Source organism: Mycobacterium sp. 852013-50091_SCH5140682 (assembly GCF_001665685.1).
In the GTDB taxonomy this organism is placed as follows: domain Bacteria; phylum Actinomycetota; class Actinomycetes; order Mycobacteriales; family Mycobacteriaceae; genus Mycobacterium.
Genome location: NZ_LZTB01000012.1, coordinates 1 through 57,671, shown reverse-complemented (window position 1 = coordinate 57,671; position 57,671 = coordinate 1). Strand labels below are relative to the sequence as shown.

At 66.3% G+C, this 57,671-nt stretch carries 50 protein-coding genes, 2 tRNA genes and 2 pseudogenes (1 of these 54 running past the window's edge); 26 read left to right on the top strand and 28 right to left on the bottom strand.

All coding sequences use genetic code 11. The features are described 5' to 3' along the window. Positions 1-216, top strand: the 3' portion of a protein-coding gene (locus A5784_RS05065) for an MFS transporter (RefSeq protein WP_064942937.1). The gene continues 1,044 nt to the left of window position 1, outside the view; only the last 216 of its 1,260 coding nucleotides appear in the window; the start codon falls outside the window, past its left edge; the stop codon is at positions 214-216. 7 nt (positions 217-223) lie between these two features. Here the strand turns inward: A5784_RS05065 and A5784_RS05060 are convergent, their stop codons facing one another. The 10 genes from A5784_RS05060 to rpmH form a co-directional block, all read right to left on the bottom strand. Then, entirely contained in the window at positions 224-517 is a 294-nt protein-coding gene (locus tag A5784_RS05060; protein ID WP_064942935.1) for a putative quinol monooxygenase, read from the bottom strand. Positions 518-655: 138 nt separating this feature from the next. Further along, positions 656-1,444 (bottom strand): hypothetical protein, encoded by a 789-nt coding sequence (locus tag A5784_RS05055; RefSeq protein WP_064942933.1) that lies wholly within the window; start codon positions 1,442-1,444, stop codon positions 656-658. 228 nt (positions 1,445-1,672) lie between these two features. Next, the gene (locus A5784_RS05050) at positions 1,673-2,674 is read right to left on the bottom strand and encodes a ParB/RepB/Spo0J family partition protein (RefSeq protein WP_064942976.1); all 1,002 of its coding nucleotides are present in this window, start codon (positions 2,672-2,674) and stop codon (positions 1,673-1,675) included. A 52-nt stretch (positions 2,675-2,726) separates the two neighbouring features. Further along, positions 2,727-3,701, bottom strand: coding sequence for a ParA family protein (locus A5784_RS05045; RefSeq protein WP_064942931.1), 975 nt, complete (start codon positions 3,699-3,701; stop codon positions 2,727-2,729). Then, entirely contained in the window at positions 3,698-4,372 is a 675-nt protein-coding gene (gene rsmG / locus A5784_RS05040; RefSeq protein WP_064942975.1) for a 16S rRNA (guanine(527)-N(7))-methyltransferase RsmG, read from the bottom strand. Before rsmG ends, A5784_RS05045 begins: the two co-directional genes overlap by 4 nt. A 60-nt stretch (positions 4,373-4,432) precedes the next feature. Beyond that, positions 4,433-4,969 (bottom strand): Jag family protein, encoded by a 537-nt coding sequence (locus tag A5784_RS05035; RefSeq protein ID WP_064942930.1) that lies wholly within the window; start codon positions 4,967-4,969, stop codon positions 4,433-4,435. A gap of 36 nt (positions 4,970-5,005) precedes the next feature. Beyond that, positions 5,006-6,091 carry a membrane protein insertase YidC gene (gene yidC, locus A5784_RS05030; RefSeq protein ID WP_502687493.1) on the bottom strand — a complete coding sequence of 362 codons (1,086 nt, stop codon included), beginning with the start codon at positions 6,089-6,091 and terminating at the stop codon, positions 5,006-5,008. Beyond that, positions 6,066-6,350, bottom strand: coding sequence for a membrane protein insertion efficiency factor YidD (gene yidD / locus A5784_RS37375; protein WP_082944660.1), 285 nt, complete (start codon positions 6,348-6,350; stop codon positions 6,066-6,068). Before yidD ends, yidC begins: the two co-directional genes overlap by 26 nt. Beyond that, the gene (gene rnpA, locus A5784_RS05025) at positions 6,347-6,700 is read right to left on the bottom strand and encodes a ribonuclease P protein component (RefSeq protein WP_064942926.1); all 354 of its coding nucleotides are present in this window, start codon (positions 6,698-6,700) and stop codon (positions 6,347-6,349) included. The genes yidD and rnpA overlap by 4 nt, the downstream gene beginning before the upstream one ends. A gap of 21 nt (positions 6,701-6,721) precedes the next feature. Then, positions 6,722-6,865, bottom strand: a complete 144-nt coding sequence (gene rpmH, locus A5784_RS37370) for a 50S ribosomal protein L34 (RefSeq protein ID WP_082944659.1) — start codon at positions 6,863-6,865, stop codon at positions 6,722-6,724. Positions 6,866-7,365: 500 nt separating this feature from the next. Here rpmH and dnaA point away from each other — a divergent pair, with 500 nt between their 5' ends. From dnaA to A5784_RS04990, 7 genes are all read left to right on the top strand, one after another. Beyond that, entirely contained in the window at positions 7,366-8,820 is a 1,455-nt protein-coding gene (gene dnaA / locus A5784_RS05020) for a chromosomal replication initiator protein DnaA (RefSeq protein ID WP_064942924.1), read from the top strand. 602 nt (positions 8,821-9,422) lie between these two features. Continuing rightward, positions 9,423-10,613, top strand: coding sequence for a DNA polymerase III subunit beta (dnaN, locus tag A5784_RS05015; protein WP_064942922.1), 1,191 nt, complete (start codon positions 9,423-9,425; stop codon positions 10,611-10,613). Between the two features lie 25 nt (positions 10,614-10,638). Beyond that, positions 10,639-11,532: a phosphogluconate dehydrogenase (NAD(+)-dependent, decarboxylating) gene (gene gnd / locus A5784_RS05010; protein ID WP_064942920.1), complete on the top strand. Its 894-nt coding sequence runs from the start codon at positions 10,639-10,641 to the stop codon at positions 11,530-11,532. Between the two features lie 64 nt (positions 11,533-11,596). Beyond that, entirely contained in the window at positions 11,597-12,751 is a 1,155-nt protein-coding gene (gene recF / locus A5784_RS05005; protein WP_064942973.1) for a DNA replication/repair protein RecF, read from the top strand. Continuing rightward, entirely contained in the window at positions 12,748-13,320 is a 573-nt protein-coding gene (locus tag A5784_RS05000; RefSeq protein WP_064942918.1) for a DUF721 family protein, read from the top strand. Before recF ends, A5784_RS05000 begins: the two co-directional genes overlap by 4 nt. 220 nt (positions 13,321-13,540) lie before the next feature. Continuing rightward, positions 13,541-15,553, top strand: coding sequence for a DNA topoisomerase (ATP-hydrolyzing) subunit B (gyrB, locus tag A5784_RS04995; protein ID WP_064942917.1), 2,013 nt, complete (start codon positions 13,541-13,543; stop codon positions 15,551-15,553). 114 nt (positions 15,554-15,667) lie between these two features. Further along, on the top strand, positions 15,668-16,525 hold the full coding sequence (locus A5784_RS04990; RefSeq protein WP_156750377.1) for a DUF5336 domain-containing protein: 858 nt from the start codon (positions 15,668-15,670) through the stop codon (positions 16,523-16,525). On the opposite strand, the gene eccE is transcribed toward A5784_RS04990, so the two are convergent. Continuing rightward, positions 16,511-18,112, bottom strand: coding sequence for a type VII secretion protein EccE (eccE, locus tag A5784_RS04985; RefSeq protein WP_232005939.1), 1,602 nt, complete (start codon positions 18,110-18,112; stop codon positions 16,511-16,513). The genes A5784_RS04990 and eccE overlap by 15 nt on opposite strands. A gap of 201 nt (positions 18,113-18,313) precedes the next feature. Here eccE and eccB point away from each other — a divergent pair, with 201 nt between their 5' ends. After that, positions 18,314-19,822, top strand: a complete 1,509-nt coding sequence (eccB, locus tag A5784_RS04980) for a type VII secretion protein EccB (RefSeq protein WP_064942913.1) — start codon at positions 18,314-18,316, stop codon at positions 19,820-19,822. 3 nt (positions 19,823-19,825) lie between these two features. Here the strand turns inward: eccB and eccD (A5784_RS04975) are convergent, their stop codons facing one another. Beyond that, complete coding sequence (eccD, locus tag A5784_RS04975; protein ID WP_064942911.1) at positions 19,826-21,316, bottom strand: type VII secretion integral membrane protein EccD; 1,491 nt, start codon at positions 21,314-21,316, stop codon at positions 19,826-19,828. Between the two features lie 87 nt (positions 21,317-21,403). Between eccD (A5784_RS04975) and eccCa the strand changes: the two genes are divergently transcribed. Genes eccCa through mycP form a run of 3 tightly spaced genes read left to right on the top strand, consistent with a single transcriptional unit; the run spans position 21,404 to position 28,310 of the window. Beyond that, complete coding sequence (eccCa, locus tag A5784_RS04970; RefSeq protein WP_064942909.1) at positions 21,404-25,420, top strand: type VII secretion protein EccCa; 4,017 nt, start codon at positions 21,404-21,406, stop codon at positions 25,418-25,420. Next, a complete protein-coding gene (gene eccD, locus A5784_RS04965; RefSeq protein WP_064942908.1) occupies positions 25,417-26,925 on the top strand; it encodes a type VII secretion integral membrane protein EccD in 1,509 nt (502 codons plus the stop codon). Before eccCa ends, eccD (A5784_RS04965) begins: the two co-directional genes overlap by 4 nt. Before the next feature lie 2 nt (positions 26,926-26,927). After that, positions 26,928-28,310 (top strand): type VII secretion-associated serine protease mycosin, encoded by a 1,383-nt coding sequence (gene mycP / locus A5784_RS04960; protein WP_232005938.1) that lies wholly within the window; start codon positions 26,928-26,930, stop codon positions 28,308-28,310. Positions 28,311-28,357: 47 nt separating this feature from the next. On the opposite strand, the gene A5784_RS04955 is transcribed toward mycP, so the two are convergent. From A5784_RS04955 to A5784_RS04915, 9 genes are all read right to left on the bottom strand, one after another. Then, on the bottom strand, positions 28,358-28,654 hold the full coding sequence (locus tag A5784_RS04955; protein WP_064942906.1) for a hypothetical protein: 297 nt from the start codon (positions 28,652-28,654) through the stop codon (positions 28,358-28,360). A gap of 20 nt (positions 28,655-28,674) precedes the next feature. Beyond that, positions 28,675-28,944 (bottom strand): WXG100 family type VII secretion target, encoded by a 270-nt coding sequence (locus tag A5784_RS04950; protein WP_036424881.1) that lies wholly within the window; start codon positions 28,942-28,944, stop codon positions 28,675-28,677. Positions 28,945-29,025: 81 nt separating this feature from the next. Then, a complete protein-coding gene (locus A5784_RS04945) occupies positions 29,026-29,844 on the bottom strand; it encodes an ESX secretion-associated protein EspG (protein ID WP_064942904.1) in 819 nt (272 codons plus the stop codon). Beyond that, positions 29,841-30,914 carry a PPE domain-containing protein gene (locus A5784_RS04940; protein ID WP_064942902.1) on the bottom strand — a complete coding sequence of 358 codons (1,074 nt, stop codon included), beginning with the start codon at positions 30,912-30,914 and terminating at the stop codon, positions 29,841-29,843. The genes A5784_RS04945 and A5784_RS04940 overlap by 4 nt, the downstream gene beginning before the upstream one ends. Positions 30,915-30,945: 31 nt before the next feature. Then, positions 30,946-31,239: a PE family protein gene (locus A5784_RS04935; protein WP_064942900.1), complete on the bottom strand. Its 294-nt coding sequence runs from the start codon at positions 31,237-31,239 to the stop codon at positions 30,946-30,948. A 36-nt stretch (positions 31,240-31,275) separates the two neighbouring features. Next, positions 31,276-32,598, bottom strand: a complete 1,323-nt coding sequence (locus A5784_RS04930) for a hypothetical protein (protein ID WP_156750375.1) — start codon at positions 32,596-32,598, stop codon at positions 31,276-31,278. An 8-nt stretch (positions 32,599-32,606) separates the two neighbouring features. Beyond that, positions 32,607-32,900, bottom strand: coding sequence for a hypothetical protein (locus A5784_RS04925; RefSeq protein ID WP_064942897.1), 294 nt, complete (start codon positions 32,898-32,900; stop codon positions 32,607-32,609). A gap of 217 nt (positions 32,901-33,117) precedes the next feature. Next, positions 33,118-33,459: a YbaB/EbfC family nucleoid-associated protein gene (locus A5784_RS04920; protein ID WP_064942895.1), complete on the bottom strand. Its 342-nt coding sequence runs from the start codon at positions 33,457-33,459 to the stop codon at positions 33,118-33,120. Beyond that, positions 33,456-33,776 (bottom strand): hypothetical protein, encoded by a 321-nt coding sequence (locus A5784_RS04915; RefSeq protein WP_232005937.1) that lies wholly within the window; start codon positions 33,774-33,776, stop codon positions 33,456-33,458. Before A5784_RS04915 ends, A5784_RS04920 begins: the two co-directional genes overlap by 4 nt. A 567-nt stretch (positions 33,777-34,343) precedes the next feature. Between A5784_RS04915 and A5784_RS04910 the strand changes: the two are divergent. The 11 genes and pseudogenes from A5784_RS04910 to A5784_RS04860 all read left to right on the top strand — a co-directional run. Further along, positions 34,344-35,279: pseudogene (locus A5784_RS04910) on the top strand (MinD/ParA family ATP-binding protein); the annotation flags it as partial. Positions 35,280-35,301: 22 nt separating this feature from the next. Beyond that, on the top strand, positions 35,302-37,125 hold the full coding sequence (gene eccA, locus A5784_RS04905; protein WP_064942891.1) for a type VII secretion AAA-ATPase EccA: 1,824 nt from the start codon (positions 35,302-35,304) through the stop codon (positions 37,123-37,125). Positions 37,126-37,136: 11 nt separating this feature from the next. Next, a pseudogene (locus tag A5784_RS04900) lies at positions 37,137-38,270 on the top strand (MinD/ParA family ATP-binding protein); the annotation flags it as partial. Between the two features lie 167 nt (positions 38,271-38,437). Continuing rightward, positions 38,438-38,728, top strand: coding sequence for a hypothetical protein (locus A5784_RS04895; RefSeq protein ID WP_064942887.1), 291 nt, complete (start codon positions 38,438-38,440; stop codon positions 38,726-38,728). Positions 38,729-38,730: 2 nt separating this feature from the next. Then, positions 38,731-41,022: a TPR repeat domain-containing protein gene (locus A5784_RS04890; protein WP_064942885.1), complete on the top strand. Its 2,292-nt coding sequence runs from the start codon at positions 38,731-38,733 to the stop codon at positions 41,020-41,022. Between the two features lie 44 nt (positions 41,023-41,066). Next, positions 41,067-41,903, top strand: coding sequence for an SDR family oxidoreductase (locus A5784_RS04885; RefSeq protein ID WP_064942883.1), 837 nt, complete (start codon positions 41,067-41,069; stop codon positions 41,901-41,903). A 263-nt stretch (positions 41,904-42,166) separates the two neighbouring features. After that, positions 42,167-45,943, top strand: a complete 3,777-nt coding sequence (gene gyrA, locus A5784_RS04880; RefSeq protein WP_064942881.1) for an intein-containing DNA gyrase subunit A — start codon at positions 42,167-42,169, stop codon at positions 45,941-45,943. Positions 45,944-45,995: 52 nt separating this feature from the next. Beyond that, positions 45,996-46,913 carry a DUF3566 domain-containing protein gene (locus A5784_RS04875; RefSeq protein WP_064942879.1) on the top strand — a complete coding sequence of 306 codons (918 nt, stop codon included), beginning with the start codon at positions 45,996-45,998 and terminating at the stop codon, positions 46,911-46,913. A 59-nt stretch (positions 46,914-46,972) separates the two neighbouring features. Next, positions 46,973-47,046 (top strand) — tRNA-Ile (locus tag A5784_RS04870). Positions 47,047-47,208: 162 nt separating this feature from the next. Beyond that, positions 47,209-47,281 (top strand) — tRNA-Ala (locus A5784_RS04865). 100 nt (positions 47,282-47,381) lie between these two features. Beyond that, the gene (locus tag A5784_RS04860; RefSeq protein WP_064942877.1) at positions 47,382-47,861 is read left to right on the top strand and encodes an SRPBCC family protein; all 480 of its coding nucleotides are present in this window, start codon (positions 47,382-47,384) and stop codon (positions 47,859-47,861) included. 80 nt (positions 47,862-47,941) lie between these two features. Here the strand turns inward: A5784_RS04860 and cwsA are convergent, their stop codons facing one another. After that, on the bottom strand, positions 47,942-48,352 hold the full coding sequence (gene cwsA / locus A5784_RS04855; RefSeq protein WP_064942875.1) for a cell wall synthesis protein CwsA: 411 nt from the start codon (positions 48,350-48,352) through the stop codon (positions 47,942-47,944). Between the two features lie 101 nt (positions 48,353-48,453). Between cwsA and A5784_RS04850 the strand changes: the two genes are divergently transcribed. Next, positions 48,454-48,999 carry a peptidylprolyl isomerase gene (locus A5784_RS04850; protein ID WP_197514638.1) on the top strand — a complete coding sequence of 182 codons (546 nt, stop codon included), beginning with the start codon at positions 48,454-48,456 and terminating at the stop codon, positions 48,997-48,999. 69 nt (positions 49,000-49,068) lie between these two features. On the opposite strand, the gene A5784_RS04845 is transcribed toward A5784_RS04850, so the two are convergent. Both A5784_RS04845 and crgA read right to left on the bottom strand, forming a co-directional pair. Continuing rightward, entirely contained in the window at positions 49,069-49,476 is a 408-nt protein-coding gene (locus A5784_RS04845) for a PH domain-containing protein (protein ID WP_064942870.1), read from the bottom strand. A gap of 155 nt (positions 49,477-49,631) precedes the next feature. Further along, positions 49,632-49,916, bottom strand: a complete 285-nt coding sequence (gene crgA / locus A5784_RS04840) for a cell division protein CrgA (protein WP_064942868.1) — start codon at positions 49,914-49,916, stop codon at positions 49,632-49,634. Positions 49,917-50,010: 94 nt separating this feature from the next. Between crgA and A5784_RS04835 the strand changes: the two genes are divergently transcribed. Continuing rightward, complete coding sequence (locus A5784_RS04835) at positions 50,011-50,760, top strand: DUF881 domain-containing protein (RefSeq protein WP_064942866.1); 750 nt, start codon at positions 50,011-50,013, stop codon at positions 50,758-50,760. A gap of 17 nt (positions 50,761-50,777) precedes the next feature. Continuing rightward, on the top strand, positions 50,778-51,452 hold the full coding sequence (locus A5784_RS04830; RefSeq protein ID WP_064942865.1) for an aminodeoxychorismate/anthranilate synthase component II: 675 nt from the start codon (positions 50,778-50,780) through the stop codon (positions 51,450-51,452). On the opposite strand, the gene pknB is transcribed toward A5784_RS04830, so the two are convergent. The 4 genes from pknB to A5784_RS04810 form a co-directional block, all read right to left on the bottom strand. Further along, on the bottom strand, positions 51,430-53,310 hold the full coding sequence (pknB, locus tag A5784_RS04825; protein WP_064942863.1) for a Stk1 family PASTA domain-containing Ser/Thr kinase: 1,881 nt from the start codon (positions 53,308-53,310) through the stop codon (positions 51,430-51,432). The genes A5784_RS04830 and pknB overlap by 23 nt on opposite strands. Beyond that, on the bottom strand, positions 53,307-54,554 hold the full coding sequence (locus A5784_RS04820; RefSeq protein WP_064942861.1) for a protein kinase domain-containing protein: 1,248 nt from the start codon (positions 54,552-54,554) through the stop codon (positions 53,307-53,309). Before A5784_RS04820 ends, pknB begins: the two co-directional genes overlap by 4 nt. Positions 54,555-54,636: 82 nt before the next feature. Beyond that, entirely contained in the window at positions 54,637-56,115 is a 1,479-nt protein-coding gene (pbpA, locus tag A5784_RS04815) for a D,D-transpeptidase PbpA (protein WP_064942859.1), read from the bottom strand. Next, positions 56,112-57,527: an FtsW/RodA/SpoVE family cell cycle protein gene (locus A5784_RS04810; RefSeq protein ID WP_064942857.1), complete on the bottom strand. Its 1,416-nt coding sequence runs from the start codon at positions 57,525-57,527 to the stop codon at positions 56,112-56,114. Before A5784_RS04810 ends, pbpA begins: the two co-directional genes overlap by 4 nt. Positions 57,528-57,671: the final 144 nt, after the last annotated feature.

Sequence of the window (57,671 nt, the reverse complement as noted above, 5' to 3'; positions counted from 1 at the left end):
GCGCCCGAGGATCTTCGCGGGCGGTACAACGCGGTATCCGCACTCGGCTGGACCACGGGATTCTTCGTCGGCCCGGCTTTGACCGGGGTGGCTCTCGGCACCAACCATGGCACCGCTCTGATGGCGCTGCTGATCGTCACAAGCCTGCTGGGCGCATTCTGGGCCACCCGTCTGGGCCGGGGCCTGCCCACGTCCGCGAACCGGATCGGGATGTAGGCCGGCGCTAACCGTCCGACAGCGACCGCGCTGCGGCGACGTCATACTCAGCCACCGACGCCGAAACTATTGCCGCCCTTTGATCGTCGCTCGGGCCGTCACCCCGGAACGTATCGACCGCCGATTGCGACGTCCACCTCTCGTAGATGTTGATTCGGCATGCGTCGAGCAGGTCGGCTGAGATGGCATAGTCCAGACCCCCGTCAGCGCGACGGGCTTGCTCGACGACACCGACACATCCGGCCAGGTACGACTCTCGCTGTCCGGGTCCGACGACTATGTGTCCTGAAACGATGATCACGCGTGTACTCCCCTGCTGAAGTCGCGCATATCGGCATATAGATAGACCGCGTAGAACAGCCGAACTCATCGACGACGAGACTGTCGATCACATCACCGACCAGTCATCCACGTGAAACCAACGCCACCGACCGTCCGGTCAGACCCACCTTTTGAGCGACGCCGACCAGGCGGCGTTCATGGAGGCGCCGGTCATCCCGGCTCCGATAGGCAGTTCGATGCGGGCGTTCTCGAGCAGCCGCTCCAGCGCGGCCTCCACCTCGGCCTTCCAGCCCAGGCCCTTGTCCAGCTCGAGCCGCAGCCGCGGGAAGTACGGATGGGGAGCCACGACAGAGAATCCGACATCCTGTAGGAAGTCCGATTCGATCATGCACTGGTCCACCGCGCAGTCCCCCAGCACTTCGACGACCGGTGCCAACTCGTCGGGTAGCGAGCCGCAGTCGCCCAATTCGGTAACGGCTTGGGTGTACCCGAACGCTTCCAGTGCGCGAACACCGCGTCGCACAAGGTCGTTCACCACCGCGGCGAGCAGACTTCCCGGCAGGCCTTCGGTACCCGTGCCGGATTCAACCGCGACGGCGGTCAACAACACCGCATCCGCGCTGACCGGTGCGGTGGGAAACAGGCGTGCCCGCGGCACCGCTCCGGGTGGTGCGTAGAACGCGTAACCCAGACACGGTTCGTCGCCGGTGATCGGAGGGCCGAACTCGCTGCCGTCATCAGGCGGCGACTCGACAGCGAGTTGGCCGCACGACCCCCACTCGAGCATGACCATGGACAGCCACGCTTCTTTCTCGAACTCGGGATCACTGAGATGATCGTCGCCGCGAAGCGTCGACGGATCCACCTCCCAGAAGACACACCGCCGTGCATGCTTCGGCAACTGCTCGAATCCCTCGAGCCGGAGCGGCGTGATACGTGCTGACACTAGACTCCCCGGGTTCCACACGATGCCGGTGTGCGCGGCGCACCCTCAAGGATAGGAGAGCTTGACGGCAACGGCGTAGTCCGCGACGAATCTTTCATTTTTCGTCGCCTTTCGAACGAATTCTGATGCAGCTCAATTGCTTTCCCGATTGCGCCCATTCGCACCGCCACGGCGCTTTCGTCATGTGTCACAGTGACGGAACGGCCGCGTGTGGTTGATCGTCGAGTTTCAGTGCTGTTCGGTGCTCATAATTTCGACAATCCGCTGCAAATCGTCGACCGACCCGAATTCGACGACGATCTTGCCCTTGCGTTTGCCGAGGCTCACCGTGACGCGGGTGTCGAATGTCGTCGACAGCCGGTCGGCAACATCCTGGAGGCCCGGCATCTGGATCGGCTTGCGGCGGGGCGCGGGTGGCGCGGTGCCGCCATCTCGGTTGGCGAGTGTGACGGCCTCTTCGGTGGCACGCACCGACAGGCCCTCGGCCACAATGCGCGCGGCGAGCTCCTCCTGCTTTTCCGGACCGCCCTCAAGCGCGAGAAGGGCGCGAGCATGACCGGCCGAGAGCACGCCGGCCGCCACCCGACGTTGCACGGCGATCGGCAGCCGCAGCAGACGGATCATGTTGGAGATCAGCGGACGGGACCGCCCGATCCTCGCGGCCAGTTCATCGTGGGTGACGCCGAATTCATCGAGCAGCTGTTGGTAGGCAGCGGCCTCTTCCAACGGGTTGAGTTGTACGCGGTGGATGTTCTCCAGGAGCGCGTCGCGCAGCATGCTGTCGTCGGCGGTCTCGCGGACGATCGCCGGAATCGCCGTGAGCTCAGCGATCTGTGCCGCCCGCCAGCGCCGCTCCCCCATCACCAGCTGGTAGCGCGTCGCGCCGTCGGTTTGCACGGCGCGCACGACGATCGGCTGCATCAGGCCGAATTCACGGATCGAGTGCACCAGCTCGTTGAGCGCTTCTTCGTCGAAGACCTGGCGGGGCTGGCGGGGATTGGGATCAATGAGGGCGGGATCGATCTCGCGGTACGTGGCGCCGACGCCGTCGATCTCAGCCTGTGGCGCTTCGGCCGACGGCGACGAAGCCGGCGGGCCGAGCAGAACGTCAGCGGCCGTCGCACCCATACGCGGACTCAGATGGTCGGTGCCGTCGTCGGCCGGTCCGGTCGGAATCAGCGACGCCAGACCCCGTCCGAGTCCACTGCGCTTCTTCGCCTGCTGATTCATCATTGTCTCCTGCTCATCGCTGCCAACTTGCCGACCTTCTCGCGTTGCCGCCCTACTGTGCGTCGGCCGGCGCTCCGCGTTCCGCGATTTCACGGCTCGCGTCCAGGTAGCTCAACGCCCCACGGGAACCCGGGTCGTAGTCGAGGATCGTCATCCCGTAGCCGGGCGCTTCCGACACCTTGACGCTGCGCGGGATCACCGTCTTGAGCACCTTGTTGCCGAAGTGCTCCCGAACGTCTTCGGCAACCTGGTCCGCCAACTTCGTCCGGCCGTCGTACATCGTCAGTATCACCGTGGACACCGACAGTTCCGGGTTGAGGTGAGCCTTGACCATCTCGATGTTGCGGAGCAACTGGCCCACGCCTTCCAGCGCGTAGTACTCGCACTGGATGGGGATAAGTACTTCCGGGGCCGCGACCAACGCATTGATGGTCAGCAGGCCCAGCGACGGCGGGCAGTCGATGAACACGTAGTCGAAGTTGTGCTGCTTGAGCTCAGTGAGAGCGGACCGGAGCCGTCCCTCGCGGGCGACCATGCTGACGAGTTCGATCTCGGCGCCGGCGAGATCGATGGTGGCGGGAATGCAGAAGAGACGCTCGTTGTGCGGGCTCTGCTGCAGCGCCTCGTTGACGGGGATGTCGCCGATCAACACCTCATACGAGGACGGTGTGCCGGGACGGTGTTCGATGCTCAGCGCCGTGCTGGCGTTGCCCTGCGGATCCAGATCGATCACCAGGGTGCGCAGTCCCTGTCGCGCGAGAGCCGCGGCGACGTTGACGGCGGTCGTGGTTTTTCCGACGCCGCCCTTCTGATTGGCGATGGTGAAGACTCGCTGACGCGCGGGTCGCGGGAGCTGTCCGTGCGGAATGTGCAGCAGGCGCGTCGCCCGCTCGGCCTCGACCGCGATGGGCGTGTCCATGCTGGTGTCCGCTGCCCAGTCGGAGCGATCGGCGCCGCCGAGTGTTTCACGTGAAACAACGTCGTCCTTGGCGGCCGCGGCCTTGTTCTGACCAGAACCCAACTTCATTTCCTGCCCGCTTTCCCCCGCGCCCCGCGCCGTGCGACGACGACGGTTACGGGTGGGTTCAAATAGCTCGCGCCACATCTCACTACCCTGGCATCCACTGCACCGACCGACCTCATCACACGCCGATGCTCCTCGATCTCGAGTTCGGCGCGCTCCCCCTTGATGGCGAGCATGCGGCCATCCTGTCGGAGCAGTGGCATGCCCCACCGACTCAGCTTGTCGAGCGAGGCGACTGCGCGGGACGTCACCACATCCATCTCCCCCACCTCGTCACGAACGACTCGATCCTCGGCACGACCACGGACCACCGCAACGTTCAAATCGAGATCGGCGATGACTTCATTGAGAAACTCGCTCCGACGCAACAGCGGTTCGATGAGCGTGACCGTCACGTCCTGCCGAGCCAGAGCCAACGGTATCCCCGGCAATCCGGCTCCGCTACCGATATCGGCGACCCGCTCACCGGCTGTCACAAGCTCGCCTACCGCGGAGCTGTTCAAGACGTGGCGTTCCCAGAGACGATCGATTTCGCGGGGTCCGATCAAACCCCATTCAACACCTGCCCCGGCGAGGATGGCGGTGTATTGCTCCGCCAACTCCAGCCGGTCGCCAAACACCTTGGCGGCAACTTCCGGCGCCGCGGGAACCGGGCCATGTTTCACGTGAAACATCCTCCGCACTCCCGCGGCGACGGGCTACTACACACGAACTACACCGATGTAACTAACGAGTCAGCCAAGCAACACAACGACGCGACGCGACGGCTCCACGCCCTCGCTCTCGCTGCGGACGCCCTCGACGGCCGCCACTGCGTCGTGCACGATCTTGCGTTCAAAGGGGGTCATGGGAGCCAGCTCTTCGCGCTCACCGGACTCCAGCACGCGACGGGCCACCTTGTCGCCGAGCGCCGCGAGCTCGTCGCGACGACGACGACGCCACCGCGCGATATCGAGCATCAGCCGACTGCGCTCACCGGTCTTCTGGTGGACGGCCAGGCGGGTCAGCTCCTGGAGCGCGTCGAGCACCTCGCCTTTGCGGCCGACCAACTTGCTCAGGTCCCCGCCGCCGTCGATGCTGACGACCGCGCGATCGCCTTCGACATCCAGATCAATGTCGCCGTCGAAGTCGAGCAGATCGAGCAGCTCCTCGAGATAGTCGCCGGCGATCTCGCCTTCGGCGACCAAGCGCTCTTCCAGATCGTCCGCCGACAGTGTCGCCTTCGAGGCCTCCGGCTCGACGCCGGCATCGGTGGTCTGTGAGTCGGTCATGTCAGTCTCTCCCTACTACTCGCCAGCCGGAGCTGGTCAACGCTTCCGCTTCTTGGGGCGCGCGCCGGGCTTCGGGGTACGACCGGCGGTATCCCCCGACCCCTCCACGGCGCTGCTGTCTCCCGTGCCCTCGGTCGATGCGGCAGGCGTGCTCTCCGCCTCGTCCTCATCGCCAGGATTCGACTGGGCCTTGCGCGGTCGGTTCGGCTTGGCTCCCGGCGCCGGCGCGTTGGCCGCCCGCCTCTCCATCGCCTCGACCTTCTTGGCTTCCTCTTCCTTCTCGATCATGCCGAACACGTAGTGCTGCTGGCCGAACGTCCAGATGTTGTTCGCGAACCAGTACAGGATGATCGCGAGCGGCAGGAACGGTCCGCCGGCGACGACGCCGAACGGGAACACGTAGAGGGCCAGCTTGTTCATCATCGCCGTCTGCGGGTTGGCAGCGGCCTCAGGGCTCTGCCGCGCAACCGAGGCCCGGCTGTTGAAGTAGGTCGCGATGCCCGCGAAGATCATGATGGGCACGCCCACCGCGATCACCGAGATCCGGTTGAACTCCGTGAAGGCGTCCAGACCCGTCTTCTGAATCATGGTCGCGCCCAACGGGGCACCGAACAAGTTGGCGTCGAGGAAGTTCGCCACGTCGGTCGGGCTGAACACGTAGTTGCCGGTGGCCCGATTCTCGGCGACGGTCATGTGCACCTGACCGAAGCCACCCTGGGTCCGGTTGAAGGACCGGAGCACGTGGAACAGTCCGAGGAACACCGGCACCTGAGCCAGCATCGGCAGACAGCCGAGGATCGGGTTGAACCCGTGCTCGCGCTGCAGCTTCTGCATCTCCAGCGCCATGCGCTGGCGGTCCTTGCCGTACTTCTTCTGCAGCGCTTTGATCTGCGGTTGCAGTTCCTGCATCTGCCGCGTCGTACGGATCTGCTTGACGAACGGCTTGTAGAGGATGGCGCGCAGGGTGAACACCAGGAACATCACCGACAGCGCCCAGGCGAAGAAGTTCTGCGGGCCGAGGACGAAGGCGAAGGCCTTGTACCAGACCCACATGATCGCCGACACCGGGTAATAGATGATGTCGAGGCTGAAGAAGTTAAACATAGGACTCGTTTCTGCCATCTCCGACGGCATCAGCGTTGCGGCGCTCAGGTATCGGATCCCATCCTCCCCGATGCCACGGGCCGCACTTCAGCAGCCGAACCGTGGCCAGCCAGCCACCGTAGAAGAGGCCGTACTCGGTGAGCGCGTCAACGGCGTACTGACTGCACGTCGGAGTGAATCGACACGTGGGCAGACGCAATGGGGAGATCATGTGCCGATACAGCTGGATCAAGAAGATCACTGCGCGGGCCGCACCCGCCCCTGCCCGCCGCATCATGAAGCAGTTCCGTGCCGCGCCACCCGCTCCAGCGCAGCAGTGAGTTGCCGTTCCAATCGTGACGAGAGCGCATCCCGGCAACTCGGCCGAGCTCGGATCACCACACGGTCCGTGGGCTCGAGGCGGGGCAGCACGGTACGGGCGGCGTGCCGCAGACGGCGCGCCACCCGATGACGTTCTACGGCGTTACCGACGGACTTGGAGACCACCAAACCGACACGTGGCCCACTGGGGTCCAGCTCGTCGCGCAACGCGTGCACGACCACATCGGGTTGTACTGCGCGCACGCCACGGCTGACGGTGACACTGAATTCCGCGGACCGCCTCATCCGGTTCTGAGCCGGAAGCACCGCGCTAGATCCTGCGTCGAATCACGCAGTGAGCGAGCGACGGCCCTTGCCACGGCGGCTGGAGACGATGGCGCGACCGGCACGGGTCCGCATACGCAGCCGGAACCCATGAACCCGCGCGCGGCGACGGTTGTTCGGCTGGAAGGTCCGCTTGCCCTTGGCCACGGCAATATCTCCTTGTTTCTATGTGGCATCCGCGACTCGCCGACCCGAAGTGTGTCGGAGAGGACGCGACTGCCCCTAATAAGCTTGTGGTGCGTCGTGTTCTACTTACCGGCGCAGACTCCGGGCGGACCAGGATCGCAGCCGTATCGCCACGTGCGGGCGACTGCTCGAGGGTACTGACGAGTTTTCGCTGGGTCAAACCTGCGATCAGCGGCCGGCCCCAATGTTGCAGAACGGTTGGCACGTCGAGCGAAAACTGTTAGCTTCTGCCAATACCGTTCGTAGCCGCCCCGCACCGGGACAGGCGCCAGACAGGAACCGAGGACGTCAACCAGCTGCCACTAGGTGAGCCACGGCTGCGACATCCTCCGCACAAGTCAACAGAAACGACGACGACTGTCCTTTTTCCACAACCTGTGGATAAATATGTGGACAGTTCGTCTTCGTTCTTTTGGTCGTCCGTGGCTGGACCTCCAGGACAGTAAAGGGGGTAACCGTCGATGACCGCTGACCCCGACCCACCCTTCGTCTCCATCTGGAACGACGTCGTCGCCGAACTCAATGGCGACACCACCCCTCAGCAAAGAGCCTGGCTGAAGCTCGTACAGCCGTTGGTCATCACTGAGGGGTTTGCTCTGCTGTCGGTGCCCACGCCGTTCGTCCAGAACGAAATCGAGCGTCACCTGCGGGAACCCATCGTTTCGGCGCTCAGCCGGCGACTCGGCCAACGCGTCGAGCTCGGCGTCCGCATCGCAACACCGAGCCCCTCGGACGAGACCGACATTTCCGACAGCCACCTCGAGCCCGCGCCGCCGGACATCGACGAGGTGGACGACGACCGCGCGGCCCGCGTCAACGTCGAGGAAAGCTGGCCCACCTACTTCAGCAATCCGCAGCCGAGCGCGGCCACGCCCGACGCCAATGCGGTCAACCTGAACCGGCGCTACACGTTCGACACGTTCGTCATCGGGGCGTCCAACCGGTTCGCCCATGCCGCGACCCTCGCCATCGCCGAGGCTCCCGCGCGGGCGTACAACCCGTTGTTCATCTGGGGTGAGTCCGGGCTTGGCAAGACCCATCTGCTGCACGCGGCGGGCAACTATGCCCAGCGTCTCTTCCCCGGCATGCGGGTGAAGTACGTCTCCACCGAGGAATTCACCAACGACTTCATCAACTCGCTGCGCGACGACCGCAAGGCGTCGTTCAAGCGCAGCTACCGCGACATCGACATCCTGCTCGTCGACGACATTCAGTTCATCGAGGGCAAGGAAGGTATCCAGGAAGAGTTCTTCCATACCTTCAACACGCTGCACAACGCGAACAAGCAGATCGTCATCTCCTCGGACCGGCCACCCAAACAGCTGGCCACGCTCGAGGACCGGCTGCGCACCCGCTTCGAGTGGGGCCTGATCACCGACGTGCAGCCCCCCGAGCTGGAAACCCGAATCGCGATTCTGCGCAAGAAAGCTCAGATGGACCGGCTCGACGTGCCCGGCGATGTTCTCGAACTCATCGCCAGCAGCATCGAACGCAACATCCGCGAGCTCGAGGGTGCCCTGATCCGCGTGACGGCGTTCGCCTCGCTGAACAAGACGCGTATCGACAAGTCACTGGCCGAGGTGGTGCTTCGCGACCTCATCGCCGATGCCACCACCATGCAGATCAGCACAGCGGCCATCATGGCGGCCACGGCGGAGTACTTCGAGACCACCGTGGAGGAGCTGCGCGGGCCCGGCAAGACCCGGGCGCTGGCGCAGTCCCGACAGATCGCCATGTACCTGTGCCGTGAACTCACGGACCTCTCCCTGCCCAAGATCGGGCAGGCCTTCGGGCGCGATCACACGACGGTGATGTACGCCGAGAAGAAGATCCGCGGCGAGATGGCCGAGCGACGCGAGGTTTTCGACCACGTGAAGGAACTCACCACGCGGATCCGCCAGCGCGCCAAGCGCTGACGCCCCGCTGCCCAACCCACCCCCGACACCCGCGGTGTCTTTGTGGGCTCAAGTTCTGTCTCACATCGTGGTCACGCATGCTCAGGATGCGACCGATCCGAACAACAACTTTTGTCACAGCTTGCGTCAGCGGTCACACTCGCACGCCCAAAATCCCTGTGGACAGCGCTGTGCACAACCTGCGGGCAAATCACAGGATTATCAGTGGAACAATCCACACGGCTCGAGTTCTCCACAGCGGCCCGGAACACCGAACCCGGGTGTCCACAGCCGACTCACACCGCGACACACCGGCGGTACTGGGCTTACACCGCTTCATCCCCAGATTCCACAGTCCCTATTACTGTTACTCAAATATCTACTCATAATTCTTCTTAGAAGAAGCCTGTTGGGGACATCTCGGCTCGAGCCTCGCCTCGCATGCCCGGCGTCCTTCGAGGTCACCCCGATCGATTAGCTTTCAAGTTCATGCGGAAAGCTCTACGGTGGTTCTTCGACGACGGTTTCTCCAGCGTGTTCGCGTGGCATGATGCTGCGCAGCATCGATGAGAAACCGCTGGTTAGAGCTCATTGTGGGGATTATTCGAAGGGGCGCATAAGACGTGTCGACGACGACGGCTGGGCTGACCGACCTGAAGTTTCGCGTGGTACGCGAGGACTTCGCGGATGCGGTGGCCTGGGTGGCCCGTAACCTGCCGAGCCGGCCCACCATCCCGGTGCTCGCCGGTGTGCTTCTCACGGGCACCGATGACGGGCTGACCATCTCCGGCTTCGACTACGAAGTCTCCGCAGAGGTGCGGGTTGCAGCTGAAATCGCTTCTCCTGGAAGCGTTTTGGTGTCCGGTCGGCTGCTCTCGGACATCACCAAGGCACTGCCGGGCAAGCCGGTGGACATCAGCGTGGAAGGCACCCGCGTCGCGCTGACCTGCGGAAGTGCCCGGTTCTCGCTGCCCACGCTCGCAGTGGAGGATTACCCGGCTCTGCCCGCCCTGCCGGACGAGACCGGCGTGGTGGCCGCCGATCTGTTCGCCGAGGCCATCGGCCAGGTCGCGGTGGCGGCAGGCCGGGATGACACACTGCCGATGCTGACCGGTATCCGCGTCGAAATCTCCGGCGAATCAGTCGTTTTGGCCGCCACCGATCGGTTCCGGTTGGCAGTTCGTGAGCTCACCTGGGTGGCTACCGCGGCCGACATCGAGGCTGCGGTGCTGGTGCCGGCGAAGACGCTGGCCGAGGCCGCCAAAGCCGGCACCGACGGCACCGAGGTACACCTGTCACTCGGGTCGGGGCCGTCGGTCGGCAAGGACGGTCTGCTGGGTATCCGCAGCAACGGCAAGCGCAGCACCACCCGCCTGCTGGACGCGGAATTCCCCAAGTTCCGCCAGCTGTTGCCCACCGAACACACCGCGGTGGCCACCATCGGCGTCGCCGAGCTGACTGAAGCCATCAAGCGTGTCGCGCTGGTCGCCGACCGCGGCGCTCAGATCCGCATGGAATTCTCCGAAGACGCGCTGCGGCTGTCGGCCGGTGCCGACGATGTCGGTCGGGCCGAGGAAGATCTGCCGGTCTCGTTCGCGGGTGAGCCGCTCACCATCGCGTTCAACCCGACGTATCTGACCGACGGGCTGGGCTCGTTGCGCTCCGAACGTGTGACATTCGGCTTCACGACACCCAGCCGTCCCGCAGTGTTGCGGCCGGCGGGCGACGATGATGGGACCGGTGGAGGTGGGCCGTTCCCGGCCGCACACACCGATTACGTGTACTTGTTGATGCCGGTGCGCCTTCCTGGCTGACCGGCCCGGCGAAAGAGGAACCCACATGCAACTGGGGCTGATCGGCCTGGGCAAGATGGGCTACAACATGCGTGAGCGCCTCCGCAAGGGCGGTCACGAGGTCATCGGCTACGATCCTCGCCCCGAGGTCAGCGATGTGGCCACTTTGGAGGACCTGGCGGCCGAGCTGACCGCGCCTCGAGTGGTCTGGGTGATGGTCCCGTCGGGAACCATCACCGATCAGACCATCGTGTCGCTGGCCGACGTGCTCAGCCCGGGTGACCTGGTGATCGACGGCGGCAACTCCCGCTACACCGAGGATGGCCCGCACGCAAAACTGTTGGGCGAGAAGGGTATTGCTTATATCGACGCCGGGGTGTCCGGTGGCGTGTGGGGTCTGACCGAGGGCTACGGCCTGATGGTCGGTGGCAGCGATGAGGACGTCGCCAGGGCCATGCCGATCTTCGACACCCTGCGCCCGGCCGGTGAACTCGCCGACGGATTCGTTCACGCCGGGCCGGTGGGAGCCGGGCACTACGCCAAGATGGTGCACAACGGTATCGAGTACGGGTTGATGCACGCCTACGCCGAGGGTTACGAGCTGCTGGCGGCCGAGGACCTCATCACGAGCCCGCAGGCGGTGATCCAGGCCTGGACCAACGGCACGGTGGTGCGGTCGTGGCTGCAGGAGCTGTTGGCCAAGGCGCTCAAGGAAGATCCCGGTTTCGACGAGATCACCGGCTACACAGAGGATTCGGGCGAAGGCCGGTGGACTGTCGAGGAGGCGATCCATCACCGCGTACCGATGCCGGTGATCGCCGCGTCGCTGTTCGCGCGGTTCGCCTCGAGGCAAGAGGACTCCCCCACCATGAAAGCGGTGGCGGCGCTGCGTAACCAGTTCGGTGGACACGCCGTGCAGAGGATCAGCGAGTCCGGGTGATCCTGCCCGACGGGGCGCACGTAGCGCGCAGGAGTGCGGGCGAAGCGACACGGGAGGTATGGCCGTGTACGCCCGCCACCTGACCTTGACCGATTTCCGGTCGTGGGCGCACGCCGACGTGGACCTCGAGCCCGGCCGGACCGTATTCGTCGGTCCCAACGGCTTCGGAAAGACGAATCTGGTTGAAGCCCTGTGGTATTCGGCGACGCTCGGATCCCACAGGGTCGCCACCGACGCGCCGCTGATCCGGGCAGGCGCGGAGCGTGCCGTGGTGTCGACCATCGTCGTCAACGAGGGGCGTGAACTCGCCGTCGACCTCGAGATCACCACGGGCCGGGCCAACAAGGCCCGGCTCAACCGGTCCCCGGTCCGCAGCCCGCGCGAGGTGCTCGGAGTGTTACGCGCGGTGCTGTTCAGCCCGGAGGATCTCGCGCTGGTCCGGGGCGATCCCGGGGAACGGCGCCGCTACCTCGACGAACTCGCGACGACCTGTCGTCCGGCGATCGCCGGGGTGCGTGCGGACTACGACAAGGTGGTGCGCCAACGCACCGCGTTGCTGAAAACCGCTGCGGGAGCACGCTATCGGGGCGATACGAGCGTGCTGAGCACCCTCGAGGTGTGGGACGGTCACCTGGCTGCGCACGGTGCGGCGTTGACCGCGGCGCGCGTCAAACTCGTCGAGCAACTGCATCCGGAAGTACAGAAGGCCTACCAACTGCTGGCTCCCGCGTCGCGGCCCGCGGCCATCCGCTACCGCAGTTCGGTCGAGGCGATCGAGACCGCGCCCGGCCCGGAATCGGTGGAGTTCTACGAGGCCGCGCTACTCGACGCGCTGGCCCGCCGCCGCGACGCCGAACTCGAGCGCGGGGTGTGCCTGGTCGGTCCGCATCGCGACGATCTCGAGTTGCGGCTCGGCGATCAGCCTGCGAAAGGCTTTGCCAGCCATGGTGAATCGTGGTCGATGGCGTTGGCATTGCGGCTCGGAGCCTACGAACTGCTGCGCGCCGACGGTGCGGAGCCGGTGTTGTTGCTCGACGACGTGTTCGCCGAGCTCGATGTGTCGCGGCGGCGTGCGCTCGCCGGAGTGGCCGCCACTGCCGAGCAGGTGCTCGTCACGGCCGCGGTGGGCGAGGACATCCCCGAAGATTGGGATGCCCGGCGCGTCGAAATCCGGATGATTGATGGTGAAAACGGACGAATATCGGTGGTGCAGCAGTGACTGACGACGACACGCCGCAAGACGCCGCCCCGTTCCCGCCGGACCACCTGGCCGGCCTGCGGGGCATGGATCTGGTGCGGCGCACGCTCGAGGAGGCCCGCGGAGCCGCCCGCAGCCAGGGCAAGGATGTCGGCCGTGGCCGCGCGGCGCCCGTGCGGCGCGTGGCTGGTGGTGCCAGATCGCGACGGAGCTGGTCGGGGCCGGGCCCGGACCGCCGTGACCCCCAGCCGCTCGGGGTGGCGTCGCAGGATCTCGCCAAGTCGCGTGGCTGGTCGACGCGAGTGTCCGAGGGTGCCGTGTTCGGCCGCTGGCGTGCGGTGGTCGGCGACCAGATCGCCGATCATGCCAATCCCACCGGGCTCAACGACGGCGTCCTGACGGTGTCGGCGGAGTCGACGGCATGGGCCACGCAGCTGCGGTTGGTGCAGGCCCAGCTGCTGGCCAAGATCGCCGCTGCCGTCGGCGACGGTGTGGTGAAGTCGCTCAAGATCGTCGGGCCCGTGGGTCCGTCGTGGCGCAAAGGCCCGCGCAGTGTTCCGGGCCGCGGGCCGCGCGATACCTATGGCTGAGGCCTCCCCGGGCGTTCCGCTGAGAGCGCCGAGGCGGTGCGAGACCACCACCGGGGGCGTCCCCACGCACCTGATGCCGTGAAATTCCGCGCACGGCGCATATAGGTAGGTGAAAACATCGCCGTAGGATCGGTGCTGGCGTCGGTTGACGGTAGACTGTTCGAGGATCTGAGGCGGTGCATCCACCGCCTCCCGTGAACCCCAAGGAGACGCGTCCGACGTGGCTGCCCAAGATCAGTATGGTGCCGATTCGATCAAGGTGCTCGAGGGCCTCGAAGCGGTCCGCAAACGCCCTGGTATGTATATCGGCTCCACCGGTGAACGCGGTCTGCACCACCTGGTGTGGGAAGTCGTCGACAACGCCGTGGACGAGGCGATGGCCGGCTTCGCGACCAAGGTTGACGTGCGCATTCTCGAGGACGGCGGCGTGCAGGTCACCGACGACGGCCGCGGTATCCCCGTCGCGATGCACGCCACGGGCGTTCCGACGGTCGACGTCGTGATGACCGTCCTGCACGCAGGCGGAAAGTTCGAAGAAGGCGCCTATCAGGTGTCCGGTGGTCTGCACGGCGTCGGCGTCTCTGTCGTCAACGCCCTGTCGACCCGGCTGGAAGCCGACATCCGGCGCGACGGCTTCGAGTGGTTCCAGACCTACGAGAACTCGGTGCCCGGAACGCTCAAGCAGGGCGAAAAAACCAAGCAGACCGGAACCACCATCCGCTTCTGGGCGGATCCCAATGTGTTCGAAACCACCGACTACGATTTCGAGACCATTGCCCGGCGCCTGCAGGAGATGGCATTCCTCAACAAGGGCCTGACCATCGAACTCACCGACGAGCGGGTCACCCCGGAGCAGGTCGTGGACGAGGTGGTCTCCGACACGGCCGCTGCTCCGAAGACCGCCGACGAGAAGGCGGCCGAGGCTGCCGCCCCGCACAAGGTCAAACACCGCACCTTCCACTACCCCGGTGGTCTGGTCGATTTCGTCAAGCACATCAACCGGACGAAGACCGCCATCCAGCCCAGCGTCATCGACTTCGACGGCAAGGGTGAGGGCCACGAGGTCGAGATCGCGATGCAGTGGAACGCCGGCTATTCGGAGTCGGTGCACACCTTCGCCAACACCATCAACACCCACGAGGGCGGTACCCACGAAGAGGGATTCCGCTCGGCGTTGACGAGCGTGGTCAACAAGTACGCCAAGGACAAGAAGCTCCTCAAGGACAAGGATCCGAACCTCACCGGTGACGATATCCGTGAGGGATTGGCCGCGGTGATCTCGGTGAAGGTCGCCCAGCCGCAGTTCGAGGGCCAGACCAAGACCAAGCTCGGTAACACCGAGGTCAAGTCGTTCGTGCAGAAGATCTGCAACGAGCAGCTGACGCACTGGTTCGAGGCCAATCCTGCCGAGGCCAAAACTGTTGTGAACAAAGCGGTTTCGTCGGCACAGGCCCGGATCGCGGCGCGTAAGGCGCGCGAGCTGGTCCGCCGCAAGAGCGCCACCGACATCGGCGGGCTGCCCGGCAAGCTGGCCGACTGCCGGTCCACCGATCCGAGCAAGTCGGAACTGTATGTGGTGGAGGGCGATTCAGCGGGTGGTTCGGCCAAGAGTGGCCGCGACTCGATGTTCCAGGCGATCCTGCCGCTGCGCGGAAAGATCATCAACGTCGAAAAGGCCCGTATCGACCGGGTTTTGAAGAACACGGAAGTCCAGGCCATCATCACCGCGCTGGGCACCGGTATCCACGACGAGTTCGACATCTCCAAGTTGCGGTACCACAAGATCGTGTTGATGGCCGACGCCGACGTGGACGGCCAGCACATCTCGACGCTGCTGCTGACGCTGCTGTTCCGGTTCATGAAGCCGCTGGTGGAGAACGGGCACATCTTCCTGGCCCAGCCCCCGCTGTACAAACTGAAGTGGCAGCGCCAGGAGCCGGAGTTCGCGTATTCGGACCGCGAGCGCGACGGTCTGCTCGAGGCCGGCCTGGCTGCGGGCAAGAAGATCAACAAGGACGACGGTATCCAGCGCTACAAGGGTCTTGGCGAGATGGACGCCAAGGAACTGTGGGAGACCACCATGGATCCGAGCGTGCGGGTGCTGCGTCAGGTGACGCTCGACGACGCGGCCGCGGCCGACGAACTCTTCTCGATCCTCATGGGCGAGGACGTCGAGGCTCGGCGTAGCTTCATCACCCGTAACGCCAAGGACGTCCGCTTCCTCGATGTCTAGCCCGGTGTCGGGCCGCCGTGGCCGACACCAGGACGTCCCGCGAAGTTTCCCGGGAGTCACAGCCTGGTGCGCTAGGTTCGAGTCCAGTGGACAGCTGCCGCGAGGAGGACCACCATGGCGTACCCGGGCCAACCAATGGGTGTCGGCGATCCGATAACCGTCCAGCCGGTAGCGCGTGACCTGACGGCGCCGGGTGTTCTCGGCGTCACCGCGTTGGCCGTCATCGGTTTCGGTATGCAGGCCGGTCCGGTGTACACCGGCAGAAGTGCCGATGCGCTGGCCGCGCAGCCGGTGTCCACGTGGGCCGGAGCCGGCGGCCTGGCCTTGCTGCTTGCCGGTTTATTGGCGATCCCCGGCACCAAGGTCCCCGCACAGCACTACCGCATCGTCGCGGCAGTGCTGTCGGCCTTCGGCTTTCTGACAGTCGCGATGGGCCTGGTGGTCGGACTGCTCAATCCGCCGGCGCAGACCGGGGTCGGCTGGGCGCTCTACGTCATCGTCGTGCTGGCCCTGGCGCAGACCGTGGTTGCGGTTCTCGCGATGCGGGCCACCAAGACGCTGCCCGAACAACCGGCTCATCCGGATCCGGGCCTGCACGAACAACACCCGCCTGCGCACCGCGACTTCGGTGAAGTCACAACGCGATTCGGCGTCGGTGGCCCGTCGCCTCGGAGCATGTCCTACGGCCAGGGGTATCAGACGGGTCAGAACGCTCCGCAGCAGCCCCAGCAGCATGCGCCGCAGCAAGGACCGCCGCCCGGCTATCGCGACCACCCGGACTTCGTCCAGCCCGCCTCCCCCGCCGGAAGCGGAGCCCAACCTGCGCGGCAGGCCCCGTCGCACGAGTCTCCCGGCGGCTGGGGACAGACCATGCCCGTGCAGCCGGATAGAGGACAGAGCAGCGGCGGTGCCGGGCCGGACCCGAGCCGCAACTACCCGCGCGGTGGCGAAGGACGGCTACCGGGTCTGTAGGGAGCGCCCGATATACCGGAGCTCGTCGGCCGTCGCGACCATCGACACCACCGTCGAGGCCGAGCGTGTTCGCACGACGACCCGGTCGTCGATGTCCTGCAGTTCCTCGAGCAGGACATCTGTGCCAGCAGGCAGCGTCGTCGCAGGTTCCGTCGGCGGCACGACCACCATCGCGGTCACGCCGCTGCGGACACCCGATTCGATGACACCGTCGAACACCGCGAGCGTGTAGTTCCGGTCTGCCCCGGCCTGCAGCGATCCCCGGTTGAAATCGGTGACCCAGAGCAACCGGTTGTCATCGACATTGCCCACCATGTCGCGCCACTTACCGGAGCGATTGGTACGCACCAGGATTCGCGCGCCCAACGCCAGCGCCCGCAGCACCACCTGCTGCGCCAGGTGCAATGAACCGCGGATCTCTACGCGGCTGATCCGCGGCCCGAACACGGGGAGGGCGACCGCGCGGCCCGTGTGGTCCGCGCCGATCACCTGACCGCAGCCCGCGGCCGGGATGTGGAGGCCGGTGAAGTCGGCGCTCGACCCGCCGAAACTCCACGCCGTGATTTCCCGTTCCGGCCGGGGCATCGGCAGGGTCGACATCAGCGCAAGAAACTGCCGCCCGGGCAGTGGGGTCAGAGCTGAAATACCGGTGCGGGCGATCGGCCCGAACGAATCGAAGCGCACTGTGCCGGTGACGCCAACCTGCTCGGCCGAGACGTTGCGCAGTGAGATGGCCACCGTGGTGGTGTAGCTGGGCACGGTCCAGAGTTCGCCGAGAGCCTGTGTCGTCAACATGTCCCGGGACAGCCCGAAGCTGGTCATCCGGAAATTGCCGTCCGAGCAGTACTGCCAATCCTCGTGCAGATTCGCCAGGTTCGCGCCGCCGCACAGTTGGTTCACCACCTGGCCGATATCGGCCGCCGTGAGCACCCGGGAGCGGAGACCACATTCGGTCAGCCGGTTCGCGACGCGGCGGGTGGCGACCGCCGCGGTGCGCAGAATCCCGGATTGACCGCCACCGCGCAGTCCGACCGCCTGCGGGCACCGGGTCGGGTCGAACCGAACGACCACCCACACCGAGCGGTGTGCGATCGCGGGCAACGGTCCGAGCACGGCGTCATAGACATGTGCGACCCGGGTGTGACCCTGTGAACGCGAACCGTGGCTGATCACGTCGACCGAATCGAGTTCTACGTCGAATTGCCGCAGGCAGTCCACCAGGACGTCCAACCGGACCATTTCTCCGGCGACGGTCGCCCCCGGCTCGAGCACGGTCAGGTCCTGCGGGTCGTCCTCGATCCCGATGACGGTGATGACGGACCGTCCATCCCACCGGAATCCGTACTCGACGTCGTCGGTGCCGGCGTGATCGAAGGCGTCCGGCACATCGACATAGGTCGATCGCCGGTTGCGGCCGCGGCGATACTCCCACCGCGCGATCACCGTTTGCACCAATCCCGTACCGTGCCGGCGCACCATCAACAACGTTCCCAGTGCACACACAGCGGCGCACACCCACCACGGGGCCCAGAGATACGCCGCGACGGCCAGGACCAGCACGACCTCCAGCAGGATCAGCTCTGCCACCGGCAGGATGCGATGCGGAAGGATCCGCCACGACGTGACAAAAGGGTTCGGCGACAGACGGTTTGGCGTCTGCTGATCGGACGACGCGATGGTTGCGGCCACAGTGACGAGTCCTGTCTTCAGGGTCGAGCAGCACCGTGAGAAGTAGTTGAGCCCAGTGTAAAGTCGGCACCGGTCGCCGATCCGACAGGGGGAACGCGAGTGCCGGCGCAAATCACCACGAGAGCGCAGGTAAACGGGTACCGCTTCTTATTGCGCCGGCTCGAGCATGCCCTGATCCGTGGTGACTCCCGGATGATCCACGATCCGATGCGGGGCCAAACCCGTTCTCTTCTGGTCGGTTTGGTTATCGCGACGATCATCGTCGGCGGATGTGGTGTGCTGGCGTTTTTCAAACCCGCGCCAGCCGTCGGCAACGCGCACATCCTGCTCAGTAAGACCAACGGCGCCATGTTCGTTCGCATCGAAGACCGCGCATATCCGGTTCTCAATCTGGCATCGGCGCGCCTCATCACCGGGAGCAGTGAGGCACCCGTGGTAGTCGATGACAAGAAACTCGCTGCGCTCGACCGCGGTCCCGTGGTGGGCATCGTCGGCGCGCCACTCGCGATCGCACCAGGTGTCGATCCGGTGAACTCCACTTGGACAGTGTGTGACACAACGGAGTTCCCATCGGCGGTGCAGGGCACCGGGAGCCGTACGGTGCGCACGACGGTCCTCGCGGGACCCACGGAATTGAGCGGCGACACGCATGTTGCGGCCGCGTCGGAGGCCGCGCTCGTGCGTGCTGACAACCAGCACTACCTCCTGTTCGACGGTGTGCGGGCGCCTATCGACATCACCGATCCGGTGCTGATGAACGCGCTGCACCTCACCACGGTCGAAGTGCGCGACGTATCCGTGGGATTACTCAACGCATTTCCGTTGGTAGCCCCCATCACCGCGATCACTGTGCCCGATGCGGGTGCGCCGGCACCGGCACCCCTGCCCACGACCGTGCATGTCGGCTCGATCGTGAAGACGTCGGATACCTCAGGTGAACAGTTGTACGTCGTGCTGTCCGACGGCGTACAGCCCGTCACCGCAGCGACGGCCGACATCATCCGATACGGCGACCCGTCGGCGCAGCGGGAACCTGAAAGCGTGTCCCCCGCAGTGCTTACCGCTGTGCCCAAGGTGAAACGGCTCGCGGTCGACCACTACCCGACCGTTGTCCCGGCCGTCGCCGGCGTGCGCGCCGACCCCGTGGTGTGCTTCACGTGGCGCCGCAGCACCACCGATACGACCGCCGCGACTCAGCTGATCGTGGGCCGCAGTCTGCCCATCCCCCAGGGCGCCGCGACCGTGCCGCTGGCCGGTGCGGATGGCAGCGGACCTGCGCTGGATGCGGTCTACTTCAAGCCGGGCACCGGAGAGTACGTCCGAGCGGTGGGCATACAACCCACCGCCGAAGCCATGGGACAGCTGTTCTACATCGCCGATACCGGCCAGCGCTTCCACCTCAAGGATGCGGCTGCGGCTGCGGCGCTCGGCGTGCATGGTTCGGGTGGCCCCGACGGAGAACCGGGCGCCACACCGCAATTGGCGCCGTGGTCGGTGATCTCGTTGTTGCCGGCAGGCCCGGAACTGTCCCGCGACGCGGCGCTCATCGCTCACGACGGTATGCCCGCCGACACCGCGGGCAGCGCGGTCGCAGTGCCGGCGTCCTGAGGCCTACAGCCGCAACTCCCGGACATACGAGTACAAGCCCACGATCCAGAAGCACAACGGGACCACCAGCGCGATCGCCAGGTACTCCGCCAGTTCCACCCACCGCCGCATGACCGGCGAGAACTCCAGACGCGGCGCGACGATTCCGCACAGCACGGACAGGGCTGCCAATGCCACAGCCGCGAACCCGCTCTGGATCTGCCAGTCGTGCGCTTGGGCCGCGGTCTGGACGATCAACAGCACGGCGATGCCCAGCCCGGAAGAGATCAGTGTGGCGGATTGGACGAGGTCATGGTGGGTGCGACCACGCAGGCACAACGCCGTCGCCACCGCCACCGCGAATACCGGGCCCTGCCAGGAGAACCCGCCGGAGTTGTCCAGTGCCAGGTAACAACCGAACACGGCAGTCAGCCCGGCGCTGATCAGAATTCCGGTGAGATAGTCATTGGCGAGCCTGACCCGCTCGAGCAGGTGCTCTTCGGTGGGAATCGTCTGTAAACCCACCGCCCCGACGCCTTCGACGGCGATGCCGCCGTGGGTTTCGATGTCGTCGAGCGGTTCTCCGGCCGTCGGGACGCGTGGCAGTGGCAACCGGGCCAGCAGAATGGTGACCCGCGGCGCGAGGTACAAGGCCACCACCGCGACCGTGGTCACCGCGGCACCGAGCACCCGGGCCTGCGGGTGCCACACGTTGACGACCACCGAGATGAACCCACCGAGCACCGCCAGGGCGATCACGAAGGTGTGAAACACATGACCGGTCCGGCAGATCTGCAGGGCCAGCTGTGCGGCCAGGGCGATCACCGCAAACGCCATCGGAAGTGCCGGAACGGCAAAACCATTCGGAACAATGCACAACGATCCGATGAACAACAATGGAATTGCGATGAGCGGCAAAGCGATCGACGGCAACAGCGCTTCAGTGCTTCGAGACGATACGCAACCGGCTGCGACGAACATCAACCCGATGCCCAGAGTGGCCGCGGCAGCGCCGAGGCCCAGGGCCAGCCCAGGCAACAGGCAAGCCCACACCACCGCTGCGACAAACGCAATACCAAACGCAGCCAACGACGTTCGGTGCGTCCGCAACCACCGCAGCGCGGGCGGCGATGACCCGTCGCGCCGGACGTCGTCGAACAACATCGGCACCGACGCCGTCGACGTGCCGCGTAGGATCAGCACGTCGCCGTCGTAGACATCGGCCGACGTCAAAGAATGCTCCGGGTCGATCACCGCACCGCCGAGGGGCGCGAGACTCCACCGGTCGGCGGCCACGTCGAACCGCGTGTCACCGGGCCCGCGGGCGGACAGTTCGCCGGCTGCAATATCGAGCAGATCGTCTATGTAGCTGGCGATTTCGATGTCGCCGGGCAATCCCATGTCGAGCCTCAAACCGCCGATCAGAACCGTCACCCTGAGCAGACCGGAGTGCTGTACGCCCGGCGGAAACTCCAGATCCGCCTGCGGTAGCGGAAGTGGGGACGGTGAGGTCATCAGAGGCGACCCATTCTTCGCGCGGTCAGTATGGTGATGTCTGGAAACTAGCAGCTGCAGAATTTCGCTTGGCAGCAGGGGACGTTGGTGGGGACACAGGGTTTCGTTCGTCGCGCGCGCGTTGCGGCGCCGCGGATGCCGGGCGGCGAGGTCAATCTTCAGGCGCCGCCCGAGGTACCGCGCGTGATTCCGGGCAATGTGCTGATGCGGCTGCTGCCCGTGGTCATGGTGATCGCGGTGGTCGGCATGATTGCGCTGATGTTCACCGTCGGCGGTCGCAGCATGGCCACCAACCCGATGATGATGATGTTCCCGATGATGATGGTGCTCTCCATGGTCGGGATGTTCATGGGCGGCGGCGGGCGCTCCGGCAAGGCCGCAGCAGAACTCAATGAGGAGCGCAAGGACTACTTCCGATACCTGTCGAATCTGCGCGACGACGCCGAGAAGACTGCCGACGAACAGCGTCGGGCGCTGGAATGGAGCCATCCAGATCCGCGCTCGCTACCGGATGTCGTCGGCACCAGGCGCATGTGGGAGCGGCGCCCGGCCGACAGCGACTTCTGCCATGTCCGGCTCGGCATCGGCACCCACCGATTGGCCACTCGGTTGCTGGCACCCGAGACGGGCCCCGCCGAGGACCTCGAGCCGGTGTCCACGGTGGCGCTGCGCCGCTTCGTCCGCACCCACTCGGTAGCCCACGCCATGCCGACGGCGGTATCGCTGCGGGCCTTCCCTGTCGTGGACTTCGACGGCGAGCTGGCACTCACCCGCCAGCTGGTGCGTTCGATGCTGTTGGAACTGGCCGCATTCCACGGACCGGAACATGTGATGATCGCCGTGGTGACCGCCAATCCGGACGGCGAAAACTGGCAGTGGATGAAGTGGTTGCCACACACCCAGCACGCCACGGCCACCGACGGGCTCGGCACCTGCCGGATGCTGTTCTCCTCGCTGCGTGAACTCGAGAACGCGTTGGCCGCGGAACTGGGTCAACGCGGCCGGTTCAGCCGTACCATGCCGTTGAACCAGGGCACCAAACATCTCGTGGTGGTACTCGATGACGGGTACGTCGCAGGCGACGAGCGGTTGGCTACCGAGGCGGGCATGGAGAACACCACCCTGCTGGACCTCAACGCCCCCGCTCAGCAGATCTCGGCCAAGGGCGGCTTACACCTGGTGGTCGAGCCGGAGTGGATCGCTGCCCGCACCGCAGCCGATGTCGAACGGTTCGCCACCCCTGACCGATTGAGCATCGCCGAAGCGGAGGCGAGCGCGCGGGGTATCGGTCGGTACCGGCCTGCCAACGCCGCCCACATCGTCAGCCTCGAGTCGGAGAACCGGGCCACCGACCCGGGCCTGATGACGCTGCTCAATATTCCCGACGCGGCTGACATCGTTCCGGAAGAGGTGTGGCGCAAACGTTCCCCGCGCGAGCGTTTGCGGGTGCCGATCGGATACACACCCAACGGGCAGCCGCTGGAACTCGACATCAAGGAGTCCGCCGAGGGCGGCATGGGGCCGCACGGCCTGTGTATCGGTGCCACCGGCTCGGGTAAGTCAGAGTTCTTGCGCACCCTGGTGCTGGCGATGATCACGTCGCATTCCCCGGAGGTGCTCAACCTGGTCCTCGTCGACTTCAAGGGTGGTGCAACGTTTCTCGGCCTGGACGCGGCACCGCACGTCGCGGCGGTGATCACCAACCTCGAGGACGAGCTGACCATGGTCGACCGTATGCAGGATGCGCTGGCAGGCGAGATGAACCGCCGCCAGGAGCTGCTGCGGGCGGCGGGCAACTTCCCCAACGTCACCGAATACGAGCGGGCCCGTGCCAACGGCGCTGACCTGGATCCGCTGCCTGCGCTGTTCATCGTCGTCGACGAGTTCTCCGAGCTGTTGTCCCAAAAGCCGGATTTCGCAGAGCTGTTCGTGATGATCGGCCGGCTGGGCCGGTCGTTGCACATCCATCTGCTGCTGGCCTCGCAACGTCTCGAGGAAGGCAAGCTGCGCGGGCTGGATTCGCATCTGTCCTATCGCATCGGCCTCAAGACGTTCTCGGCAGGCGAATCCCGCAGTGTCCTGGGTGTACCGGACGCCTACCATCTGCCCAGCGTGCCCGGTTCGGCATTCCTCAAGTGTGACGCCGACGAGCCGACGCGATTCAACACCTGTTACGTGTCAGGCGAATACGTGAAGCCGCGGGCGGTAACACACCGGCCACGCGTCGGGCGTGGCCAACGCCCCCGACTGTTCACCGCGGCACCGGTCGTCGCTGACCCTGAACCGCTGATCACCGAACTCGAGGCCGTCGACGAGGGCGAATATCAGGCGCCCGTCAAGGCGACCCTGCTCGACGTGGTGGTCGGCCGGCTCACCGGGCACGGCAGGCCGGCGCACGAAGTGTGGTTGCCGCCGCTGGACGAGAGCCCGGCGATCAACGAGCTGCTGCCCAGCGCCGACTGGAACTCGCCACTGAATGTCAACGGGCGGTTGAGCATGCCACTGGGCATCATCGACCGGCCGTACGATCAGCGCCGCGACGTACTCACGGTCGACCTGTCCGGGGCCGAGGGCAACTTCGTGGTGGCGGGCGGCCCGCAGTCCGGGAAGTCGACGACGCTGCGCACCCTGATGATGGCCGCCGCTGCGACTCACATCCCCGAGCAACTGCAGTTCTACTGCTTGGATTTCGGCGGCGGCACCCTGGCCGGCCTGTCCCGGCTGCCGCACGTGGGGTCGGTCGCCGGCCGGCTGGACGCCGACCGGATCCGCCGCACGGTGGCCGAGATGACCAGTCTGCTTCGCCGACGGGAGGCCCTGTTCCGCGCGGCAAACATCGAATCGATGCGCGAATACCGCAGGCGCAAAGCCGCTTTGGCGGACCTGCCGGCGGCCGAGGCGGCCCGTGACCCGTTGGCGGCCGACCCGTTCGGCGACGTGGTCCTGGTGGTCGACGGCTGGAGTTCGATTCGCAGCGACTTCGAGTTCCTGGAACCGCAGTTGCAGTCGCTGGCGGTGCAGGGTCTCTCGTACGGCATCCACCTCGCGGTGTCGGCGACCCGGTGGATGGAGATTCGGCCCGCGGTCAAGGACATGCTCGGCACCCGCGTGGAGCTACGGCTCGGCGACCCCATCGACAGTGAAATGGGGCGCAAGGTGGCCGAACTGGTGCCGATCGGGGTGCCGGGCCGCGGGGTCTCGCGAGACAAGCTGCATCTGCTCATCGGTCTGCCCCGACTGGACTCGAGCTCGACGGTGGACGATCTGCCCGACGGCGTGGCCCGCGCGGCCGATGCGATCGCGGCGCACTACGGCGACCGGTCGGCACCGCCAGTGCGGATGTTGCCGCATGACCTCGAGCGCGCGCCGGTGGTCCAGGCGGCCGCGCAGCGTGGTCTGCTCGGGCACGGCCGCATCGCGATCGGTATCGACGAAGCCGAACTGGCGCCCGTTGTCGTCGATTTCGAGGCCCAGCCGCACTTCGTCGCGCTCGCCGACGTACAGTCCGGCAAGACCAACTTCCTGCGCACGGTCGCGCAGGGTGTGCTGGAGAACAGTTCGCCCGAACAGGCCAAGATCTATCTGGTCGACTACCGCCGGTCTTTGCTCGGTGCCGTGGAGACCGATCACCTCGCAGGCTACGCGACGTCCGCACAGTCCTGCGGTGAACTCATGATGAGCGTCGCCGAGACCCTGCAGCAACGGCTGCCACCGGCGGACATCACCCAGCAGCAGCTGCGGGACCGGTCGTGGTGGTCCGGACCGGATCTCTACGTTCTGATCGACGACTACGACCTCGTCGCGGTCAGCACGATGAACCATCTCCTGGCCCCGATCGCCGAATTCCTCACGCAAGCACGCGATATCGGGTTGCGGGTGGTGGTGACCAGGCGCAGTGGTGGGGCCGGGCGGGCCATCTTCGATCCGTTCCTGGGCAGGCTCAAAGACCTGTCCTGCAACGCACTCATCATGAGTGGTTCGCGTGAGGAGGGCACGTTGTTCGGCGGGGTCAAGCCCACCGACATGCCGCCCGGACGCGGCTACCTGGTCTCGCGGACCATGCCCGGCGGCGTCATCCAGTTGTCCCGGATGGCCGACCTGTGAACACCCCGCGGAACCGGCCCACCGGCGTCGATGAACTCACCCCGATCCGAACGGTGTCACCCGTACCCGAGCACCTGCGCGTCGCGGTGTTCGGCGGGAGCACTCAGCTCGACATCACCTTGCCTGCCGACGTCAGGATAGCCGACGTCGCACCGTATCTCGCGCGGCTCATCGCCCAGCGCGAGCGCACGGATGACGAACCCGCCGCGGCGGGCCCTGAGCTGACGTCACGCACCGTGCTACACACCGCCGCCGGGGCGGCGCTGCCCGCCGATGTCACCTTGCGCGACGCGGGGGTCCGGCACGGAGACATGCTCTACCTGAGTGCGCAGCGGACGCTGCACCCGCCGGCCCTGTACGACGATGTGGTCGATGCCGCCGCGCAACTCAATCGGGCCGCATCGGCGGCATGGGGACCGGCTTCGGCGGCCGTGATGGCGATCGTCGCCCTGTATGCCTGCGTCGGGGTACTGGTGTGGATGTCGGTCGACCCGCGGTTCGCCGAGCGGCACGCCGTCATCGTCGGGTTGGATGTGGCTGGCGGGCTGGCCCTGGTGGCGGGCGCTACGGTGGCCCGACGGATCTACCACTGGGACCCGATCGCAGCCTGTTTCGGCTGGGCGGCAATGCTTCTCGGTTTCGGGGCGCTGTGGGCCGTGTTCGCCGGTGTCGACGGCTGGGGTCCCGTGGCGTGCTGTGCGGGCATTCTGGCATTGAACTACGGCTGTTACCGGTTGATCGGCACCGGGCGATGGGGATCCCTGGCCGGCGGAGGTTTCGCGGCGCTGGTGGGCGCCGCGTGGGCGCTCCGTACGGGATTGGCGATCCCGGACCGCCAACTGTGGGTGGCGGTGTGCCTGGCGGCGCTGGCGTTGGCCTTCTGGGTGCCCTGGCTCACGCGCGGTTGGGACCGATTCGTGGTGCGCGTCAAGGCCGATGGCCCGGCGCCGAACGACCAGTTCGCCGATCCTTTCAACATCGCACGAGGCCGTAGCGGGCCGGATCTCGAGCTCGCCGACACCGTCCCCGGCGCCGATGAGGTGCTGCGGCGCGGCCGGGAAGCGGCCGCAGTGCGGTGCGGGCTGTATACCGCAGCGGGGGCCGCATTGGCGGTGGGCGCGCAGATGCTGGCGCACACGTCGATCGATGTGGTGGCACTGGCCTTTACGATGCTGTGCGGCATCGTCTTTGCCCTACAGCTGCGTACGGCGCGCAGCACCGCCGAGCAAGCCGCGCTGCTCATCTTCGGTGTGGTGGTGGTCGTGTCGGGGGCAATCACGGCGGCGACCTTCGGATCGCTGCCCGCCACAATCGTCGGGCTGGTCGCACTGGGGACTCTTCTCGTCGGCGGCGCGGTGACCGGCGTGCTGGCGACCACCCGCGTACCTGCGCCGCGGCACCGGCTGGAACTGCTGTTGGACTACGTCGGCTACATCGCGGTGGGTGCGCTCATCCCGGTGGCGCTGGCCGTGGTCGGCTTGTACGACGCCATGCTGGGCCGGTAGTCGTGCGCCGGAGACTGGGCCGACGGATCTTCGGTGTGCTGGCCGTGCTGGCCATCGTCGGATCTCTCGACGCCCCAGCGGCATTCGCCGTCGATCCCCCTGTGGTTCCTCCCGGACCGCCACCGGCCGGGCCGGTTGCCCCCGCCGACCCCACCGAGCAGAAGACGGTGTGTGCGGTCACCGGCACGCGGCCGGGCACCGACTACACAATGGCCCCGATCGCGGAGGCGATGCTCCGGTACCGGGACGCCTGGGCGTACTCGACAGGTGCCGGTCAGAAGGTCGCGGTCATCGACACGGGTGTCAATCCCAATCCGCGACTGCCTGCGCTGGAGCCCGGCGGCGATTACGTGTCGGGCGGGGACGGGCTGTCCGATTGCGACGCACACGGCACACTCATCGCGGGAATCATCGCGGCCAAGCCCAGTGTGACCGACGCGTTCGCGGGGGTGGCGCCCGACGCCGCGATTCTGTCGATCCGGCAGAACAGTGCCTCGTTCGCGGTCAGAGGATTCGGGCAGCAGGAGGATCGCAACGCGGTCTCCCCGGGCACCGGGCCTGCCGGCTACGGTAACACCCACACGCTGGCACTCGCGGTGACCCGGGCGGTCGACCTTGGCGCCACCGTCATCAACATGTCCGAATTGGCCTGTGCGCCTGCATCGGTCGGCGTCGACGACGCCGACCTGGGCCGAGCGCTGCGATACGCCTTCGAACGCAACGTGGTGGTGGTCGCGGCGGCGGGCAATCTCGACAAGCAGGGTCCGTGCGCAACCCAGAACACGATGACGGACCCGAACCTGCCGGTGCAGACCGCGTGGCGCACGGTGCGTACGGTGGCCAGCCCGGCGTGGTTCACCAATTATGTGCTGACCGTGGCAGCCCTCTCCCCCTACGGTGAGCCGTCGGATTTCAGCCTGCACGGCCCGTGGATACAGGTGGCGGCTCCAGGTGAGCAGGTCGTGTCGCTCAACCCTGTCGGCCCGGGTCTGACGAATGCCATCGTGGGTCAGCAAGGTTTGGCGCCGCTCAACGGAACCAGTTATGCGGCACCGTATGTCGCGGGCCTCGCCGCGTTGATCCGGGCCAGGTTCCCGCAACTGACCGCGGCACAGGTGATGGACCGGATCAAACGGACCGCCCATACTCCTGGCCCGGGGCCGAATATCGCGACGGGCTACGGATTGATCGACCCGGTCGCGGCGTTGAGTGCCAGCCTGCCCGCGGAGCCGGCGGTGCCACGGTCCGAAGCGCCGATCGCCGGACCATCGACGCCTGATCCCGTCAGTACGCGCGCTCGGACGATCTCGTTCATCGTCGCAGGCGGATGTGTGACCGCAATGGTTTTCGCGTGGGCGGTGTCCGTCGCTTACCGCAGGAGATAGCACGAACGGGGCGTTCGGCCATCGCCGAACGCCCCGCTCGGGGTGACTCAGAAATCCGCGGCGTTGGCGCGGTCCAGCGCTGCCATGAGGTCCTGCTGGTCGCGGCCGCGGTGGTTGCCCGCGGTCATCTCCTGCACTGCGGACTCCATGACGCTGGCGAGCTGCTGGTGTGCACTCTGCAGGGCCTGGGCACCCTGACCCTCGTACACGCTGTAGAGCACCTTGAACACGGTGTCGACCTCCTGCTGCAGGGCCCGGGCGTCGGACAGGCCCGAGTCTAGGCTGTCGAGGTGCATGTGGTTCTGGCCGAAGTCGTACTTGATGGTGCTGCCGTCGAATGACATGGGAGTTCCTGCTTTCCGGTCTAGGCCTGATCGGCGTTGGCGATGCTGTGGATGTGGGTCTTGCCCTTTTCGGCGATGTTGGTCAGCGTCTGGATCAGCGCGTTGTACTCGTCATGCTGCTGGGTCTTCATGCTGCTGAACTTGCCTGCCGCAACGCCGTTCCACGGGCCGCTGACCATGGTCTCGGTCTCGCCGGTCATCTTGGCGACAATGCTGCGGGCCCGGCCCATGGCCTCATCGATCTGGGTGATCTTGGCTGCTGCTTCCTGAGGGGTGAGTGCTACGACCATCTGATGGTTCTCCTGTCTCGTCCTGAGTTGTGCTACCCGATGCGATTTCGTAGGTCTGTGTGGTGTCAACGCACTCGTCGGCTACTGGGCGGCCTCCCCCCACCCGGTCGGCGCCAGCTCGGCGAGTTGGGAAACCGACTGTGCCACACGGTGGTCCGATCCGGGCTTGATAGTGGTCCACAACTGACCGGTCGGCGACAGACTAGGTGCGCAGACCAGCCTGCCGCGCTTGGTGTAAAAGACGGCGACGGCTCCGGGCGTCCGGACCACCCGATCAGTCGACGGATCCAGTGCGTGGCAGACGATCTCGCCGAACGCCAGCCGTGACGCGAACGCGGCACCGAGCGTCAGGGCCACCTGCTGGCCCGCGCCGAGCGCACGCAGCCGGTCGGTCAGAAAAGTTTCGTCGTGCCCCCCGTTGAGGCACTCGGCGAGTTCATCGGTGGGCGCGCCGAATCCGTCGACCGCGGCAGGCTCGGCAGCGGGCAGCTCGGCGGTCACCGCGCGGATGAGCTCGGCCAGGCCGATCCGGGAGCCGAGCGGACGCAACGTCACCGCGTTTCCGATGCGGCGGGCAGAAACGCACATGCTGCCGGCTCGGGCGACACAGACCCTGGCCACACCGTCGGGCGTCACCAGACGCAGCGCCAGTTCGTGCGCCGGCCTGCGCAGGATCTGCACGAGCTCGGCCAGTTCGGGCAGCACGCCGCCGGCATGGAGGAAACCGCGCGACGTGAGGCTACGGCCGGCAGCGTCATAGGCCCGCTCGAGTGCGCCGATGGTGCCGTGCCGCGGTCGCATCGCCAACACCACCGGAAACTCGGCGATACCCAACCGGGTGCCGACAGCGTGAAGCTCGTCGTCGCTCAGCTCGAAAAGCGGTGCGGCCGGGGCGCTCATGAGTCGGGACTTTCGCCGCCGATGACCGCCGGTGCCACCCAACGGTGGGCGATCTGCTCCAGGGCGGGTGGGGTCTCGTCAGGCGTGTCGAGCTGAGGCACCGGATCGACGAGGCCGTCGAAAAGCGCGGTGTCGGTGGTCTGCAGCAGAATCGGCTCGTCGTTGACCTGAGCGGTGGGCAACCAAGATGGCGGGGTGGCCGAAAGGCCCGCACTCGCTTCGCCGCCGCCCTCGAGAGCTTCCGGTGGACGTTGCGACTCATAGTCGCGACCGCTGTCGTACCCGCGGCCCATGCCCGCCATCGGGGCGTAGGGTGCGCCGGCATACCCGGATGCCGACGCCGCGCTCACCGCGGACACCCGAGGTGAGGGCTGAACTTCTTTGGAGCCCACAATGTCCCGTGGGGTGCGCGGGCTCAGCGGCATCACGGGGGTGACGGGAGCAGAGCCGGCCGCCCCGCCGTGCGTCGATGCGCCCGGGCCGGAGGAACCGTCGTCGGCCTTCGGATCGGCACCGGGATGGCCGCCGTGGACGACCGACGGCGGTGATGGTTCGTCCCATGCGGTGGCCAGCGCAGCCGTGGTGTCCTCATACTGGTGCATGACCGCTGCGGCGTCGGCCTGCGTTGATGTTGCGGCGGCGTCGAATTCGGCGAACTGCCCACTGAGGACCGCGCCGTTGTAGGCCGCCAGCGAGGCCATCATGTCGCGTTGCGCCCGCGCCTCCACGGCCTCGCTGACAGTGGGCATGGACATGATCGCGGTGGTGGCGGCGACGGCGGCTTCCTCAGCGCGTTGCCCGTTGGCTGCGGCGTTGAGCGCCTTGGCCCGCAACCACTCCCCGAGCTGTTGCAGCCGGCTCAGCACCGCGGGAGTGTGGGCGCTGTCCCACGACATGCGTAGCCGGTCAAGGAGTTCGGTGTACTCATCGGCCGCCGCTGCAAAGCCGGTCGCAACGCGTTCCCAGGCGGCGCCCGCGTCGCCGACCGACGACGGCCCCGGACCGTCGGTGAGGTCGCGTGCCAACTGCTCGGCACTGCGCGACTCCCACACCACACCGGTGTAACCCACGTTGACGGAAACCCCTCGAATCGGCTGCCGGTCAGGCAGTGAACTCCGCGTCGGCGCCGATCACCTTGCCGGTGTTGGTGCGAAGGGCCGCAGCGATCTCCCGGAGTTCGGCGATGCCGGCCTCCGCGGACTCCGAGTACGACGCGTGGACGGTGTTCAACGTCGACGACGCCCGGGTCGACACTTCGTCACGACCTACCGGAACAGTGTCCAGGTGGGTTCGTTCGGCCTGCAGTAGATCGGTGAGGCGGCTTGCGATCGCATCCAGCCTTACGCTCACCTCGGTCAATTGCTCTGTCTCGATGGACAATCCGGACATCGTCATACCCCAATCAGTTGTGAATCCCGGCGATGCAGTCGATCACGAGCTCCTGGCGTTCACCGGCTCGGCTTCACCGATGACCGGCGGCGCTGCGGTCCCCAGGTCGCCGAGGATCTCGTCGCCGTGGTCGGTGGTGTGCAGGAACGCCGGTGCGGTGTGATGGCCGCCGGGGCGCCCGCCGGCGCCGTGGGTCATCGGCGCCATCGGGCTGCCCATCATCGGTGTACCGGTCAGACCCGCGCCGGTCCGGGTCGGTCCGACGGCACGTGCGGCGTCCTCGCTGACCGGCGGCACCGGCGGTGCGGACCGGGCGGCCAAGGTGGTCGCACCCAGCGCTGAGCCGCCGCCCGCGCCGCCGCCTCCGGCGCTACCGCCGCCAGAGGCGTGGGCGAGCCCCGCGGCGGTCGGCGCGATGGCCGGTGTCGCGGTCGCCAACGGATCGCCGAGAGCCTGCTTGGCCCCGGTACCGGCGAGCTGGGACGCCAGCTGCGACGCCGTCTGAGTGCCCTGTTGTGCGGCCTGGCTGACGCTGTTCATCAGCGCGGAAAGACCTTGGGAGCCACCGGATGACGATGCCGCGGCCGGCGCAGCAGACTGGGCTGCGCTGGTCGCGGCCGTCGTCGGTGCCTCGGTCACGGGTAACGCCCGCCCGGCTTGGGTGACCTGCGCGGTCTGACCGGACAGTTCGGATTGCAACTCGGTCATGGCCTCGACGGCCTGGGTCACGGCATCGGTTGCGGCGCTCACCACCGCCGCCCAACCCCACGGGAAGATGATGTTCGGGCCGATCGCGGCGAGCGTGGCCATGAACTGGTTGATGATCGCGATCAACCGCGCTTCGGTCTGACTGACCGCCGCGGCCGCCGCCGTCAGCGAGCCGCGCAGTGCCTGAGCCTGTGTACTGAGATCGGTCCCGTTCTTCATCGCCGCCACGGTCTTTGTGGCGGCGGAGGCAGCGCCCGCGCCTTCCCAGTTGCCGGTCAGGCTGCCCATTGCGGTGGACAGATTGCCCGACGACGCGTCGAAGGCCGTCGATATGCCCTGGAACATGGTCGTGGGGTCGAGCGCCTGAAACATGCCGGTGCCCAGTGTGCCGAGCGCGTCGGTGATGGGCTGGATGAGTGCGGTCGGATCCATCGGGCCCGCCGGTTGCGCCGGTGGCTGAGGGGGTGCGGCATCGGGTGCGGGGTAACCCAGCTGGGCAAGGATCTCGTGCACGGGCCGGTTGAGGTACTCGCGTAGGTTCTGTTCCTGAGCTGCTATCGCGGCACTCGCATCGAAACCCGGTAGCTGCTGGGCTAATTGAGCTGTCGGATGGTCGGACCCGGTGACCGCGACCATTGGCGCGGTAGTGGCACCCACAGCGACTCCTAGGCCGACGACGTTGAATCGGCAGCGGTCAGGGCAGTCTTGGCGGCTGTCGTGGTGCCGCTGATGCCGGCGTGAACCGCACCGACGAGCAGTGTGCCCGCCAGGTTGTTGGCCTGCGCTTGCCCGAACGCGGCCAGGTAGGTGGCTCCGATCGGGCCTATCGCCACCGCCGCTGCGGTCAGCATGGCAGCCGAATCAGCCGACCCGGCTGTACTGATGAGCTCGCCCGCGACGGCGTTCGCCGCGGCGAAGGCATCCATCCCCGCTGGGACAGCAGTCAAAGAAGAACTCACGCCAAAACTCCCCAAGTTTTGTTTCGTTCTGTGTGCAGCCGCACCGTTGCAGAGGGCGGTATCAGGGTGACACCCGGCCTCGAAGTCTAGCCCGTACCAGTCTCTTTGGCGAGATGCCGCCGTTAACCCGTTGTGCGCCAGATGAAGCGGAAGCGGTGCTGCTGCCGACGGGGGGTCCGTCCAAGCAAGCCCGCTGTGATGCGGGCCCGCACGCGATCTAGGTGGGGTTTCCGTTCGGCTCACCTGACGGGTCGGCCCGCAGTTCGTCGAACTCTGCCCGGAACTGTGCGACGAGTTGATCCCGCCGGGCCAACGCGGCTTTGGCCGCCGTCTGCCCAATGTTCACAATCAATTCAGATAAGTCGTTGGGGCTCAACTGCGTTGCTGCACTGCCCAGGGTGAGGTCGGTAAGCGCACCCATGGCGTCCACCTCCACCGACACCGCGCGGTTGCGGGTGGTGGCGCGGACTCGGATGGCATCGCAGTGCTCGTTGAGGCTGTGCAGCAGATCGCGTTGCCGCGCGATGCGGGCGACGACGCGGTCAGCCAGCCCGGTCACACCGACCTCAACCAGCTGTCGGGAAGAACCTCGTCGTCACGGTCGGCGGCAGCCTCGGCACGGTGCAGGTCATCTTCGGTGGCCAGCTGCAGGTTTCGGATGACGACGGGGTCGACATTCTGTGCGGTCAACTCGCGACGCCGGGCCACCTGAGCGCGTGCAGCGGCCAGGCGGCACAGCCCGAGGATCTCCTCGGCAAGCACTCGTGGGTCCTTGTTCATCTCGCGCGCGTCAATTTTGAGTGCCAGCGGCAGGCCGCGTTCGGTTGTGGTGACACTGATCCCGCCCGAGCGGGAGCGTGCAGACGGGAAATCCACCAGCGCGGCTCCTCGTGAAAGAGTTTGCTGCTAAGCCAGATTACGGCGATTCGCGCCGGATGCTCCCGGTGCGGTTGATTCAGTACGATACCAATCGGGCGCCGATCTACCACGTGGAAGGACCGGACAACGTTGGCCAATCACCATGGGGCGCCAGCCCAGCCGCCCTGGTTGCAGGGGTACCGGCCGCGCTCCAACGGGTCGCTGCCGGCGTTGCCCGCTGCCGACTTTGTCTCGGAAGTACCGGTCAGGGGCGATTCCGTCGAGAACCCGGAAGTTGCTGACACGCCTGTCAATTCGGGTAACGGGCAGCGAGACAAAACTGACGCAGATGCTGAATCTCCGGCGCCACAACCGCATTCATCAGCGGACGCGCATGACCCCGTCGAGGCCCGGGCCGCCGAGCTGCTGAGTCTGCTGGATCAGAACCGGTCGGCGGTTGACGCACCGGTCGATCAGGACGCGCAACGTCGCATCGACGTCCCGGCGCCGGACCCCACATACGGGCGCGTGGGAATCCCTGAGTGGGACGTACCGCGTTGGGAATCGTCGGCTACCAGCTACTCCCAGCAGTACATGCTTCGCCCCCTCGATGAGGCCGCCATCGCGAACCGCGACCGATTCGCTCCCCGGTCCGGATGGCGTCGCGCCATCTACCGGGTGAGTGCGGGGCGGGTCAATCCAGGTGACTCGGCGCGAGACCGTCGGCGCGACGAGGTGTATGCGCGCATCCGCCAACCCATCCGCGGTGATTTCCGGATCGCGGTGCTGTCCATCAAGGGTGGCGTTGGCAAGACCACGACCACCTTGGGGCTCGGCTCGGCCTTCGCGCGGATCCGCACGGATCGGGTGATCGCGGTAGATGCCAATCCCGATCGCGGCACGCTGGCACAGCGCGTCGACGATCCGTCCCGGGCCACGGTCCGTGACCTGCTGAGCGATCCGAACATCACCCGTTATTCGGATGTCCGTGCCTACACGCGGATGTCGGAGAGCCGGCTGGAGGTACTGGGCAGCCCGATCGACCCGGCGATCTCCGAGGCGTTCTGTGAGGTCGACTACCGCCGGACCATCGACATCCTGCAGAGCTACTACAACATCGTGCTCACCGACTGCGGCACCGGCATCATGCATTCGGCGATGGCGGGGGTCTTGGATCTGGCGCACGCCGTCGTCCTGGTGAGTTCGCCGGCCCTCGACGCTGCGCGCAGCGCTTCGGCGACACTGGAATGGCTGACCCAACACGGCTATTCGGGCTTGGCACAGGAATCACACCTGGTACTCAGCGCGGCGCGGCCCGGCGCGTCGGCCGTGCATATGGAGAAAGTTTACGAGCATTTCCAGTCCAGGTGCCGATCTGTTCACCTGATTCCGTTCGACTTCCATCTGGCCGAAGGTGGAGAAATCGACGTGGACTTGCTCAAGCCCGCGACCTTCGAGGCGTATGTCGAACTGGCCGGGGCTATTTCGGAGAAGTTCGGCCTGCTTCGGCCGAACGTCTGAACGACGACACAGTCAGGACGCCATGAGTGGACGCACCCGAGACGCGCAGCGGGTATTCGACGCGGGGGTTCTCTCGCTGGGGATCCCCATCAACGGGGTCGAGGCGGACCGCGACATCGAGTACGCGAAGTTGGCATTCGCCAGGGCCACCGAATACGACCCCGATATGTGCGATGCCTGGCTCGGTCGCGTTGCCGCAGGCGAATCGAATCCCGAGATCATCTATCACCTTTACCGCACCAGCACTTTGACGCTGTTCCGGGAACAGCGCAGGCTGGGACTGCCCGGCCGAGCACTGGCGGGCCGCTTCCAGACCAACCTCTACATCGACTACGACCTGAGTTCGTTCACCGAGATCTGGTTGGCGTACGCCGCGAGCATGATCGCCGGCCAAGATTACAGCGAAGCCGAACGCACGCTCGACGAGCTGGACCGCATCCGCACCAGAATGCCCGGCGGTGACGCGAACTCCACGGAAATCTGCCTGTATATCCGAGGCGTTCTTCACTTTCTGACCCAGCGCTGGCCGGATGTGCTTGCCACCCTGGCGAATTCGCCGAGCTTCACTGATGAGTTCATCGGGGCCGGTGCGAACATGATGGTGGGCAGCGCGTGTGCGCAGCTCGGACTGTTCGGCGAAGCGGTGCGTCGCCTCGAGCTCGCAGCCGCAGGCCCGATTCCCGCCGCGCGTCAAGCGTCCGAGTTCTGCCGCGCGCTCACCCTTCGTGAGATGGGGCGTGAGGACGACGCCAGGGCGGTGTTCGAACGGATCTACAGCGAGGATCCGAGCTTCACCGCGAACATCGCTGCGCTGCGCGACCCGAAATACCGGCTCGTCATCACTGATCAGGAGACCATCGACTCGCGCACCGACAGGTGGGATCCCAAATCGGCGCGCACCCGCGCCGAGGTTGCCGACGAAGACACCGCCGAGCGCCACGACGACTACTTGCGCCAGGCCCAGGACGAGCTGGACCGTCAGGTGGGACTGGCCGAGGTGAAGACCCAGGTCGCCAAACTCCGGTCGACGGCCAAGCTGGCGAAAGTCCGTGAGGACAAGGGGTTGAGCTCGGTGCCACGCAGCCTGCATCTGGCCTTCACCGGCCCGCCCGGCACCGGCAAGACCACCATCGCCCGTGTGATCGCCAAGATCTACTGCGGCTTGGGACTGCTGAAAACCTCGTCGGTGGTCGAGGCCACGCGTGCCGATTTCGTCGGCCAGCACCTCGGCAGCACCGCCATCAAGACCTCCGAACTCATCGATCGGGCGCTCGACGGGGTGCTGTTCATCGATGAGGCATACACGTTGATCCAGTCCGGTCTGGCGGGGGGCGACGCGTTCGGCCGGGAGGCCGTCGACACGCTGCTGGCCAGGATGGAGGACGACCGGGACCGGCTGGTCGTCATCATCGCCGGCTATGACCGCGAGATCGATCGCTTCCTCGCGGCCAATGAGGGCCTGTCGTCGCGCTTTTCGCGCCGGATCCGGTTCAACTCCTACAGCGCCACAGAACTCGGCGACATCGCTCAGATGATCGCCAAGGCGCGCGACTCCGAACTCACCGACGATGCCTACCAGGAGTTGATCCTGATCTGCCAGCAGTTGTGTGACACCGAGGCGATCGACCAGACCGGGGTGGCCCGGCGCGCCATCGACATTGCCGGGAACGGACGCTTCGTGCGCAACGTGGTCGAATCCGCCGAAGAGGAGCGGGCTTTCCGGCTCAGTGAGGATCCTGACGTCGATCTCGAGGCGCTCAGCGAAGACCTCCTGATGCGCATCGAACTCGCCGATATGCGGGCGGCGCTCAAGAACGTCCTCGAGATGCACAAGGCCGACGCATGAGCCACGAGTACGACGACCCGACGCGGCTGATCCCCCGCAATCTCGAGCAGGCAGGCACGTTCAGCCCGGACGATCCGACGCAATTCATCGTCCGGCCCGCCGGGCCACCGGCCCGCTACGTTCCCGCGCCGCCGGTTCCGTTGCAGACGCCGTTTGTCGCCGGACACCATCCAGGGGCGATGACCGGCCAACCGGACGTGCCGGGCCCGGAGCACCTGCGGTTGATCGCGCCGGTGCAGCGGCGGCCGACGCGCGGGTGGCGCAGGCTGGTGTACGCCTTGACCGGCGGGGCCATCAATCCGGGCGAATCCCCCCACGAGCGCAACCGGCGCGCGCTCGTCGCTCGGGTCAACCGGCAGGTGCGCGGGGACTATCGGATCGCGGTGCTCTCCCTCAAGGGCGGGGTCGGCAAGACCACCACCACGGTCGCTCTGGGTGCGACACTCGCGTCGGTGCGTGGCGACCGGGTGATCGCCGTCGACGCCAACCCCGATTTCGGGACGCTGGCTCAGCGCGGGCCGGACCAGACCCGGGCCACGGTGCGCGATCTGCTCGCCGACACGTCGATCCGGCGGTACTCCGACGTGCGGGCCTACACCTCGCAGAGTGAGAGCCGGCTGGAGATCATGGCCTCCGAGCGCGATCCGGCTGCCTCGGAGGCGTTCTCCGAAGATGACTACCGCCAGGTGATTTCGCTGCTGCAGCGGTTCTATAACATCATCCTCACCGATTGCGGCACGGGTCTCATGCATTCGGCGATGACCGGGGTTCTGGATGAGGCCAACGCCATCATCCTGGTGACGTCACCGGCCATGGACGGGGCCCGCAGCGCGTCAGGCACCCTGGACTGGCTGGCCCACCAGGGATACGAACATCTCGTGGCCAACGCCGTCGTCGTGGTCAGTTCCGCTCGCCCCGGCGCCACGTCGATGGATATCGAACAGCTGATGCAATATTTCCAAAGTCGTTCACGTGCTGTTCATTTCATCCCGTTCGACGATCATCTGGCCGAAGGGTCCGAAGTGGTCCTGAGCTTGATGAACCGCAAGACGCAGGACGCGTTCATCGAGTTGGCGGCGACGGTGGCCGACGCGTTCAGCTATCGCGATCACGGCCAATTCGTCCCGATCACCCCAGCCAGATGATGTACACCAGGCGCCGCGACTGTTGCACCCCAAAAGAATCGGAGACTACAGTTTCCGCTAGCGCTGTGCCGGGCGATCCCGCGGCGACCGTCCGAAGACCAACCCAACTCAGTACCAATACAACTCGGTAGGGGTCAGCTGTGACGTTGAAAGCGGATTTGGATCAAATGCGTACGGTCGCCGGTCACCTGGCGACGCTGGGTGCCGAGGTGACCGGGCTGAAATTCGGCCCGATGATGATGGGCACCGATTCCGCGGCACTGCAATCCGTCGGTGCCATGCAGCACATCCAGTACGACGTCCTGAACACGACGTTGATCCCGTCCTTCTCGGAGCGTCTCTCGGAGACGGGCGAGATCATGGTCAACTGCGCGGACAAGTTCAAGAACGCCGACGACACCAAGACGCTGGACATGGTGACCATGTTCAACAATGCCACCGGCAATTGGGGTGAATGACAGTGGGATTCACCAAGTCCCAGGTCCAGAACATGGACCCCAACGTCGTCTCCAACATCGCCGCCGGCTGGGACAAACTCGGCACAACGCTCGAGCAGAAGTTTGACTCGTACGTCTCACTGGTGAAAGACACTGCCAGCGGCGGCTATTGGGAGGGTAAGGCCGCCGAGGCCGCGCAGAACCGGGCCGGTGACGACCGCAAGGTCGCGGTGAAGCTGGTCGACGAGTTGCAGGGCGCTGCCAAGACGGCACGTGGCGTCGCCACCGATATCGGCACGGCCCGCACCACTGTCCTCAACAAGGTCATCGCCATCTCGGGGCAGCAGTTCACGGTCGGGGACAACTGGTCGGTGACCGACACGTCCGGCATCAAGGACACCGGGCAGCGTGCCGCGCTGGCCCGGCTGTACGCCGGTGAGCTCACCACGCTCGTCAACGCATTGGTGACAGCCGATTCCAACGGGGCCAAGACCATCAACGGGCTGGCAGCGAACCTGATCGCGAAGTTCACCAATCCGGCGTCGCTCAGCGGCCAGCAAGGGACCTCCGACGGTCAGGCTCTGCAGAGCGGGAAGATCCCGCCGGATGTGCTGCAGCGCCTCAAAGAAGCCGGCTCGCTGACCCCCGAGCAGCTCAAGGCACTGCAATCCGGTGAGCCCGTGGACATTCCGGCGTCGCAGATGGAGTACATCAACGCTCTGATGCGGTCGCTGGACGGCAAGTCACCCGAAGACATCGAGAAGCTGCTCAACGGGCTGCCCACCGATGCCCGCACCGGCATGGCCAACACGTTCCAGATCGCGTCCAACGGACGGGTGACGGCCTCGGTCGAGGGCAACGTCGACGTCCCGACCAACGGCGGCTTCAACCTGCTGCCGCAGAAGATGCGGGACTCGCTGACCCGTAAAGACCTGGTGCAGTACGGCTCTACCATGGCAGGCACCCAGAGCACCGGGTTCCCGATTCTCTTCAACACCATCAACGTCAACGGGGTCGGTACCAACCAGGCCATCGCCCGGATAGCGGGCATGGGTGACGCCAACATGCGGGCAGGCTCGAGCCTCGACGGCAAGGTCATGGATGTCGCGGGCCAGTACCTCGACGCGCAGGTGCGCGCCGAGACCGGCCCGAAGGACACGACGATGTTCTCCATCGACGGTCACGGCGCCGACCCGAAGAAGGAGCAGATCACCGAGCAGATGTTCCACGCGGTCGGCGACGACAAGTTCGCGGTCGCCGCGGCCGTGACCGATCCGCACACCGGTCAGCGGTTGGTCGGCGACATCTTCCAGCACGAGTGGCCCGACAACGGCAAGACCGTGTCCGAGTTGTTCCACACCACCGCCGACGATGCCGTCGCCAGGCCCGGTGATCCGGTGGACACCAAGAACGCTCAGCTGCACGGCCAGATCGCCGAAGCCACAGCCGATTACATGGCCGATCACAAGAAGGACCTGCTGCGGGTCCCGGGCTATCAGGACAAGATGTCGGCCGGTCAGCTCAATCCCGATCTGATGCGCAACCTCGCCGACGATCTGGCGCCGTACTACAGCACCTTCGCCGGGGCCGAAACCATCCCTGGCGTCCATCATTTCGAGCAGAAGAGCCAGCTGGCCAACATGTATGCGGTGCTGGCCAGCGACCCCGAGGCGGGTGTGAAGGCTGCCGGTTACACCTATGCGCAGGAGAATGCGCTCGCCGCGCAGTACGGCAGCGGCAACGGCGTGAGCACCTACGGTCAGCTCGCGGGGCAGATGCACAGCGCCCTGGTCGATGGCACGCTCGACGCGAAGACGACCATGGGTCAGAACGACGTCTACAACGCGCAGTGGCAGTACGCGGTGAACTCGGCGAACTTCGACACCGCGAAATCGGTGGCCACCACAGCATTTGACGCAGCCGGTATGAAACCGGCCAAGTGGGCGGTCGACATCATCGCGCCGCAGGCCAAGCTGGCGTTGATGGGCATCGTCGATCAGCAGGCGGTGACCAACCCGCAGAACGGCGTGCCGTACCAGCATGCGACCAACGAGGTCGACTCGAGCGTGACGATGCAGAACGTGCTCAACGGGCTGGAGAGCAAGGATCCCGCCGTCGTCAACGATCCGGCGCTGGCGTCCCTGCGGGAGACCGAGCCCGACGGTGATGTGCGGCTGGTGGTCCAGGGCCTGACCGAACAGGAGCTGCTCAAGGACCGGCTGAAGGCCGCCTACGGTATCGACCTGGAGCAATGGACCAACGAGTACGACGTCGGCGCGCGCGCCGGGGTGATCCAGAGCAAGTCGGGCAAGTAACTCCAGGCGTGACAGATCGGGCCGATTTCGTTACGGTCCGCGGTATGACTCGAGTGTCGGTGATCACCGGTGGTGCGGGCGGCATGGGCACGGCCACCGCCAAGATCGTCGGCCGGGATCACACCGTCGTCCTGTGCGATGTGCGGCAGGACCGGCTCGACGCCGCGCTATCTGAGCTCACCGACCTTGGCATCGTCGCCACCGCCGTCAACTGTGACGTCACCGACCGACAGGCGGTGGACGACCTGTTCGATACCGCGTCGGGACTCGGGTCGGTCGCTTCGGTGATCCACGCCGCAGGGGTGAGCCCCAGCATGGGCGACGGCGATTATGTGATGAGGACCAACGCGCTGGGCACCGTCAACGTCAACGAGGTCTTCTACGCCGCCGCCGTGCAGGGCGCCGCCATCGTCAACGTGGCGTCGATGGCCGCGCACCTGCTGCCCGACGAGTTGAGCCCGACCGGCCAGTTTCCGCTGGCGATGGTCGACGATGAGGCGTTCCTGAGCGGCATGGCCACCGCGTGCGGGATCGGCGGTGAGCAGGCCCGCTCCGGGCTTGCCTACGCGATCAGCAAGAACTTCGTGAAGTGGTACAGCTCATCGCAGGCCGAGCGGTTCAACTCCCGGGGGTTGCGCATCGTCTCGGTGTCCCCCGGATCGGTCGACACAGAGATGGGCCGGCTCGAGGAGCAGGCCGGTGCCGGCGCGATGGTCGCCGACGCCGCCGTGCCCCGGTGGGGCAAGCCCGAGGAGATGGCCGAACTGTTCGCGTTCTGCGTCAGCGAGCGGGCCGGCTACCTGACGGGCACCGATATCCTCAACGACGGTGGCGTCGTCGCCTCTGTGCGCGAACGCGCGCGACTCGCCCAAGCCGGGTAGACCGCTCGAAAGATGGGCACTTAGAGCGTGATCGACGGACCTTACCGCCGCGGCGACCAAACTTGTCGCGGTGGCCACCGTTTACAGAGATGAAACCCTCGAACTGTGAGCAACCTGGTGGCCTCGAGGTCCGGCGGTTAGCTGGGCCTTCTGACGAGATTGCTCCGACGCGTCTCAGGGTGCTGAGCTACTGACCAACTAGACTTTGGGGGTTGCCCGTGGCTGCTCTGGTCGCCCGGGCGTGCCTGACGAACGAGGATTAGATGACAGACACCACGTTGCCGCCTGGCGACGGCGCCTCAGACCGCGTCGAACCGGTCGACATTCAGCAGGAGATGCAGCGCAGCTACATCGACTACGCCATGAGCGTGATCGTCGGCCGCGCGCTGCCGGAGGTGCGCGACGGTCTCAAACCCGTGCACCGCCGGGTGCTCTACGCGATGTACGACTCGGGCTTCCGCCCGGACCGCAGCCATGCCAAGTCCGCGCGTTCGGTTGCCGAGACAATGGGCAACTATCACCCGCACGGTGACGCGTCGATCTACGACACCCTGGTCCGGATGGCCCAGCCGTGGTCGCTGCGCTACCCGCTGGTCGATGGCCAGGGCAACTTCGGCTCGCCGGGTAACGACCCACCGGCCGCGATGCGTTATTGCGTCACCGGTGATGCGCTGGTCCGTCTGCCGATGGGTCATTCGGTGCGGATCGCCGACGTCGTCCCCGCGGCGCGGCCGAACACCGAGCATGTGATCGATCTCAAGGTTGTCGATCGACACGGCAATCCGGTACTGGCGGATCGGCTCTTCCATTCCGGCGAGCATCAGACCTACAAGGTCACGACGGCCGACGGGTACACCGTCACGGGTACGAGCAATCACCCGTTGCTGTGCCTCGTCGATGTGGCGGGCGTGCCGACTCTCCTGTGGAAGCTGATCGAGGAGATTCGTCCCGGGGATCGGGTTGCGATCCAGCGCACAGCGCCGGCTGAGTTCGGTCCAGCGGACTGGCACGAGACGCTCGAGGCACTGCTGCTGGGCGCCTTTGTCAGTGAAGGTTTCGTGTCCGAGAGTCGGGCGGGTTTCAACAATCTCGACCGGGATTTCTTCGACATCGTTGTCGCCGCCTATGACGCTGTCGTAGGCGGGCCGAGGTATGTGTCGTCGCGAACGATTGCGTCAGGGTCCACCCTGCACGAACTCGATGTGCATAACCTGCAGGCGCTCAAGGCCTCCCGGCTCGGCGACATGATTGGCCAGCGATCGGCAGACAAGGCCGTGCCGGAATGGTTGTGGCACTCGGCGACAGTGGTCAAGCGCGCCTTCCTGCAAGCCCTTTTCGAAGGGGACGGATCGTGCTCGGCGTTGCCGCGCAACACGATTCAGGTGTCGTACTCGACGCGCAGTGACCGGCTGGCCAAGGACGTCCAGCAGATGCTGCTGGAGTTCGGAGTGGTCTCGAGCCGCTATCGGCATGCCACCGGTGAGTACAAGGTCGCGATCACCAACCGTGCTCAGGCGGAGCTCTTCGCCGCACAGATCGGCTTCGGTGGCGCCAAGCAGACCAAGCTGCAGGAAATCCTGTCGGCGCTGCCTGCGGCGGCCAAGGGTCTCGACGGCGATCACGTGCCGGGTCTTGGTGAGTTCATTCGGACCCACGGTGGTGGCCGCTGGGCTGACAAGGAGTGGCTGCGCAAGCACAACATCGACCGTCTCGATCGGTGGCGGCGCCATGGTGCCGAGATCCTTTCGCACATCGCCGATCCCGACGTCCGCGCCATCGCGTCTGAATTGACCGACGGCCGGTTCTATTACGCCGAGGTCGAATCGGTAACCGACGCAGGCGTGCAGCCCGTGTACAGCCTGCGGGTCGACACCGAGGACCACGCGTTCATCACCAACGGCTTCGTCAGCCATAACACCGAAGCGCGGCTGACTCCGCTGGCTATGGAGATGCTGCGTGAAATCGACGAGGAGACAGTCGATTTCATTCCGAACTACGACGGTCGGGTGCAGGAGCCGACGGTTCTGCCGAGCCGGTTCCCCAACCTGCTGGCCAACGGTTCGGGCGGTATCGCCGTCGGTATGGCCACCAACATCCCGCCGCACAACCTGCGTGAGCTGGCCGAGGCGGTGTACTGGTGCCTGGAGAACTACGAGGCCGATGAAGAGGCCACCCTGGCCGCGGTGTGCGAGCGGGTCAAAGGTCCCGACTTCCCCACTGCCGGTTTGATTGTCGGCTCACAAGGGATCGAGGACACCTACAAGACGGGTCGCGGTTCGGTCCGGATGCGTGGCGTCGTCGAGATCGAGGAAGACTCCCGCGGGCGCACCTCGATCGTCATCACCGAGTTGCCGTATCAGGTCAACCACGACAACTTCATCACCTCGATCGCCGAGCAGGTGCGCGACGGCAAGCTGGCCGGCATCTCCAACATCGAGGATCAGGGCAGCGACCGCGTCGGCATCCGAATTGTGGTGGAGCTCAAGCGCGATGCCGTCGCCAAGGTGGTGCTGAACAACCTCTACAAGCACACGCAGCTGCAGACCAGCTTCGGTGCCAACATGCTGTCGATCGTCGACGGTGTGCCACGCACCCTGCGGCTGGATCAGCTGATCCGGCTGTACGTCGACCATCAGCTCGACGTCATCAACCGGCGCACCCGGTATCGGTTGCGCAAGGCCAACGAGCGGGCCCACATCCTGCGTGGTCTGGTCAAGGCGCTCGACGCACTCGATGAGGTCATCGCGTTGATCCGGGCATCGGCCAACGCCGACGTCGCCCGGTCCGGCTTGATGGAGCTCCTCGACGTCGACGAGATCCAGGCCCAGGCCATCTTGGACATGCAGCTGCGCCGGTTGGCTGCTCTGGAACGTCAGCGCATCGTCGACGATCTCGCCAAGATCGAAGCCGAGATCGCGGACCTGGAAGACATCCTGGCCAAGCCCGAACGGCAGCGGGCCATCGTCCGCGACGAGCTGGCCGAGATCGTCGAGAAGCACGGCGACGACCGTCGGACCCGGATCATGCCGGCCGACGGCGAGGTCAGCGACGAGGATCTGATCGCCCGCGAGGATGTGGTCGTCACGATCACCGAGACCGGGTACGCCAAGCGCACGAAGACCGACCTTTACCGCAGCCAGAAGCGCGGCGGCAAGGGCGTCCAGGGCGCGGGCCTCAAGGCCGACGACATCGTCAACCACTTCTTCGTGTGCTCCACGCACGACTGGATCCTGTTCTTCACCACGCAGGGCAGGGTGTACCGGGCCAAGGCCTACGAGTTGCCCGAGGCCTCCCGTACCGCGCGCGGCCAGCACGTCGCCAACCTGCTGGCCTTCCAGCCGGAGGAGCGCATCGCTCAGGTCATCCAGCTCAAGAGCTACGAGGATGCGCCGTACCTGGTGCTGGCGACCCGCAACGGTCTGGTGAAGAAGTCGAAGCTCACCGACTTCGACTCCAACCGGTCCGGCGGCATCGTCGCGGTGAATCTGCGTGACGGCGACGAGCTGGTCGGTGCCGTGCTGTGCTCGGCCGAGGACGACCTGCTGTTGGTCAGCGCCAACGGGCAGTCCATCCGGTTCTCGGCAACCGACGAGGCGTTGCGGCCGATGGGCCGGGCCACGTCCGGTGTGCAAGGCATGCGGTTCAACGAGGACGATCGCCTGCTATCGCTCAACGTGGTCCAGCCGGACACATATCTGCTGGTCGCGACGGCGGGCGGGTACGCAAAGCGCACTGCGATCGAGGAGTACACGGTCCAGGGCCGCGGCGGCAAGGGCATCCTGACGATCCAGTACGACCGTCGCCGTGGCAACCTTGTCGGAGCGTTGATCGTCGACGACGAGACCGAGCTGTATGCCATCACCTCAGGCGGGGGCGTCATCAGGACCGCAGCCCGTCAGGTTCGCAAGGCCGGGCGGCAAACCAAGGGGGTCCGCTTGATGAACCTGGGTGAGGGCGACACACTGATTGCAATTGCGCGCAATGCCGAAGAGGAACCGGATGCGGAAGAAACCGAGTCCGCCGAGTCCTCTGAGACGTAACGCAGCCGCCGAGGCAACACCTGGCCCTCGGCCTGAGCTAAGGAGCTGTTAGGTGACTTCACCGAGCGAGCCGGGGTACCCGCGTACGGGCGACCGGCCCGGCAGCGGTACCAACGGCTCAGGATCCGAGGGCGGGGGCGTCGGCAACGTGCCCCGGCCGACGGGCAACATCACCGAGACGGGTGAGGTGCCCCCGTGGCAGCGAGGCAAGGCCGTCCGACCCGCCGCACATTCGGCCGAGCCGCGTGAAGACAGTGGCCGCAGTTCTGGGAGCCACTCCCCCGGCGTCGAGGCGCGGTTGCAGCGCTTCGTGTCGGGCGCGGATGGGGTCGAGGTCGAACGGCAGCGTCCCGAGCCACCTCGCCCTGAGCCACCTCGCCCCGAGCCGGCCCGCCCTGAGCCGCCTCGTCCCGAGGCACCTCGCGCCGACTCGTCCCGGTCGGAACCGGGACGCACCGAGGCCTACGCCAGCGAGCTGCCTGACCTGTCAGGGCCCAGCCCACGGCCCCCACAGCGCAAGGCTGCTGAGGCGCCTGCCGCGTCACGCTCGTCGTCCTCGGGTGCAACCAGCCGCATCCAGGTCGCGAGCCGCACGTCCACCAAGGGACCCATCCGGGCCAGCATGCAGATCCGCCGGGTGGACCCGTGGACCGTGCTGAAGGTGGCCCTGGTGCTGTCCTCGGCGCTGTTCTTCGTGTGGATGATCGCGGTCGCGTTCCTGTACCTCGTGCTCGGCGGTATGGGCGTGTGGAGCAAGCTCAACAGCAACGTGGGCGATCTGCTGACCAGCAGCGGTGGCAATGCCGGCGGCGAACTCGTGTCCAGCGGCACGATCTTCGGTGGCGCGGCGTTGATCGGCCTGGTGAACATCGTCGTGCTTACCGCCATGGCCACGATCGGCGCGTTCATCTACAACCTGACCACGGACCTCGTCGGCGGCGTGGAGGTGACGTTGGCCGACCGGGATTGATCCGGTTTGGGAGACAGGGCATCGGTACGGTAATCTCGTCGCTCGGTCGTCCCCAATAAGGGCCTATAGCTCAGGCGGTTAGAGCGCTTCGCTGATAACGAAGAGGTCGGAGGTTCGAGTCCTCCTAGGCCCACGGAACCGGCATTGCCGGTCGTGTCGGTACTGCCCAACCGGAGGTCCACCATGAAGTTGGTGTTGGCACTCGCGGTGGCAGCTGTGGCGGTGATCGTGTGGCGATCCCGACATGGCGCAGAGGTGTGGCACCAGGCGGCAGAGCCGTCCTGATCCCAGGCACGGGGCCTTAGCTCAGTTGGTAGAGCGCTGCCTTTGCAAGGCAGATGTCAGGAGTTCGAATCTCCTAGGCTCCACAATTTTTCACGTGCCAGTCGCGAAATCGTTTGCGGCTGAACGCATCCACCAACCGGCTTCGGGGCGGACGTTGCCAGGGTCGGCTCAATCCCGACGGCGATGGATAATCCAACGGTGCCGCCATTGGAATTCACTGACTCAATCCACGTCTCAGCCTCGCCGGAGGCCGTCTACGCCGCCGTGTCCGACGTGACCCGCACCGGCGAGTGGAGCCCGGTGTGCAAGGAGTGCTGGTGGGACGAAGGCTCCGGACCGGAAGTCGGCGCCTGGTTCACGGGCCGCAACGTCACGCCCGAACGGGAGTGGCAGACCCGCAGCAAGGTGGTGGTCGCCGAACCCGGACGCGAATTCACCTGGGAGGTCAACGACGGGTGGGTGCGCTGGGGCTACGCGATGGCGCCCGAGGACGGCGGTACCCGGCTGACCCAGTCCTGGGTGTTCCTGGAACGGGGTCTGGCCGGGTTCCGTGAGCGATTCGGTGCCGACGCAGACGCTCAGATCGCAGCGCGCAGCGACGCCGCGTTGTCCGGTATCCCCGTGACCCTCGCGGCCATCAAAGCGGCTGTCGAACGAGCCTGACGACCGCCAATTCGACGCAACGGTCGTGAAACCCGCGTGGGCGGCGACCTTTTCGTCGAATTCGGCGCACCCAAACGCCGCTACGGCTTGGGAGCGACCTCGACGCTCGGGGGCAACGTGGCGGGCGGCTCCGGCCGCTTGGTGCGACGCACGACGGAGAAGGCCACCGCTCCCCCGGCCAGAACGGCAGCAGCCAGCCCGGCGATGAGCCAGGGCCTGCGCCTGTGCTTGGGCTTGGCCGGGGTGACATCGGCGAGCAGCTCGGGGAGAACCTCCGGCAGTGCCTCCAGCTTCTCCGCCACAGCGGCCAGCTGGCGGCGCAATTGGCCGTCCTGGTAGCGCCTGCGGGCGCTCGCACCGGCCGCCGCGGCCGCCTGCATGCCCAACCCCGCAACGCCCCGCGAGATGTCCACCGGGCCCACCGCGGTGTACTTAAGGCCGCGGGCCAATCGTTGGTTGGGAGCCAGCCGGTCATGGGTCGTCGCGGTCATCTCGCACCTTTCTGCCGCCGTGGAAAGCTGCTCCCCAGACTGCCATCCCGGTGGCGTTCGGGTGGGTAACTGGCGGGTGCCGGTTAGCGTCGCGGACCGTAGTGGCAGACTCAACCCCCGTGACGAGTCCCATTCAGACCGCGACGGCGACACTGCACACCAACCGCGGTGACATCAAGATCGCACTGTTCGGAAACCACGCTCCCAAGACCGTGGCCAACTTTGTCGGGTTGGCGCAGGGCACCAAGGACTACAGCACCGAGAACGCCTCGGGTGGCACGTCCGGTCCGTTCTACGACGGGGCCGTTTTCCACCGTGTCATCGACGGCTTCATGATCCAGGGCGGCGACCCGACGGGTACCGGCCGCGGCGGCCCGGGCTACCAGTTCGCCGACGAGTTCCATCCGGAACTGCAGTTCGACAAGCCCTACCTGCTGGCCATGGCGAACGCGGGCCCCGGCACCAACGGCTCCCAGTTCTTCATCACGGTCGGCAAGACGCCGCACCTGAACCGCAGGCACACCATCTTCGGCGAGGTCGTCGATCCTGAGTCGCAGAAGGTGGTCGACACGATCGCCACCACCGCGACCGATCGCGGTGACCGTCCGACCGAGCCGGTCGTGATCGAGTCGGTCACCGTGTCCTGACCTTCTAACGTCCGCTATACGACGCGACGCCCTCGTACGCGGGGGCGTCGCGTCGTGTGTGGGGACAGATCAGTATCCGGCTGCCTTGAGGGCGTCGAGGACGTCTAGCGGCTCGGTTCCCAGGTCCCACCGGGTGAAGACGACGAGCCGGTCGTCGACGGTGTCGACCTCGAGCAGTCGGACCTTCCGCCCGATCCGCCGGAACTCCGTGATGCGGATCGACCGGATCTCATTGCGGCGAAGTAATCGGGTGCGCCACCAGCCGCCGATGGCCAAACCTTCACCGGTGATTGCCAGCTTTGGGCGTGCGCGCAACGAGAAGCTTGCAAACGTGAGCAATCCCACCCCGGCAATGCCGGCCAGGACACGTCCCGGTGAATCTGTGATGAGCATCACAGCCGCTGTAGCCATCATAAGTCCGGCTATGCCGCAAGCTGTGATTCCCAATGTCGACGGGCTCCACTGCGTTTGCTGCACGGGTTCTTCACACCCTCTTACCGTGGCTAATGAAGTTATCCACAGGTGCTATCCACAATGGGGATGAATCACAACGGTGTGATTGGAGGGCGGCAACGTTGCTGAGTCCGTAACCTTCGGATCGTAAGATGAATTCATTATGAGGTCGGCGTAGCTCAGTGCCAGCGCATCGTGAGCAACAGACCGGTGATCATGAAAGCAAACGCGATCGCGTAGTTCCACGGACCGAGGTCGGCCATCCACCGCAGGAACGACGGGGTGTCGATCGGATTGGTGGCAGCGAGCTGGAATACCAGCAGCCAGATCAGACCGAACAGCATCAGTCCGATAAAGAGGGCCACGAACCAGACGCTGGACGGCCCGGCCTTGACCTTGACCGGTGTCCGGCTCACCGGCTTGATGGTGAAGTCGTTCTTCTTACGGACTTTGGACTTGGGCATGGGTACCTTCACGGACAGTCGGCGTCACACGGTGCGACGATGGAGCAGGATGCTTCACGACACTAACGTAGCTGCACGTCCAGGAGAGAAATCGATGGACCGACCCGACCGATCTCGGTGGCGCTTCGGCGTGCCGGTGGTGTGCCTGCTGGCCGGTCTGCTGCTGGCCGCCACCCACGGCGTCTCCGGCGGCGGTGAGATCCGTCGCAGCGACGCTCCACGCCTCGTGGACCTGGTGCGCGAGGCCCAGCAGTCGGTCGAACGGCTCACCGCCCAACGCGACGCGCTGGCCGGCCAGGTCGACAGCCATCACGGTGGAACGCCGGGTTCGCACGCCGCGCTGGCGGCTATCACCGAACGCGCCGACGCGCTGGCCGCCGAGGCCGACGTGACCCCGATGCGCGGTCCAGGCCTGGTGGTGACGCTCAACGACGCACAGCGGGACGCCCAGGGCCGATTCCCACGCGACGCGTCTCCCGACGATCTGGTGGTGCATCAGCAGGACATCCAGGCCGTGCTCAACGCACTGTGGAGCGCAGGCGCAGAAGGCGTCCAGATGCAGGACCAGCGCATCATGCCCGGCTCCGCGCCGCGATGCGTCGGCAACACTCTCCTGCTCAACGGCCGCACCTACAGCCCGCCGTATGTGATCACCGCGATCGGCGACGCCGGCGCCATGCAGGCCGCGCTCGCCGCAGCCCCGTTCGTCACGCTGTACAAGCAGTACGTGGTGCGGTTCGGCCTGGGCTACACCGAGGAACCCCGCGCACAGGTCGACCTCGTGGGGCACACCGGGCCGGTCCGCATGCGGTATGCCCAGCCGGCGGGCCCGATCGGCTATTGAGCCGGTAACCTGGGCCGATGCAGGTTCTGGTCGTCGACAATTACGACAGTTTCGTGTTCAACCTGGTCCAGTACCTGGGCCAGCTCGGGGTGCACGCGCAGGTCTGGCGAAACGACGACGCGCGGCTGGCCACCGAGACGGACATCGCGAAGGCCGCGCAGGACTTCGACGGGGTGCTGCTGAGCCCCGGGCCGGGCACGCCGGAACGTGCAGGCGCATCGATTCCTCTGGTGCGGGCCTGTGCCGAGGCAGGCACTCCCCTGCTGGGCGTGTGCCTGGGACATCAGGCCATCGGCGTCGCGTTCGGCGGCACCGTCGACCGGGCACCCGAATTGCTCCACGGCAAGACCAGCGTGGTCCATCACGCCGATGCCGGTGTGCTGCAAGGACTTCCGGATCCGTTCACGGCCACCCGCTACCACTCGCTGACGATCCTTCCCGACAGCGTACCCGCCGAGCTCGAGGTGCTCGGGCAGACCGACAGCGGCGTCATCATGGCAGTCCGTCACCGCGAGTTGCCGATCCACGGCGTGCAGTTCCACCCCGAATCGATCCTCACGGAGGGCGGGCACCGGATGCTGGCCAACTGGCTCGGCATCTGCGGCTTCCCGCCGGACGAGAACCTCGTGCGTCAGCTCGAGGACGAGGTCGCCCGCGCGGTCGCCGCTGCTACGACGCGAACGCCAGTGTGATCGGGTCCGCGAAGTTCACCGGCGTCCCCGGCGACGGGCTCTGTGTCACCACCGCGTTGGTCCGCTGACCGCTGTTGGACACATCCGGAGCGCGGTTGAGCTGACCCGTCCAGCCGTAGGCGTTGCGCAAGTTGGCCTCGACATCGGTCCAGAAGCCCCCGCGCACGTCGGGCATGATGAACTGGTTGCCGCGCGACACCCGCAACTGGATCAGGGTGTCCACCGGAACGTTCTGGCCCGCAGCCGGCTCGACCCCGACCACCTGGCCCTTGGGCTGCGGGCTGTCGATATCGACCGTGACGGTGTTGGGGAAACCGGCGGCATTGATGATCTGCTTACACACCTCTGGGCTCTGCCCGGTGCAGTCGGGCACGAGCTTGCTGCCCGGACCCGAGCCCACCGCAATGGTGATCTCGTTGGTGATCGCCGCCGTCTGGTTGGCGGGCGGCACGGTCGCGATCACCTTGTCCTTCTGCTCCGGCGTCGACGCGCTGGGCGTCTCCTTGGTCTTGGTGAAGCCGGCCTTCTTGAGCTTGTCCCTGGCCTGCGCCGGCGTCAGCCCCGTGACGTCGGGCACCAGCGCCTGCTGCGGCCCGGTCGAGACGACGATGGCGACGTCATCGCCCGCGCTGGCCTGCGAGTTGGCCGCCGGGTCGGTGTTGATGACCTTCTCGGGCGGAACCGTGTTGTCCGGCTGACGGTTGATATGGGTGCGGAAGCCGCGGTTCTGCAGCGCCGCCACCGCGTCGTCAGCGGTCTGGCCCGTCACATCCGGCACCTGCACGTCGCGCGGGTGGTCGCCGATCATGTTGATCGCCACCGTCACCACCACCGTGAGCACCGCGAGGACCGCCACCGCGATCAACCAGCGGCCGATCGAGGCGTTGCGATCGCGGCCGGCAGCCGTGGGCTGGATCGGCGCGGGCATGTGCTCGGTCGGTGCGCTGAAGGACATCGGGCCGGACTGCGTCATCATCGACGTGCGTTCGGCGTCGGTGAGCACCTTGGGCGCGTCCGGCGCCTCGCCGCTGTGCACCCGCACCAGGTCGGCACGCATCTCGGCCGCCGACTGGTATCGGTTGTCGGGATTCTTGGCCAGCGCCTTGAGCACCACCGCGTCGAGTTCGGGCGGGATGCCAGGGTGGCGCGTCGACGGCGGGACCGGATCCTCGCGGACGTGCTGATAGGCGACCGCGACAGGCGAATCACCGATGAAAGGTGGCTCCCCCGTGAGGATTTCGTACAGCACGCAGCCCAGTGAGTAGACGTCGGAGCGAGCATCGACGGACTCGCCGCGCGCCTGCTCCGGCGACAGGTACTGCGCGGTGCCGATGACCGCGGCGGTCTGCGTGACGCTGTTGACGTCGGCCAACGCGCGCGCGATGCCGAAGTCCATCACCTTCACAGCGTTGTTCTTGCTGATCATGATGTTGGCCGGCTTGACGTCGCGGTGGATGATGCCGTGCTGGTGGCTGAAGTTCAGCGCCTGGCAGGCGTCGGCGATGATCTCGATGGCCCGCCGCGGCGGGATCGGCCCGTCGTTGTGCACGATGTCGCGCAGGGTGACGCCGTCGACGTACTCCATCACGATGTAGGGCAGCGGCCCGTTGGGCGTCTCGGCCTCGCCGGTGTCATAGACCGCGACGATGGCCGGATGGTTCAGCGCCGCGGCGTTCTGTGCCTCGCGGCGGAAACGCAGGTAGAAGCTGGGATCGCGAGCCAGATCCGCGCGCAGCACCTTGACCGCGACGTCACGGTGCAGGCGCTGGTCGCGGGCCAGATGGACTTCGGACATGCCGCCGAAGCCGAGAATCTCACCGAGTTCGTATCGGTCGGAAAGGTGCTGAGGGGTCGTCATTGCAGTATCTGTTCCGGGGCAGCGGATTGCTGCGGCGCGATCACGATGAATCCCGCCGAAGGCAACGCTGCCGGCGACTGGAAGGGCGTCGTCTGCGTCACGGTGTTGGTGACCGTGGGCGGCGGCGACTGTTGCTCTTTGCGATCCTGCGCGTTGAGCACGATCAGGATCGCGATGACGATCGCCAGGGCGCCGAGCACGCCGGCAGCCCACAACAGAGCGCGCTGGCCGGACGAGAACGTCCGGCGCGCAGGCGCGGGTCGATGCGTGCCGGTGCTGGTGCGAGGCCTGGCAGCGGTCGCCGGAGCCCGCCCGGTCATATCCGCCGCGGCCCGGGCCTGCGCGGCCGACGGCACGGCCGCAGGTGCCGCGCGGCCCAGCGTCGGGGCCTGGTTGGGGCGCGGTGGACGCCTGCCGGAACGCACTGCGGCAACGGCGTCGGCGAACGGCCCACCGGACTTGTACCGCATGCCGGGATTCTTGACCAGCGTGATCTCGATCAGCTCGCGCACGTTGGGCGGCAGATCGGCGGGCAGCGGCGGAGGTGTCTCCTTGATGTGCTTCATCGCCACCGTCAGCGCGCCGTCACCGGTGAACGGGCGCTTGCCTGACACCGACTCGTAGCCGACGACACCCAGTGAATACACGTCGCTGGCGGCCGTGGCGTCGTGACCCAGCGCCTGTTCGGGGGCGATGTACTGGGCGGTGCCCATCACCATGCCGGTCTGGGTGACGGGTGCGGCGTCGACAGCCTTGGCGATACCGAAATCGGTCAGCTTCACCTGGCCGGTCGGGGTGATCAGGATGTTGCCCGGCTTGACGTCGCGGTGGACCAGGCCCGCGGTGTGGGCGACCTGAAGAGCACGCCCGGTCTGCTCGAGCATGTCCAGCGCGTGCCGCAACGACAGCCGCCCAGTGCGTTTGAGTACCGAGTTCAGCGGTTCGCCGTTGATGAGTTCCATCACCAGATACGCGGTGCGGCCCTCGCCGTCCAGCTCCGTCTCGCCGTAGTCGTACACGCTGGCGATGCCTGGGTGGTTCAGCATGGCCACGGTGCGGGCCTCGGCGCGGAAGCGTTCGACGAACTCCGCGTCCGTCGAGAACTCGGCCTTGAGCACCTTGACCGCGACGCGGCGCCCCAGCCGGGAGTCGACCGCCTCCCACACCTGGCCCATACCGCCGGTGGCGATGAGTCGCTGCAGCCGGTACCGGCCTGACAGCGTGACACCGACCCGGGGGCTCATGCGCACACCTCCCAGACTCGGTTGACGCATGCCGAACCGATGATCCGCTCGCGCGAACTCACGATCCGCCCGCAAGCGTCACTCATGATCCCTCCCGCAGGGCCGCCGCAATGGTGGCACGTCCGATCGGGGCGGCCAGTGCGCCGCCGGTGGCCGACAACCGGTCCCCGCCATCCTCGACCAGCACCGCGACCGCGATCTTGGGGTCCGTGGCCGGCGCAAAAGCGATATACCAGGCATGCGGCGGAGTGTTACGGGGGTCAGTCCCGTGCTCTGCCGTACCGGTCTTCGAAGCGATCTGCACGCCGGCGATGGCTCCCTTCTGCTGCGTCACCTGCTCGGCGCCGACCATCAAGTTCGTAAGTGTAGCGGCGACCTGCGGTGACACTGCCCGGCGCTCTTGGGCGGGGGCGGTGGTGCTGATGGTGGCCAGGTCGGGTCCCTTCAGGCTATCGACCAGGTAGGGCCGCATGGCGACACCGCCGTTGGCGATGGTCGCGGCCACCACCGCGTTCTGCAGCGGGGTCAGCGCCACGTCACGCTGCCCGATGCTGGACATGCCGAGTGCCGCGCCGTCGTCGATGGGTCCGACGGTGGATTCGGCGACCTGCAGCGGGATGGCCGGAGGCGAGGTATCCAGGCCGAACGCCTGAGCGGTGCTCTTGAGCTTGTCGGTGCCGGTATCGATACCCAGCTGCACGAACGCGGTGTTGCAGGACTTGGCGAACGCCTCGCGCAGCGACACCGTCGCACCCGGACCGCATTGGGCGCCGCCGAAGTTCTCGAGCGTCGCGGTGCTGTCCGGCAGATTGGTGCGCGCCGCCGAGGTCAGCTGAGTGTCCGGGGTGGCCCCGGCCTGCAGGGCGGCCGCGGTGGTGATGACCTTGAACGTGGAGCCCGGCGGATAGGTTTCCGAGATCGCCCGGTTGAGCAGCGGTGAGGCCGGATCGTCGCGCAGTTTCTGCCAGGCCGCGGCTTGCGCGTTGAGGTCGTGCGACGCCAGCAGATTGGGGTCGTAGGACGGCGACGACACCATGGCCAGGATCTTGCCGGTAGACGGCTCCAGCGCCACCACAGAGCCCTTGCACGGGCCGTTGTCGCAGCCGTTCTGCATGGCGTCCCAGGCGGCCTGCTGGACCTGTGGCTTGATGGTCGTGTCGACGTTGCCGCCGCGTGGGTTGCGGCCGGTGAAGAAGTCGGCGAGCCGACGGCCGAACAGCCGCTCGTCGGAACCGTTGAGGATGGTGTCCTCCGCGCGCTCCAGGCCTGTGCTCGAGTAGCCCAGCGAGTAGAAGCCGGTGACCGGCGCGTAGACCAGCGGATTGGGGTAGACCCGCAGGAAGCGGAACCGGTTGTCGGTGGACACCGAGTAGGCCAGCAGCTGTCCCCCGGCGGTGATCTGGCCGCGCTGGCGGGAGTACTCGTCGAGCAGCACCCGCTGGTTGCGTGGGTCGGCTCGCAGACCGTCGGCCGTGAAGACCTGGGTCAGGGTGGCGTTCGCCAGCAACAACACGATCAGCACCATGATCGTGACGGCAACACGGCGCAGCGAGGTGTTCATACCTTCTCGATCACCTCGGTTTTGGCCGCGGCGATCGGAGTGGCGTTGGGTTGCCGGGTGGTGGTGATCGGGCGACGGGCGCCGTGCGAGATGCGCACGAGGATGGCCAGCAGCACATAGTTCGCCAACAGCGACGAGCCGCCGTAGGACATCCACGGCGTGGTCAGGCCGCTCTCGGGGATGAGCTTGGTGACGCCGCCGACGACGATGAACAGCTGGATCGCCAGCGCCGAGGACAGTCCACCGGCCAGCAGCTTGCCGAAGCTGTCGCGTACGGCGATGGCCGTGCGCATGCCGCGGATGATCAGGATCGTGTAAAGCATCAGCACGCCGGCGAGCCCAACCAGGCCGAGTTCCTCACCGATCGCGGAGATGATGAAGTCGGTCGAGGCCTCCGGAACCGTGCCGGGCTGTCCGTTGCCAAGACCGGTGCCGAAGATGCCGCCGGTGGCGAAGCTGAACAGCGATTGCACCATTTGATAGCCGGCGCCGTCGGGATCGGCGAACGGATCCCACCAGTTCTGCACCCGCACCCGGACGTGAGCGAAAATGTGGTACGCCACAACGCTTCCCGCGGCGAACAAGGCGAGGCCGATCACGACCCAGCTGAGCCGTTCGGTGGCGATGTAGAGCAGCGCCAGAAATGACGCATACAGCAGAAGTGAAGCGCCCAAGTCTTTTTCGAAGACCATCACGCCGACCGATGCGATCCACGCCAGCAACAGCGGAGCCAGGTCGCGGGGCCGGGGGAGGTCCATACCGAGCACGTGTTTGCCTGCGCTGGTGAACAATTCGCGCTTGGCCACCAGTACGGCAGCGAAGAATATGAGCAGCAGGATCTTGGAGAACTCGGCCGGCTGAATCGAGAAGCCGGGGAACTGAATCCAGATCTTGGCGCCGTACTGCTCGGAGTACTTGGCCGGCAGGATCGCCGGAATCACCAGCAGCACAAGGCCGGTCAGTCCACAGACGTAGCCGTAGCGGGCCAGCATGCGGTGATCGTGCAGAAAGATGACCACCACGGCGAAAACCGCGACTCCCACCAGGGTCCACAGCATCTGCTGGTTGGCGGTGCCGCCCAGACCGCCTGAGCTCGCGGTCCCTTCGGCGAGGTCGAGGCGATGGATCATCACCAGGCCCAGACCGTTGAGCAGTGCGACCACGGGCAGCAGCAGCGGATCGGCATAGGGCGCGAAGCGGCGCACCGCCAGATGGGCGACGCCGAAGAGGGCAAGGTATCCGACCGTGTAGCGCAGCAGATCCCAGGTGATGCCCTGTTCCTGGTTGGCCTCGACGATCAAGAGCGCGACAGTGGTGATCAGTGCCGCGAACCCCAGCAGAAACAGTTCCGCGTTGCGCCGGTTGGGAAGCGCCGGCGTCACGGTAACCGGTGACTGGGGTTGGGTGGTCATGACACCGCCCGGCAGTCCGTCCCCGGTACCTGCGACGGGGGAGGTAGCGCTGTCGCGGTGGGCGTTGCTGGCGGCGCGGGCTCCGGGGACACCGATTCGCCCGGTGGGCGCGCAGGGGGCTCTGCCGACGCCTCGGTAGAGGGC

Bases quoted from the DNA above. Each gene is read 5' to 3' on its own strand.
- A5784_RS04895 (WP_064942887.1), top strand. From the start codon at position 38,438: ATGCGTACGGTCGCCGGTCACCTGGCGACGCTGGGTGCCGAGGTGACC.
- A5784_RS05045 (WP_064942931.1), bottom strand. From the start codon at position 3,701: ATGAAGTTGGGTTCTGGTCAGAACAAGGCCGCGGCCGCCAAGGACGAC.
- A5784_RS04990 (WP_156750377.1), top strand. From the start codon at position 15,668: ATGGCGTACCCGGGCCAACCAATGGGTGTCGGCGATCCGATAACCGTC.
- gnd (WP_064942920.1), top strand. From the start codon at position 10,639: ATGCAACTGGGGCTGATCGGCCTGGGCAAGATGGGCTACAACATGCGT.
- A5784_RS04810 (WP_064942857.1), bottom strand. From the start codon at position 57,527: ATGACCACCCAACCCCAGTCACCGGTTACCGTGACGCCGGCGCTTCCC.
- yidD (WP_082944660.1), bottom strand. From the start codon at position 6,350: ATGATGCGGCGGGCAGGGGCGGGTGCGGCCCGCGCAGTGATCTTCTTG.
- A5784_RS04935 (WP_064942900.1), bottom strand. From the start codon at position 31,239: ATGACGATGTCCGGATTGTCCATCGAGACAGAGCAATTGACCGAGGTG.
- pbpA (WP_064942859.1), bottom strand. From the start codon at position 56,115: ATGAACACCTCGCTGCGCCGTGTTGCCGTCACGATCATGGTGCTGATC.
- A5784_RS04950 (WP_036424881.1), bottom strand. From the start codon at position 28,944: ATGGTCGTAGCACTCACCCCTCAGGAAGCAGCAGCCAAGATCACCCAG.
- A5784_RS05050 (WP_064942976.1), bottom strand. From the start codon at position 2,674: ATGAATCAGCAGGCGAAGAAGCGCAGTGGACTCGGACGGGGTCTGGCG.
- A5784_RS04820 (WP_064942861.1), bottom strand. From the start codon at position 54,554: ATGAGCCCCCGGGTCGGTGTCACGCTGTCAGGCCGGTACCGGCTGCAG.
- pknB (WP_064942863.1), bottom strand. From the start codon at position 53,310: ATGACGACCCCTCAGCACCTTTCCGACCGATACGAACTCGGTGAGATT.
- eccA (WP_064942891.1), top strand. From the start codon at position 35,302: ATGAGTGGACGCACCCGAGACGCGCAGCGGGTATTCGACGCGGGGGTT.
- gyrA (WP_064942881.1), top strand. From the start codon at position 42,167: ATGACAGACACCACGTTGCCGCCTGGCGACGGCGCCTCAGACCGCGTC.
- cwsA (WP_064942875.1), bottom strand. From the start codon at position 48,352: ATGACCGCGACGACCCATGACCGGCTGGCTCCCAACCAACGATTGGCC.
- crgA (WP_064942868.1), bottom strand. From the start codon at position 49,916: ATGCCCAAGTCCAAAGTCCGTAAGAAGAACGACTTCACCATCAAGCCG.
- A5784_RS04955 (WP_064942906.1), bottom strand. From the start codon at position 28,654: ATGTCATTCGACGGCAGCACCATCAAGTACGACTTCGGCCAGAACCAC.
- A5784_RS04835 (WP_064942866.1), top strand. From the start codon at position 50,011: ATGGACCGACCCGACCGATCTCGGTGGCGCTTCGGCGTGCCGGTGGTG.
- dnaA (WP_064942924.1), top strand. From the start codon at position 7,366: ATGACCGCTGACCCCGACCCACCCTTCGTCTCCATCTGGAACGACGTC.
- A5784_RS04885 (WP_064942883.1), top strand. From the start codon at position 41,067: ATGACTCGAGTGTCGGTGATCACCGGTGGTGCGGGCGGCATGGGCACG.
- A5784_RS05035 (WP_064942930.1), bottom strand. From the start codon at position 4,969: ATGACCGACTCACAGACCACCGATGCCGGCGTCGAGCCGGAGGCCTCG.
- yidC (WP_502687493.1), bottom strand. From the start codon at position 6,091: ATGGCAGAAACGAGTCCTATGTTTAACTTCTTCAGCCTCGACATCATC.
- rsmG (WP_064942975.1), bottom strand. From the start codon at position 4,372: ATGTTTCACGTGAAACATGGCCCGGTTCCCGCGGCGCCGGAAGTTGCC.
- eccD (WP_064942911.1), bottom strand. From the start codon at position 21,316: ATGACCTCACCGTCCCCACTTCCGCTACCGCAGGCGGATCTGGAGTTT.
- A5784_RS04860 (WP_064942877.1), top strand. From the start codon at position 47,382: ATGGATAATCCAACGGTGCCGCCATTGGAATTCACTGACTCAATCCAC.
- A5784_RS04830 (WP_064942865.1), top strand. From the start codon at position 50,778: ATGCAGGTTCTGGTCGTCGACAATTACGACAGTTTCGTGTTCAACCTG.
- A5784_RS04945 (WP_064942904.1), bottom strand. From the start codon at position 29,844: ATGAGCGCCCCGGCCGCACCGCTTTTCGAGCTGAGCGACGACGAGCTT.